Genomic DNA, 57,671 nt, shown 5'->3' on the forward strand with positions numbered 1-57,671 from the left:
GTGGGGCTGTCATTGGTAAATGACCCTGTGTTATGAGCTACGGTTAGTCATTTATGAGATTTCATTATTTCTTATTTTAATGAAACTAAGAAAGACTTAAAATTTGATAGAATGATTTATTTTCTCGAAAAAGCATTAATTCCCCCTAAAATCCTATTGGAAAATATTTTAACTTGTTCAGCGCCTCAAGTTGTCGTAGTATTATAACGAATCAAAACTAAGTAAGTTAGTAAGATTCACTTTCACAATAAAACCAGGTGCTCCCCAAAAGAGAGCATCTGGTTTTTTGTTTATATACGATATAGCTGTATACTTAGCGATACCCGATCCATATTGCCTAAGCACACAGTGATTATTTTTTCTCAGCTGCAATGATTAAAAACATAGGTCTCCGTAGTTCATCTTGCATGTCCGGAATATTTTTTAGCATTTCCTCTGAAGGCATAGGTTCCTTCACCGCACTTATCGTAAATCCAGCTTGTATTAAGACATTCATATAAGTAGACAGTGTGCGATGGTATTTAATAACATTTTCGGTAAGGAAGGTCGTTTCTCGAATGCCTTCTGTCTGATAATGATCAACTGCCCAATGCAGGCGGTTGCCATTCTCATCGTATACCCAATCTTGTTCATTGCGTGATGTGTATATAGGATGCTCTACAGAAAAGACAAATGAACCATTAGGTTTTAGATAAGCATAAACCTTCTTACAAAGTGCTTCGAAGGATTGTACATAGTGAATTGCTAATGAACTAATTACTACATCAAATTGAGAAGCGGAGAAATGGATATCTTCGATCGGCATCTTTAAATAGGTAATAAAAGGATCATTCGTTTTTTCCTGCGCTTTTTGCAGCATTTTTTCTGATAAATCCACACCAATTACTGATTTTGCCTGTTGTTCACGGGCATAGCGACAATGCCAGCCGAAGCCACAGCCTAGATCAAGTACGGTCTTATCCTGGAAATCTGGAAGAAGTGCTTTTAATACGTGCCATTCACCTGCCGCGTCTAGTCCTTGAACAGAACGTGGCATTTTTTCATATTCGGAAAAGAAATTTATTTCATCATATTTATTTTGTTTCATGTATAGAACACTCCTATCAATTAAGTTCGCCCCCTAAATCTACTGACAACCTAGGAGGCTAGCTATCTTCTTCTAACCATTGTTCCACCTCATGTAACTATTTTTTTTACTATAACACATGATCATTCAGGCGTACCTAAAAAATAGGAGAAGAACAGACTTGGCGTCACTTGATTATGAGTAAGAAATAAATAATAAGTATTAGAGGAAGCCGAATACACTCATCGTCAAATCAAAAAGATCCCATCTCTAAAATTTAGAGATGAGAGCTACTGTCCTTTATATACTTTTAATCTAACCACTCAATTGAACAATCGTTAAGGAGCGGTTAGCATAACTAGCGACGAAGGAATCTGAAGCTGCACTGGCTCCTACCAAATCCCCTGCGGCTAATGTAGCTTGAACCACATAGGCCGAGCTACTTCTATTGACAACATTAAAGACTGCAATGCCGTTTAGAAAAATCGGTTGACCATTGACGGTAATGCTCACTGTGAAAAATGGTTGATCAGGATCAGGGGCTGCTGTTGCTTGCGCATTAATCGAAATGGTGATTTGATAGACACCGTCATTTTGAACTACAAAGTCATTCCCAGATGGGCTAACCGTTTTGTTAGAAGTAGTCCAAAGTTTGAGATGTTGATAGAGAAATTAACTGTTTCAACTCATATAAAAAGAAAGCCCAGTATCAAGTCTGGGCTTTCCTTAGTTAGCGGTATCAAAAAAGCTACTTTCTCGCCTGAATCAAGGTGAACCAACTTTTTCCATTGAATGTACCAGAAACTCTGTATATGGGTTGATAGAAATCTTTTGTATCATACATATACGAGAGCTCTATTAAATCAACAGTAAGCTGATCGCCTTTTTTTATCAACAGTTCTTCTTCTGTTACGAGTGCATTATATTTTATCTGTGGAAATTCGCCCTTCTTAATTCGCTCATAAACCTCTGCAGGTGACAAAATATTTACTTCACGGATCAATTGATGCTCATGAATATTATACGATAATGAATACAAACTACCATCTGGCTTCAAACCGAGCTCTACTTCACCAAGCCAATAATCTTGGTTCAATTCAGCTTGGTCAGGAAGCGTCCATTCAAATACGCCATTATCCAAAGCTGTAAACTCCCCATCTTTAGGAAGGAGAGAAAGCTCATCCATCATACTCTTTGCCTTCTTCACAAGTGTCTCTTGCACAGCTAAGGAAGGTTGCACGGGCGTATAAAGATCGTCTGTTAGCGACCAATTTCCCTCTGAATTAATAAATAGCGTATACGAGTTCTCGGCTTTATCTTTCAATAAGAGCTCACGATCACCACTAATATCCTGCCGACTTAACTCTGATAAATCAAATTTCTTTTGCAAAAAAGTCTCAACTTCATCTGTATGAATTATTTTTTTATACACGGGGGCAACGGTAGATGCTGTATGTAAATCTAATGAGGTGGTTACATCAACATCCGACATATTTGATTTTGTGTAGGCATTAATTGCTAAATGACCAAATTCCTCTTGAGCGTAGACAATCATCATGCCAATAAAAATCAAACCCATCATGAGAGGAATGGCTAGGTTTCCGATCAAACTTTTCATTTTTATTTTTTTATGCTGAACAATGGAAGATCCTAGTCTATAGAACTGGTATCCAATAATCCCACCAAGCGAGTTGTTGATTAAGTCATCAAGCTCGAAAATCCCTGCTCCTGTAAGTGTTTGATACGTTTCAATGGATAAGGTTGCCATCACCACTACAGGAAGAAGCCATTTAAACAATTTAAATTTAGAGAAAAGTAAAGGTAAGAAAATGCCTAGTGGCACAAACATTAAAATGTTAAAAATACAATTTTGAAGATCACGTAACGAGTATTTCTTCCATGCATCTATATAGCCACTAAATGGTTGGAGATTCATTTGCATGAAATGGGAAGAACCACGCCCAAAAATCGTTAGTTCACACACAAATACAATATAGCCGATAAAGAGTGCTACAAGTATCAGTTGCTTAAAGTTTATTTTTTTTCGATTTGACTGTTGTTTTTTATGATAGAGGAAATAATAAAGTCCAATAAGTAAGAACTCAGCACCAACTATAAGGATGACTGGCAACATTAAAATTCGAATGTTATTCATAATATCTGTAATGCCCAAGACAAGATGCTCCTAACTATGTTAATCTATTTGTCGACTTTTCTTATTGTAAATGGTAATTATTAATAATTATTGAGAAAAATTATGAAGATTTCTTAAGATTTTGTAGCATATCTACTTGAGGGAAAATGCTTTTATTTTCCGTAAAAAAGGGAGAAACAGTCTAGGTATTATCAACGAAGTTTGTGAAAATTGCACGTTTAGAGGCAAAAATAAACCTTGCTGTTTCTAATTATCAGCATAATTTTATGGGCAATAAAGTATAGGTAGGCGTTTTTTATAAGACTTCCGTTGTATTGTCTTGTCAGTCCTTGTAATCAAAATTGACATAAACAATTGTCAGAAAATATCAATATACCCTATAATAAATAAAAAAGCTGAGAATAAGAGGTGAACTTATGGGGAAACCAGTAGATTACAATCTATTTCCGGGTTATCAAAACACACTTGACTCCAGACTTGATGAACGTAAGGAAGAATTTATTGAGGAACTAGAAAGAGCAAAAGTTGATGGACATATACTTGAATTTGAGAAAACACCAGAAGAATTGCCCCAATAGTAAGAGCAAAGCATCTTGAAAAAAGATGCTTTTTTCTTTTGTTTGGAGCTTGTTTATATGTATAAATTGGGCTTTTCACTTCAATGAACTCTTTCTTTTTATGCGATAATAATTGAGAAAAATGTCAATAATTAATAGGATGTAGAGTACACTAAATACATTTAAAGTTAACGAAGGCAAAGGGAAAATGACCTCTCTAATCAATATTAACCAAATAGTGGTTGATACTAAAACAATAGCATCCAATAAAATCACCATAGTATGTTTATGGGCTTTAAAAATAAAATTAAATACAATTAATCTTACTAAAATTGGTGTCGTGAAGAAGTAAAATGAATAGATCTGTGTAATTTCTTCTAGGCTCACATGCATCTTCCTTTGGCGTTATTTGAGTTAAATTAGCGGGAGCAAATAAAAATAGGACTATTAACAGTAGTCCTATTTTAAGAGTATAGCATATAAATGTCTATTTTTCCATTTTACGTAAATAGGCGAGCTGTCCAATATGATAGGCATTATGGGTAGCAGCATTAGATATGATGGCCCACCATTGCGCCTTCACAGGGAATCCATTTACGATAGATAAAAGTTGCTCTTCCTCAATTAATTCTTGCCACGTAAGTAGGATATGTAATAACTTTTCTTTTAATTCATAGAAAGTTACTTCCTCTTTAACTAGAAACGTATTCGCATTATTTGTTTGCGAAGGAGCCTTCACTTGATTTTCTCGATACCGTATTTGCCAAATTTCATTCCAGTAGATTAGATGCTGGACAATTTCAGCCATACTATGGCTAGAAGAATCGGGTTTCCAAAAGGCTTCTGCTTCAGATAACCCTTCTACGACTTCAGAAAATGAGATATACCAACTTGGGTCATTTGCATTAGCTAAAAGTTGATCTAACAAAATGGTCTTCGCTTCCATCATTCACGTTCCTTTCTTCAAAGTAATTTATTGAATAGTATAACATTTTAAGTTTTAATATACCGATAAAATAGTAGTTCTGACTAGCTTTGTATGAATGCAACAATAAAAAAGCTGCAGCTTATTAGAGCTACAGCAAATATAGATGCGGATTATAACACTAGTTAAAACAGGCAAATCAGCTTCTATTTTCAGCTTTTTCCGATTCTTCTTTTTTACTTCTGAGTAGTAATGCCATGAATAAGAAACTGGCCACCCAAAAGGCAAAGAATAAATTTTCTAGCAAAGCCCAATGACCATTTTTAATATAATTCCAAATGGTTGTAAATAAAAAAATAATGATGAAGAATGCGATATATAAGCATTTTCCGAATGTAGTCACTTCAAGCACCTCTATTATTAATCATCACACATAAGAAAAGAAGAACGTAATAAAACCCTCTGTTTCACTCGTTATGGGTGATACACTCAAGGTTAGTGTGTGTAAATTTTGGTTACTTATACATCCACCGAAAAAATAGAAGGTAACACTTACCATATAACAACTTTTTTTAAAAAAATTTCAAAATTAGCGTATTCGCGTTATGTTAGACTGAACTTAAGAAATAGGTGGAAGGGACGGAAATAGAGTGAGACAGTATGCCAACAAAGAAGAATTGATTAGTACGATTAACGAAAAGTATAAAAAATATATTGTCGAATTTCATGATATACCAGAAATCTTGAAAAACAAACGGATTAAAGAAGTTGATAAAACGCCGTCTGAAAATCTTTCTTATCAACTTGGTTGGATAAATCTTTTGCTTCACTGGGAGCAAAAAGAACAAAAGGGCGAAGAAGTACATACACCTGCAGAAGGCTATAAATGGAATAATCTAAGTGGATTGTATAACTCTTTTTATAAACAATACGGAGAGTACTCTTTGAAGGAACAACAATCAATGCTTAATGAAGCTGTCAATCATTTATGTGAGTGGTTAAATACCCTTTCAGAAAAGGAATTATTTGAAGTTGATCAAAGACGATGGGCAAAAACACAAGCTAATTGGCCTGTTTGGAAATGGGTTCATATTAACTCAGTTGCTCCATTTACAAATTTCAGAACCAAAATTCGAAAATGGAAGAAGATGAACCTTTAAAAGATTAGATGTTCCTTACTATAACAAACCAAACGAATTGACTTTAGCCTTCCACAAATGGAGGGCTTTTTATTATCCACTATGACAACAAGTGCGATGGGTTATGGTACGTTTTACTGTATCTCGATGCTTCCTATGAAGGAGGTGGAAGGGAATCAGTCAAGCAACAATCTTTCAGCGAGCTGCTATTATGGTGTCATGTCAGTCCTTCTCTACAAAAGTAGTGAAGTTTTTTTATGCCGCCAGAACTGAGCTGGTACATTAGCTCATACGAAAATGTAATTACATAATATAAAACTACTATTCGAATGACTATTGTAAAAGATAAATATGTACTATTTTACATAGAATTTAGAATATTCATATTAAATAACAAAGTATTTATTATTTTTCTGTTAAAATTATTATGTTAAACAATATTTTGGTATTGTTTGATAATTATCGATAATTTTGTTAAGAGGATTTAAAACTTATCTTTACTAAACAGGAATAGGGAGGGATTACGCAAAGTATGAGTAGGTGGGGAAATCCAAGTATTTGAACGCATTAACAGCTTCAGCGGTTGTAGTAACACCGATTACAAGGATGTATAGCGCTCGCCACAATTTTATAAAAAGATTAATAATTTAATGATCGTGCCATGATGGGTATATTTAAACCCGAAAAAAAACTAATCATCTGTATTTTGGAGAAGCTTTAATACGAATTTCTTTAATGCCATCTGGTAGTACAGGTACTATTTCGGGGGATTTAATCATTTATGCGCCGAATGTAACCCTCTCTTTAGATGGGTTAACCATTGTAGGGAACACAGTAATTGAATAATAACTTCCATGTAAAACCTAAGGAAAAGATTATTTTAGACTAAAATCATAAGGAGCTAAGCGAATGAAGAAATATGAATGTAATGTCGTTACCAAAATAGCGTTATCATTTTTACTTGTAATCTCTATGATTTCACCTTACTTCACAGTTGTAAAGGCCGAAACGACAGAAGCAATTGGAGTGGGGGAAGCGGTCAATCAATTTGATCCAACCGCAGTAAAGAGTAATGTTACTGTAGAGGGATATATAGTAGGGTTCGCCAAAAGTGAAACTTCTTATTCTGTGATAGCAGATAGTGACACAAATATTGCGATTGCTGATACACCAGATGAAACAGATGTCACGAAAATGCTGTATATTCAATTACCAAGCTCCTATAGAGCCAATTTTGGATTATTTACTAACCCAAGTAATCTCGGGAAAAAAGTTAGAATAACAGGTTCACTGGAAAAATATTTTGGCAACCATGCAGGGCTAAAATCACCAACTTCAATGGAGTTTGTTGGGGACGATACTACTGAACCAAATCCTCCCGAGACAGCAACAATTGCCGAAGCTCGTGCAGCTGTTGGAACAGACCGCACAGTTCAAATTCAAGGGACGGTTACGACATTACCTGGTAGCTGGGGAGGCAAGGCCTTCTATGTACAGGATGAGACAGCAGGGGTATATGTCTTCTCTAGTTCTGCAGAAGCAGGGAGCTTAGCTGTTGGAGATATTGTCGGCATCACAGGGAAAACTAGTTTATATAGTGGAGAAGTTCAATTTAATTCACCGACAATTGAACGGATTTCTACAGGGACGGCACCTACACCGCAGACAGTAAATTTACCGATTGCGGATGATAGCACACAAGGAAGATTAATCACACTTGAAAATGTGAAGATTAAAGATTTAGCGCCATCTGGTACGTATGGTACATTTGAATTTAAAGCAGTCGATGCAGCAAATAACGAGCTGTTAATTCGCCATGATAACCGTACAGGCTATCAGTTCTCTCAGTTTGAAGCAGATGGTTTTAATAACAATGATGTCATCACAGTGACAGGGATTGCGTCAATTTTTAACGGGACATATCAATTAAAAACGTTAAGCGCGGAAAGCTTCCAATTAGTATCAAACTATGAGCCAACACAAGTAGAGAATATTAAGGCTTTACCAGCAACAGGCGAAGTTTATGCAGGAACGAAAGTAACATTATCTACAAATACCCCAAATGCAACCATCTATTACACAATCGATGGTTCTGAACCGTCAGTAGCTAGTGAGGTTTATGATGCAGCAGCGGGGATTGTTATAAATGAAGCCATGACTATAAAAGCATTTGCTACTGCAACAGGCCTAGACGATAGTGACATTGCATCCTTTGATTATACGGTTAGAGAAGAGCCAACTGTTATATCCATTACGGAAGCTCGTAATAAAGAAATCGGGCAAACTGTTATCGTATCAGGGATCGTGACAGCAAAATTAGAAACGGCTACAGCGCACATTCAAGATGAAGATGGAGCGGCGATAGCCATTTATCGTGTGGATAGTCTTGCCGCAAATGTCGGTGATCGAGTGACGGTGCAAGGACGAGTAGATGAATATAGCGGTCTAAAGCAATTAACGAATATTTCACTTGTTGGTATGCCTGTTCTTTCGACAATACCAGAGCCACATCTTATTAAAAGTAATGAGGTTGCGGAAGACAATGAATCGAAACTAGTTACAATTAAAAATGTTACCATTACTGGGTCGGGTCAAAACTTTACAGGTACTGACGAAGTAGGCCCATTTGCTATTTACGATAAAACAAGAGATTCTGGTTTAGTGAGTGGAAAAACGTATGGGGAAATTACAGGGATTGTTGGTCAATATACAAACCATCAATTGCTCCCTCTTCGCGTTATTGAAGATGTAACAAAGGTGCAGGATATCAAAGCTTCTCACGTCGGGGGCGTAACAGCTGGCACGAAAGTCTCCCTTTCTACAATGACGGAAGGAGCAACGATTTATTACACAGTGGATGGCTCAACCCCAACAACAGCTAGTGCAAAGTATACAGAGGAAATCCTTGTTAATAAACCAATGACGCTTAAAGCGATTGCAGTGAAAGAAGGATTAACGAACAGTGCAATTGCTACATTTGTTTATGAAATTATTGATACTAAAAATGCCAAGATTAGCGATATTCAAGGGGCAAGCCATAAATCACCATATGTCGATTTAACAGTAAATGATGTGGCGGGAATTGTAACATTCGTTTTAAATTCAACTAGCTTTATTATGCAAGAAAACGAGTCGTCATTTGATGGCGTAAAATCAACTGCTATCAAAGTAAATAAGACAGGACATAATGTAGCAGTAGGGGACGTTATTAACGTTTCAGGAAATGTAGTTGAGGCGGGTGGCAACTCTCGATTGACAGATACACAAATTGCAGCAACAAATATTACAAAAACAGGTACAGCAGGAATTCCAGAAGCCCTTGTGATAGGGGAGGATCTGTTGCCACCAAATAAAATTATCGATAATGATAGTTTTGTAATTTTTGACCCACAAGAAGATGGCATCGATTTTTGGGAATCTATCGAGTATATGCTGGTATCATTCCCGGATGCGAGAGTAATAGGACCGATTTATAATAACGATTCTCCAATTGTTGTACCGAGCACAACTAATAATACATTCAATGTGAATGGTGGTTTAAATATAGCGGCCGATGATTATAACCCAGAAAAAATTATGCTTGAAGGGGTAGCTGGTAAAAATTATGATTCAGGTGATCGTTTTAATGATGCACTTATCGGATTTGTAGAGAATTTTACAGATGGCTATCGACTGAACACAAATAAAGTCTTCCCAGAAGTGACAAAAGCGAATCTTCAGCAAGAAGTGACGCATCTTGAACCAGTAGCGGACAAGTTGAATGTCGCTTCCTATAATATCGAAAACTTTTCAAATAATCCTGCCAATACATCAAACGAAAAAGTAGCCAGAATAGCAGCGACCTTTGTAAATAATATGAAATCACCAGATATTATTACATTAGTCGAAGTTCAAGATAATGATGGACAAACTGATTCAGGAAATGCGGATGCATCAGAAAGCTACATGCGATTAATTCATGCAATTAAAGCTGCGGGTGGTCCTGCGTATGATTGGATTGATGTCATGCCAATTAACAATACAGTAGGTGGTGCACCTGGCGGTAATATTCGTGTAGGCTACCTATATAATCCAGAACGTGTTTCATTAGTGTCAGGTATAAAAGGGATGGGTGACCAAACCAATACGTGGACAGCAGATGGAAGCCTTACTTTAAATCCTGGCTTTGTTGATCCATCAAAATTTGTAGATACCCGAAAACCAATTGCAGCCGAATTTGAATTCCAGAAAGAACGTGTAGTGATTATCGGAGCTCACCTAAATTCTAAAGGTGGAGATGGCTCACTTTGGGGACCAACTCAGCCACCAGTGCTAGAATCAGTAAAGAAACGTATTCAGCTTGCTCAAGCCATCAATGATTTTATCGATGAAGGACTTGCCATTAATCCAGATTTAAATATCATTGTAGCAGGGGACATGAATGACTTTGAATTCACACCAGCTCTTCAAACGTTAAAGGGTGATGTTTTAACGAATATGATAGATAAGGCCCCAGAGCAAGATCGTTTTACGTACTTCTTCCAAGGAAACAATCAAGTGTTGGATCATATTTTAGTTTCGAATAAGCTTGCTGACGTTACAGAAATTGACTTGATTCATATAAATGCGAACTTTACAGAAGCACAAGGCCGTGCATCAGATCATGACCCAGTATTAGTTCAAATTGATTTGAAAGCAGACAATGAGGAAATACCAACACCAATAACACCTGAAAATGTATACAATTATGATAACTACAAAACAGGTAAACTGATCATGAATCGCCCAAGCATTTCGCTAACGTTAGGGAAAAATACGAATATTAAAAATGGAATTGCGGTATTTAGTGAATATGCGGAATTCCACGGGGAAGGATTTGCAGATAAAACAGTAACGATTAGTCCCAAAAAAGGAAATGCTATTATTGATTTTAAAGGTACACAAATTGGAAAAATAATTATCGAAGGAAAAAATGTAAAAGAAATACGAAATTTACCTGATGGAGCGACCATTACGTATACTAAAGGGGCTTCGGCAGAGGAAATTGAGTTTAAGTAGTATCTAAAAAACAATCCAGCACTAGTCTATATTGATTTGGTGCTGGGTTGTTTGCTAATTAACCTAATATGTTCAGAATTCCCTGGCTCATTTGATTAATTTGCGCAATCATCGATTGGGATGATTGCAAAAGAACTTGATCTTTTTTCAATTTAGACGTTTCTTTTGCCATGTCCGTATCACGTAAAGTTGACTCAGCTTTCGTTAAATTTTCTTCAGCGTTTTTAACGTTGTTGTAGGCATGTTCAAACATATTTTGATATGCACCTATAGTTGATCTTGCAGATGACACTCTCTTAATTGCATTTTCAATAATAGTAATTGCTGAATTTGCATTCTCTTGAGAATTAACAGATAGAGGATCGATATTTAGTTGCTCTACCGTTACATTAGGTATTGATACTTTAACACTTTGTCCAGCATTACTCCCTACTTGTATATCTAAATGTAAGAACAAATCTTTTTCTTTCCCTGGTTCACCAAAAACATTAAGTTCAAACACTCCACTACCATTACTTGGCCAATTCAAACCATAATTCTCAGGTCTAAAATCGTATATATATAATTTTCCACCATCAGAAGCTAACTGTGAAAAGTGCTTTACAAAATTTGTTGCGCCATTTGGTAGAGTATTCGAATTAGGTGGAGTTGGATCATATACGAATCCTGGCTGACCATAGGCTGTTTCAATTATCTTGTTGACTAAATCAGTCCCGTTTGTAATTGTACTCACATCCACTTCCATTACCGGATTAGAATCATTTAATCTTGATGTATCTGGATTACCATTTACAAATTTAATACTATAGGCTTGATTACAAGTACAACAAGTATAGTTAACTCCTTCTCCATTTAACTTAGCTACATCACTAGCTGAGTTAATATTGCTAAAATCAATAATAGCGCTAGCATAATCAATTGAATTATATGTATATTTATCCGTTATTCCACCACTAGTTGTAACTTGTTGAACATATTGAGCTAAAGAACCAGATGTTATACTATTTCCATTTTTATCTTTCGTTCCAGCAAGCAAAACCATACCATTAAATTCCGTATTAGAGGCAATATCACTTAGTCCTTTTATGATTTGGTCCACCTCTTGTTGAACCTTTTGCCTATCGCCATCTGTTAAAGTATCATTTGAAGCTTGCACTGCAAGTTCTCTAAGTCGCTGTAGATTAGGATCTAACATATTTGCTAAGGCTCCATCAGCTGTGTTAATTAAAGACAATCCATCTTGAATGTTCTCCCCAGCTTGATTCAACCCTCGAATTTGCGCACGCATTTTTTCACTAATAGTTAAACCGGCAGCATCGTCAGCAGCTTGATTGATTTTATAGCCTGAAGAAAGTTTATTTAATGTTTTATTAATTTCCGAATTTGTTTGGTTATATCGATTTTGTGTAAACAAGCCTTGATTGTATTGAATCCGCATTTTCTAGCCCCTTTAAATATCTGTATTAGTAAAATAATACTGCAAAATTCTACTATAGTCCATTAATTTGTGTGTAATTAGTTTTATTGTGTTAGGAAAATAGTCATTAATTATTCTAGGTTGATTTAATCGAATAATATCATTTCAAATGAATTTGGCTGAAGCGAAAATTTTATTGTTAAAATGCACTTCAACTAAATAAACGCAACTAATTACTCAATAACATGGCGTCAATAATAACTGCAATAATGAGTAGAACTACAATACCCCAAACGAATTTTTCAGCTGCGCGTATGTTTTCTTCGTTTGTGACTTTGTTTTGGACTTCCTTTCGTACTCTCTCTGACACTTCTCTCTTTTTTCTCGTTAAAGTATCTTCAAAAATCGTATTACAATATTCACATTTTACAAATACTAAACCATCTCTATATACTTTCTTAAAAGGGTTACTGGCTAAACAATTAGGACAATTATTCATTTGTATTCACCTCAATATATCTATCTACTATTTACCATTTTAGGAAAATTAACATGTTTTGTACATAAAAATAAAAATCGGTAATCGATTTAATAGCAGACTATTTAACCTTCTTTATGGAAGTACCTGTAAAAATAGGACAGATATATTAAACTGTGCAGTAATAGTATCAGTATGCTCTTTATTCAAACTTGAACCTGACAAAGTACAAATATAGGTTTGTCACCTTACTTTTTACACATAAGAATATGAAGTACTAACAAATCCCTCTAATCTCACCATTCCAATTTCCTTAGAGCAAAAACTCGACCAAATCAATACTTTTGTGCAGATGAAAGAATGAATGACTATGGCAAACGAAAAAAAGCATTGCAACGAAGCAATGCTAAGTACGTGGGGTTTTTGACAACCTTACTACATTAAAAACAAAGCCTATAACTCCACAAATAAAGAAAATATAGGCTACTAGTATGGACATAACTTCTAAGTTGTTAGTGAATATCCTGTATCCTCCTAAAGTAAATAAAGCCAAACTGCCAACCGAACTAAGTAATATTTTATTTTTGTCAGTCAACACACACACCTCCAAATAATGGTATGCATATAGGTTAACACAAAATGTGTTTTTAGTTAACCTATTCTATGTTTATTGGTGAGTGTCATAAAAACAAAGAAACTTTACTGAACACTTTGAATAAAATGTTCAGCAAGGAAGAGGATTCTTGCTGAACATTACTATAAATATAATAATTTTTTTATTAATTAATAAAATTTTGAGGAATACATTCACGAACACCAGAATTTCTCAATGAGTTAAATAAAGCTGCACTGATTCTTAAAATAACAAAGTTATCAGTGCCATTCTCTAATTCATAGATCACAAAGTATGAATTATCGACTGTAAAAATACATTTTCGTTCTAATTCAAATCCAGGTGGTACAGGAGGAAGATTGAAACGTGGTACAACTAAAGGTGTATCTCCTTCATCTCTGATAAAATCAAAAGTTTGTTGGTCAATCTCATAGATATTAACTGGATCAATCTCCACACCTTTTTCTGGAATTGTAATTTCATCTTCAACTAATACGAAAAAGCGTTCGTTTCGAAAATTGAAAAGACCTCTTGCCCCAATTTCAAATGATGCCATTTTATATTCACCTCCTATTCTCTAAATATCTTATTCATATCAAATCCAGTTGTTTGGACATTAAGGAGGGGGGAGTGAAAAATAGTTTCTGGTCTGAAGTCATTAGAAGCTAATTATAGGGTAAGATAGATTTACAATTTCGGATATAAATGGGGATTAACTGGACAATTTGAAGTTCATGTCAGAAAGAAAATGTGCTGTAAGGAGTGACAAGCTGGAGGTAAATGAATGAATATGGAAAGCCCTATACACTGGTATAGAGCTTTTATAATCTTAACATTAAATTCTAAAGAATCTGTGTTAATTCTGAGTTCACAAACCGTTGGGCAGCAATAATTACACCTGAAGCTGTTCGTCCATAAACGCTATATATTCCACCATTTTGATTTGGAATAATTTCAACTTCATATTGAGCTCCAACTACACCAGGAGTTACAAAAGTAGAACCATTCGCAATAGCGGCAAAAGGAGTTGTTGATAATAATTGTCTTGACCCATCTAGTCTAAAAACTCTTACTACGCCAGTTAATAATCCTCCCGTAAGGTTAAGAATTTTGACACGAACACTAGCTGCATTAGCTGGTTGATTTCCTGTATTTTCAATTGGGCCAGTAGTTAAACTCATTTATTTCACCTCCAAATAAACAAAATTTGTATAATCTGCAGATTATATTTTCATAGTATGTAGTATTCTGTATACTCTCTAGTCTTATTAATCATTTCTATAAATTAAAGAAAAGTGTGAGTTGGTTTAGTAAGTAATGCGAAGGTTAACCTATTTCTCATGACATAGTACCTTAGTAGAACATCGAATAGTGGAGCTATTGAACAATATGAGGAAAGTAACTAGTGTCACCGGGTTGGTAATGACCCTAAAATGAGAGAGGCAGTGACGGTCAACTAACGCCACAAACGAATAAGTGCGTGCGATACACACAATTATTAATTTGCAATTAAAGATACATAAAAAAAAGCCGTAGCGTTTGCAGACGCTACAGCTCGAATTGGTTGATGCCTTTAAAGACAATCTAGTAAACGTAGTATTTCGTAACTTAGGAGGACGAAACTATGTTAACAGGGCAAACAACAGTTACTAAAGATGGCTGAAACAATCGAGGAGGCAAGGTAGCCAGTAACGAAAGCTGATAACAATAGCTAAATTGGAGTGATTGAATCAACATACCAAAGGCATGTGGTGGCACAACCTTTGTATACAGGAATTACAACGGCGTATATATTCATAAAATTATCGAATTAAGAAAAGGTGCAAAAGTGCATTTCGATAGTGCATGGGGATCGAGAGGTTGAAGTATTTCATAGATTGCTTGATGGGAAAGCAAGTACGACAACAAATGATGAAGTAGCCGAGAGACTACTTCTTATAAGATATTCCTAAAAGTATTTTTAAGCGGAATTATTTTAGTATGAGATCTGGATAAACTATGTGCTTTCAAATAAGGTCATTCAGTCTAGAGCTCTTTATTTTTATGCCATTTCATTGGTTTTTTCAATATCCTCTACTTTGATAAACTTTAAGACAACAAACAGGAGAATAAATCCTAATACACCTGCCGTAATATAGCTGGCATGGAGATAATTTTTCATGACAAGTGACATAATAGGAGGACCTGCTGCAACCCCTATAAATCGTGCCGAGCTGTAAAAAGAGGATACGGTTCCTCTTAACTCTTTTCTAATATTGTCAGTAATAATTGTGTCAAGTGCGGGCAATAGTGCACCAATAGCAATCCCCACTATACTCGTAACGACTAATAAAAGAATCAGTTTTTTACTTGTAAACCCAACAAAGACAATACTGACAGACATTGCAATCAAGGAGGCAATGATTATTTTTTTAATCCTTCCTAGGTTTCCTTTAATTTTTCGACCAGATATAAATGAAGCTATACAAAGTAATAAAAGTGGGATGGCCAAGACAAACCCTTTTTTAATCCCTTTTATATCATGAACTTTTTCGAGATTTTCTGATAAGAAAAATAGCATACTAAATAATATGAGCATCACAAGGACCCCGTTAAGGAATACGGTATATAACCATTTTCCTTCCTCCTTGAAAACTTTTTTTGTATTCCGTAAAAACTCTTTGAGCCTCAATGGTTCATCATCATCTTTAGGAGCTTTAACGAAGAAAAAAATTAGTACAATCGAAATCAAACTAAGCGCTGAAATGGAGAAGAAGGGAAGGAACCATAAAAATGCAGCAAATATTGATCCTAAAATGGGACTTAACACTTTCCCAAACGTGTTAGACGTTTCAATTATCCCTAATGTAGAACTTATTTTTTCGTCATCATCCTGGTAAAGATCACCTACAAGAGGCAATACGATCGGCATTGCACCAGCGGCCCCAATTCCCTGAATAATTCTTCCAGCGATAATCATTGCGTAGGGGTCATCCATTTTCCATGAAGCAAATCCAGCAATCAGACCACCGATTAAAGCTAAAATTAAGCTTGGTAATATGACCATTCTTCTGCCGAAGCGGTCCGATAAATAGCCAGCTACGGGGATCAGAAAAATAGCTGCGACTGAATAGCTTGTTATGATCATGCTCGACTGAAATGATGTGATCCCGACCTTATCCTCCAGTATAGGGAGCACGGGAATAAGCATTGAATTTCCAAGTGTCATGATGAGCGGAATAGAAGTCAAACTTACAATACACCAGACACTTACATTAACCTTCTCTTGGTCCATTACCACACCTCGACTAATATTCTTTTAAAAGGTATGGTTTCCTTTCATGTTCATTTTATGCGCTGTCGGTGAGTTTATTGGAATAACACTTGGTAAGCCTGCATCCCAAAGTAGATCCCGAAACCAATCATTAATAAGGCTGAGATAAAAGAGACCGTTTTCAAAAGCTGTATAGATAATAATTTTCGAGCGACACTGGATAAAAAGGCATAAATAAAATCTACAAAAATAATGCCCATCAAAATGGCGATACTCACCAAAATAATTTCATACCCTGTTGAGATACCAGCCGTTTTTGCGAGTATGGAGCCGTATATTCCCAGCCAGAAAAGGATGGTTAGCGGATTCAAAAAAGACATGAAAAATCCAGTCATGAGGGATTGTCTCAGTCGTGTCCTTTTCCCTGTTTTCGAATCCATCTCAATTTTATGTAGCGACAGTAAATTTTCGATACCGGTGTATAAAAGAACAAAACAGCCGAAGGACCAAAGGATTGTTTTTAACCAGATGGAATTGATAAATTGGCCAATTCCAAAATATACGATAAACATATAGATAATGTCAGTCGCTATGGCACCAAGACTAAAAAACCATGCATGAAAAAAGCCATTTTTTAAACCTGTATTCAATAGGACAGTCTTAACAGGTCCAATTGTTGCAGCCATTGATATGCCTAAAAAGATAAAGGTAAATATAGAATCCATAAAATAGCCTCCAATAATCAAATGTAATTGCATTTTATTCGAAGGCAATAACTTTTAGGACAATCTAAAACATGCGGATTTAATATGTCCTTATCGCACGCTAAACTAATTATATATAGCATATTTATCAAAGAATATAGTTTCGTTTTTGTCTTTAAATTTATCCTTTAAAACAAATAATTCAATCAAATTCGTTCATAATAATGAAAAGGACGTGATGACAATTCTAAACGAGAAGAAGATATCAAAGCTAAAAAATATGTTAATTGAGCAAAAACACTCGCTCCAACGAAGAATGGATACAGATGATGAATATTTAGAACGAGGTAGTTTACGGGATTCTGTTGATGAGCTGTCAACAATCGATAATCATCCAGCAGATCTGGGTACCGAATTATACGAGCGTGAAAAAGATATGGCGTTAAAAGTTCATGACACAGATGAGTTAGCAAAAGTAAATACAGCTTTACAAAAGATTGAGGATGGTACCTATGGCGTATGTGAAGTTTGTCAACAAGATATCCCTTATGATCGATTGGTGGCACTGCCTTATACCTCTTTTTGTATTGAACATACTGCAAAAGACGTTCCAACAGATCGACCGGTTGAAGAGCAAGTGATGCTTCCTCCAGTAGATAATTCTTTTGCAGGCCGAGATGACAAGGATGATATTCATGATTATGAAGATATGTTTCAAGTTGTGGCGAAATATGGAACTTCTGAAACACCTTCCGATTTTGAAGGGGATTTTGAAGATTATGATGAATTATATGAAGATCCTGAAGAAATTGCCGTTAATGACGAATGGGATTCATACCATATCTCTGAAACAGATGAATTAACACGCCAAGTTTCCATTCAGGAAGTAGAACACGCGAGAAAATTTGATTATTTAGAGGATTAAATGTGGGATTTAAAAAGTTGTTATAAATGAATGCTTTAATAAACATACATGGCCAGCCCGTATATTTTAAGAGAAAAGATATTACCCCAGTTAACATGTTTTATTAAGAATAATATGTGAAAAATAAATTATTTCCTTGTTAAAAAGATCACTTAATATAGTGGTCTTTTTATAATTAATCCATAAAGGTTTAGTAAAATTGTCTATTTCATTTGTCCCTTCATTGAATAATGTAATAAAACAAGGAGGATGATAAAATGGGTTTCGACAATTTTAATAGAAGTGAAAAGGAACCAACTAATAAAAGAATTAGCAGAATTCATGATGATTGTGAAGAAAGTTGTAATAACAAAAATATCCCTCAAGGAGTACAGGTACCACAAGAACCTTTAGGTACAGGTCTTCCAGGGTTTGCTTATATTTATGATACCACTGCTCAACCAGGTATCCCGAATAATGGTTCCGTTACTTTCAATACAAATGGTAATATTACTCCTGCAGGGTTTGTAACACATGTACCAGGAACAGCACCTATCATTATAAATCAAACGGGTATTTATCTTATTACCTACGAGGTGTTTGTTACAGGTGGCCCTAATGCATTTGCTCTTTTCAATGGCGACAACCAAATAGCCGGTTCCAATTATGGAGACAATTCTGGTAACTTGGAAAATGGTCAAGTAATAACGACTTTAAATTCATCGGATGTTCTTACTTTGAGAAATATTCATCCAAACCCAACAGCTTTATTAAATTTAGTTATTCCTGACATTCTAGTTATCAGCGCGTCTATTGTCATTTTAAGATTAGCATAAAGCTTTTATTGCGAGTCACATCTAATAGGTGTGGCTTTTTGCATTTATAGATTGGTTTTGAAATTTGAAAGTGAACTGCACCCCATTGTTACATTGTGTCTAACAATTGGGGTGCAGTTCAAAATAGGGTGTTTTTAAGCTTATTCAGAGAAATCATTGTAGACAATTTCGCTGGCGGGGTCAGTAATATAAATAAAAAACTAACAACTAATGTGCCAGTAAATATACCTTTATGTTTATTTATAGACTTTTGAACTTTGATATTCCTAATATACTCTTTACGTTCATCTTCAGTCGTTTGTTGCTAACAGATTTTTCTTTTTTTCTATGTTCAACTTCTGTTTTAAGAGCTTCTTCAGCCTTTGTTGAAATAGTAGGTTTTTTAAGTTCTTTAGCAACTTTTCTTTGACGTCTTTTCGGATTGATTTTTTTACTTTAACTTGTTTGAAATGTAGAGATTTAAATACTGCATAATATAAGAAAATTACATAGTAAAAAAAGGCCGCAGCGTCATCACACGTTACAGCTTATATTTTTATATTTATTTTTATTAAAAATTTGTAATACCAGTACAAAAATAGATAAGGGAACAAATACGAGAAAAACGTCAGGTAGACATTCCAACCGTTTTCGTAAATTACTCTTCCGAAATAAAAGAAAATCATTTCTAAAAAAGTAGTGAACAACGACATTAAAAAGGTAATCAAATAAGCTCTGTTAAATTTTTTTATGAAATAGATTAAGTAACATCCCAAGACTGGGTAAATCCCTAAATCAAAAGGTAATGTAGCTATATGTTTCTGATTAGGAAAAGGTAGTACTTCCCAAAAATCATAATAAAAACCTATGGCATTTATTATATAAGCAGAAACACTAAAATATGGAGCAAATAAAAAGAGTAACATTTTATCTCTCTTATAAAGGTGCAGTATACCTATAATCCAAGGAATTAGAAAGGCCAAAAGTAGATGCAGGATCATTTTTTTCATTCCTTTGATTTTATTATAAATATGTACTTAATCGCTTTTTATTAAACAGCGTGAGTTTAAGGAAAAATGTGAAAAAATGTGCAGTAATTGCCTTTTATGCGTTATGAAGAGTGGAAGAAAAAATTTAATGGTGAGGTATAGTAAGACCGAATATACACAATCATCTGTTGCTTCTTTCAAGGCTGTTCTTGCGATTATAAGTGAAAATAGTGTATTATAGCTTTCATGTTGTAATCAAAAAGGACGGATGTAATGAAATATAATAAGACAGTTATGCTCAAGCTTATAAACGAACATCGAACATTGCATGATGAATTAAAAAAGCTAAAATCTGAAATGGGTTTAGAGAAAAATTTCGCAGTAAAGGCATTGTATCATTCATTTGTTGCAGAAGATGGTCCTTATATGAAAGAATATCAGGATTTAGAGCGATTAAAATAAATCGTAGTGCCACTAACAAAATTGTTGGCAAGATAAGTAATAATTTTTAGTCCGAGAATTTAATACTAAGTTCGTGATTGAGCCATTCATTTTGAGTGGCTTTTTATTCTGTCTTTTTACTGGCAGACGCTATAAAGAACGATAGGAAATACACGTTTGAACAGTTTAGGGATTCTTACAGATCACTAAATTGGGCTAGCAGGAAAATGCAAAAGAATAAATACTTAAAATGTATGAAAATGAAAAGGGTAACCGCCTGAATGTTGAAAGGGAATTGGAAAACCTTAAAACAATGATTGGCTATGCGAAAACGCAGATGCAAGGAGCATTGAACTCAATTGGTATTGGTTAATCGATTACTAGAAAGATATTGTTCAGTAACTTGAGTCGATATAGAAGGAAAGCAGAAAAACAATAATCAGATACAAGGAACACAAAATAAGGCACATATACTACCCTGTTTTCCTACAGGTTAGTAAAAAACACTAACTAAAAGAGATTAGTCAGTGTTTCGTGTTTTCTTTATATAAGAAACTCTAGTTTATTTTCTAAAAGAGTCTGAAATCTATCCATAAATAGAGCTGCATGGTAACCATCGCAGACAGAATGATGAACCTGCAAGGATAAAGGTAAATAAATATTACTAGTTTTATTGATAAACCTACCTGCAGTGATTATCGGCAAACAATAATTTGGGCTATTATTCACGTTTAAGTTAAAACCAGTAAAAGAAGTCCATGGAATCATAGAAATATTGACGACATTTTCAGGTATCGGTGTTTTAGGAAACAGTTTTCCTGTACCATTGTACTTCTCAGTATCGGAAATATAGTTCTCATAAAACTTTTTAAAACCTTCATCTGTATTTGTATAAATGGCTGAAAATAACTCTGATGTCTTATCAAAGATAGTATACATTGGGACTACCTTATCCCAGTAGCCAAACTCTCCAGCAGAATTAAAGTTCATTCTAAAATGTTTATTTGAATTTGCCACGTGAGTAATTAAAAAGATGAATACAGGATAGAATTTATATCCCTTATCTTTTGTAATTTTATAAAGTTCAGTAATATCAATATTTCTGGTGATGCTAAAGCTCGTTTGTTGATTTAAGAAATGATTGAAAATTTCTTTTCGTTCCCAATTATTAATATCAATTTTATTGAATTTCATCTTACTAAAGCCTCCTAAAATTTAAAATCTAGATAATTTTAGGAAGCTAATTTGACTGCTTTTTTCATAAGATCATTCCTTTAATTTTATATAAGTCAATCTTAACATATTATTACGGTTTCGATTATTAATTTAGATTAGCATAGCGAGCTTAAACTGCTAATCAAAAAACTACTGCACAATATGAGAAATCGTCTTCAGGAAGGGCATCTTTGAAAAATTCTAATATTTCTTCGCCGAAAAACACAATAGATAATAGTATTAGTACAATTAAAACGGCTCACTAAAGTCTGGATGTCATCACTTGATACAAGGGTTCGTAAGTCACATAGAAAGCTGATAAAGATGGCTACTAACATTATGGTAAATGGAAATCAAAAGCACCAAGGTTATGGGGCATTGCATCGATGGATAGTCAGTGTCGATGGCACAAAATATATATGGTGAATGGCAAGTTACCAGAGTATCGATGAGGCAGAGACTACATGGACGATACCTACCAAAAGCAATTGGCTGTTCGTATTGATGCTTATATGTCTGATTTAGGGTTAACTTACAAACAAGCTTTTAATAAGGCGTACAAAGAGGTGAAGCCTCCACGTGTTGTAGTACCATTCGTAAGTTACGAGGAATGGAGTCAACAATTTAGCGGTAGAGGGTGAGTGTAGTTGGATAGGAAGTAGTTATTCCTAGGAATAAGTTTTTAGATATTGATGTTAAAAACGATATTGAAAATTAACGCTTAAAATCGTAAAGACATGTTGGAAATGGTACGCTTGACATAACAGAAATATAGTAACTATTTCGTACCGTATTGTTAAAAAACAAAATGTAACTTCGTAGCTTAGGAATGGATGTGTGAAATATGGACAAAAGAAATTCAATAATGGAAATATATTTTAATACAAAGGATATTGCTAAACGTAATGTATTATTAAAACAAATAGTATTTGACTTGCCTGAGAACGGAAAGGACTTTTTTCTCAAAGTATATAAAAAAGAGAGATATTTGGATATGCGGCTAACTGCGATTAGAGGATATGCTGCCTATGCAAGCGAAGAAGAAGTTGCGATTTTAATGAAAAAGATGTTGGAAATCTTAAAAAGGCAACCAGAAAGTACACCATATAATTATCAGGAATACGAAATCTTGCGTTCATCTTTTCTAATACCTTATTTATTGGAAAAATATCAATATGACTGTTTCAAAAAATTTAATGAACAGTTAAAAAAACAGTACGACGTTATGCCTGAAGTTTTCAAAGGAATTTTTACATGTGACGATAAAGGGGAACATATTCAACTAATTTCCCCAGCAGTAGTACGGAAAAAGATTGAAGATTTCATGCAAAGTGAAGGATGTATCTAATGGATTTTGCACCCAAATGATATATTGGAGATTTATGGATTTTTTTCCTATGTTAGTCTAATAACTATTGTAATTATATCATCTCGCATTGCACATTCAACCTTTGCAAAGAAGGAAGATTGGGTAGGAAAGCTGTTAACAAGTGTGTTTGCTAATATAGGTATGTTTACTTTTGTCATGGGTCTATTTAGAAGGATGGAAAAGTGCGAGTGAATTGCTGTCATATGGAAATGTAGTAATTGCTATAGGTTCTTTCGCAATGATGTTTTTTATTGCTTTTTTACAATTTTTGGATAGTCAATAAAATAATAAATGAATAAAAGAAACTCTGTGTGTGAACTGCCCCGTAAAGTTAGATTGATGTTTAATTATTACGGGGCAGTTCTAATAAAGTGGTGAGTGGTTTTCTCAATCATATTTATCGAAAACTTATAAACTAAAACCTTTTTTTGCTTCGAATTCCATTGTTAAAAAATTACATTTTTGATTTCCAGTACCTGCCCAGTATCTTTTATTTTTAAATTTTTGTATCCCAGTGTACCCCAAATAAATGGGGCACAACGGGTAAAAACGGAAACCAACATTTTTTACTAAATATTTTTCTGAATCTAATTTCAAATTTTTTTAAATTACAATTTATTAACTTTTTATAATCAGTAGAGCAAAAACCCCACCAAATCAACACTTTTGCGCTATAATGTAGGACGAGGTGAAGAAAATGTTTGTGAGTGAGAAACAGATTGAAATACGGTACGCAGAGACAGACCAGATGGGCGTGGTGTACCATGCGAACTATATTATTTGGATGGAAATTGGGCGTACCCAGCTTGTAAGTGATGCAGGCTTTGAGTATGCTGCCTTAGAAAAAGATGGCTATGTATCGCCAGTGATGGATTTATCGATTTCGTATAAAGCAGCCATGCATTATGGACAAGTGGCGACGGTGCGCACTTGGGTAGAAAAGCATGATCGTTTACGAACGACGTATGGCTATGAAATTTTACATGAGGATGGCACGGTAGCAGCCACAGCTCAATCCGTACATATTCTTGCGCATAAGGATACATTGCGACCGGTATCATTAAGTAAGATTGACCCAGCTTGGGATGCCAAATATAAAGAAATTGCCGTCGAGGCAAAATAGGAGAACAATAGATGGAAATGTTTATAGCTTTAGGCGCTATTTTGGCAGCTCTTGGTGTTGTTTTAGGTGCTTTTGGTGCACATGCACTCAAGGATAAGTTTGCCTCACCGCACTATGCAGCCATTTGGGAAACGGCTGTGCAATATCAGATGTATCATGCTTTAGGGATTCTAGCCCTTGGAATACTATCCAATGAGGCATTTTTAGGAAGCTCTAGTTTGCTTTCTTGGGCAGGTTACTTAATGTTTACAGGGATTGTATTCTTCTCTGGTAGTCTATATGTGCTAGCTGTGACAGGTGTGAAAAAGCTAGGTGCGATTACGCCAATTGGTGGCATGTTATTTATTATTGCGTGGGTGCTTGTTATAATAGCTGCCTTATCCTAATACAGAAAAAGTAACGAGAACGTTTTGATGATTTATATCATTGGCGCTTCTCGTTTTTTTAGTTGATAGGAAGAAAATGAAACAATTTGTCTGATTTTGCGTATTACATAGTATGAAGAGATGTTAAAATAAGCTAAACATCAATGTGAAGGTGGGAATATTTATGGGTTTATTGAAAGCAGGCGTAGGGGCATTAACAGGTGTTTTAGAGGATCAATGGCGTGAATATTTTTATTGTGAGGCATTATCCTCAGATGTTCTAGTAACTAAGGGTATTAAACGCACTTCTAAACGAGGTTCAAATAAAGGAAATGACAACATTATTAGCAATGGCTCGATTATTGCCATCAATGAAGGGCAATGTATGATGATTGTTGAACAGGGGAAGGTTGTAGAGTTTTCTTCAGAAGCTGGGGAATATGTCTATGATACATCTACAGAGCCTTCGATTATGTATGGCTCAGATTTATCTCATGGCATTATGGAAACATTTAAACAGATAGGCAAGCGTTTTACATTTGGTGGAGAACCTGCTAAAGATCAGCGAGTTTATTATTTTAATAAAAAGGAGATTGTTGGCAATAAATATGGTACTCCCGCACCAATTCCATTCCGTGTTATTGATCGTAATATCGGATTAGATATCGACATTGCCATTCGTTGTCATGGTGAGTATTCTTATAGAATCATTGATCCATTATTATTCTATACAAATGTATGTGGAAATGTAGAGCGTGAATATACGCGAGAGGCCATTGATAGCCAGTTAAAATCAGAATTAATGACAGCGTTACAGCCAGCCTTTGCACAAATTTCAGCAAGTGGCGTTCGTTATAGTGAAATACCTGCGCATACGGTTGCGTTAGCAGACGCACTCAATAAGGTATTATCAGAAAAGTGGCTTGCTACACGTGGTTTAGCTGTTGTGTCATTTGGGATTAGTACCCTAAAGGCTTCTGAGGAAGACGAAGCCATGATAAAACAACTACAACGCAATGCGGTTATGCGTGATCCAGGTATGGCTGCTGCCCATTTAACAGGCGCTCAGGCAGAAGCGATGATTGCAGCTGCTAACAATGATGGTGGCGCTATGGCAGGCTTTATGGGGATGAATATGGCTGCACAAGCAGGTGGGGTCAATGCTGGTCAGCTTTATCAAATGAATGAGCAAAATAAGCAAGCGCAAATGGCTCAGGCTGCCATGCAAAATCAATCAGCCAAAGCATCTGGTACATGGACATGTGCATGTGGTCATGACAACACAGGGAAATTCTGTTCAAATTGCGGCGCAGCAAAACCAGCGGAAGAGGGCTGGACATGTACATGTGGAGCGGTGAATAAAGGAAAGTTTTGTAGCGAGTGTGGCTCTAAAAAACCAGCTGGTGCTTTACTCTATGCATGCGATAAATGTGGGTGGGCACCAGAGGACCCTGCCAATCCGCCTAAATTCTGTCCAGAATGCGGCGATGTTTTTGATGAAAAGGATGTCAAGTAAGGAGATGATGACCTATGTCAACGCAAGAAGTTGAACATGTCAAACAAGTAAAGCTTGACTTTGATGCGGAATGTCCATCCTGTAGTGCATCAATTGAGTTTAATCCTGCTACAGGTAAGCTGACTTGTCCGTATTGTGGATTTGAATCTGAAATTGCAACCCCTGAGCAAGAAGAGGAAAAGGTTGCACAGGAAATGGACTTCTTAAAAGCAGAGGAACGTGGGAATTTCAATTGGGGCGTGGAGAAGAAAACAGTTATTTGTAAAGCTTGCGCGGCCGAGACAATTTATGATGCTCTGCAGGTCGCTGACAGTTGTCCTTACTGCGGCTCAAATCAGGTCATGGAAGCGAGCGCTGAAAATACGCTTGCTCCCAATGGCGTATGTGCTTTTGAAGTAACGGATAAGCAGGCAGGAGAACATTTTCAGAAATGGATCAAAGGTCGATGGTTTACACCAAAGGCTGCCAAAATAAGTGCAAAGCCTGATGCCTTTAAAGGGGTATACCTCCCGTATTGGACGTTTGATTCAAAAACAAGCTCCAGATACTCCGCAAGATATGGACGACATCGAACGGTTACGGATAAAGATGGTAAAACGCATACTGAAACGGATTGGTATTCAACAAGTGGGTTTTATCAGGAATTTATAGACGATCATTTAGTGAGTGCCACAACACGCTATGATCGAGATATGATGCGAAAAATTGAACCATTTAATCTTCTTAATAATAAGGCCTATAAACCTCAATATGTAGCTGGATTTTTATCAGAGCGTTACAGTGTTGGTTTGCAGGATGGCTGGAGCCAAGCAAAAAGTGAAATCCATGATCACCTCCATGCGCAGATTACATCCAAAATCCGTTGGGAAAATAGGGCGGATGTAGTATCCAATCTACGCTTTTCCACAAACCATGATGATATTACATACAAATATTTAATGTTACCGATTTGGTTATCTTCTTTCCGCTATAAGGAGAAGATTTACCGCTTTATGGTGAATGGACAAACGGGTCGAGTTGGTGGTAATGCCCCTATTTCACCGCTTCGGGTGACAATTGCAGTTATTTTATCATTAGCAGTAATCGCTCTGATTTGGTATTTCTTTATGTCTGAATAATAATAAACAGTATGCCAGTAGGAGCCTCTTATTGTCCTTTTGGGATACTGTTTTTTTCATAAAATTGTCCTTAAATACTGGGTAAATGACTGAATTAATTGACTGGTATAGGATAATCATCATCCATTATCACGGCTGTCATTGCGTCAAGTTGCATAGATTAAAGGGAGAGTAAAATATCAGAACAGCCTTGGTTGGACAAAAGCATAACGTTGCAAGATGGTGTAACAAGCAACCTACTATGTAGGAAAGTCGTTAGAAATAATGCAATTATGGTGGTTAAAAATTAGGACGGATTTCCATTAATGATGAGAAGTGAAGTTGCGATTTTACTTTAAACAACTTATTATACAGTCAGAGAGCATTTTTTAAGCTAGTCATGATAAATGTAATGTTATTTTTGAATAACAATGAAAACGTTATTCATATTGGAGGTTTCGATGATGGACGCAATTGAAGTGTTAACAAATTTAGATCAAATACATGGGTATTATCAACCGATATTTAGCGCAGATGCGCATACGGTGATTGCCTACGAAATTTCCGGATATCTACAAATTCAAGGTCAGCAAATTAATTTAAAGGATTTTGTCAACAATGAAGATATTCCAGAAGAATATCGAATTGATATGGAACATAAAATTTTACATGCGGCATTAGCCAAAATTGATGAAATTGCACCAGAAATTGATATTTATATCCCAAGCAATCCAAATTTATTGATGCAAGATTTTGGTGAAAGTCATTTTAATATTATCCAACAATATATAGAGGAAAAAGATTTACAGCGTATCGTACTTGTCGTATCAGAGCATCGTTTTATAGGGGATATTAACAAATTACATCACGCCCTACGCTATTTTACGACGTTTGGGGTGAAAATTGCCGTTCAGGAAGTAGGAGCCGAAAGTCATTTAGAGCATATTGCGCTATTGGCACCACATATCTTAAAGGTCAATACACGTGATTTAAATTACGATTCTTGGTCTGCTCAATCGGACATGATTTCTGCCATTGGTAGCCTAGCTTATAAAATTGGAGCAAATCTATTATTTGAAGATATTGAAACGGTTTATCAGCTACAATTTGCTTGGAAAAATGGCGGTAGATTTTATCAAGGGCCATACCTAGCAAATCCAGCTATGACTTTTGTCGATAAGGATATATTAAAGGAACGTTTTAAAAAAGAATGCCAGCAATTTATTACTTCCGAAAAGAAAATGCTGGAGGCGCAATATTTGCAGTTGAAAAAATTAAGGGAGGAATTAGAGGCGATTGTTCACCGTGTGAAACCAACAAGCGACAATGTCTCCCATTTAGAGTATTTAGCTGAATTATTGGATAACTACTCCTTCCGTCTCTATATTTGTAATGAGGATGGGTTCCAGTTAACGCCTAACGTTATGCGAATTGATGGGAACTGGGAGCTACAGCCACGTGCTATCAATAAAAATTGGAGCTGGCGCCCTTATTTCCTTCAAACGATTATCAAAATGCGCAACGATCAAAGTGGGGAAATCTCTGAATTGTATCGGGATATTGAAACAGGAGAAATTACAAGAACATTCTCCATTGCCATCAACGAGCATGAATATTTGTTTGTTGACCTTTCCTATGACTATCTTTATGAGAACAAAATCTTTAGATAAGAATGAATAAGTAGTTAGGGGTATAATCAGTGATTATACCTCGCTTTATTTGCAAGATTTTTGGATAAGTACATAAATTTTAAGTTGTGTTTAGGTAGTTGTAAAGCATAAAGGAGGGCTCTTAGTAATGAAGACAGCTATTATCTCAGACATTCATGGGAATATCGATGCATTACAAGCAGTACTACTAGATATTAGAAATCGTGGGATCGAGGATATTTATAATTTAGGTGATAGCTTATATGGACCTTTATTTCCGATCGAAACTTATGAATTATTAGTCAAAGAGAACATTCGAAATATCAGGGGGAATTGCGACAGAATCTTAATAGATCACAAGACAGACAATTCAACGGTACAATATGTTCAGGACTTATTGGAAGAAGAGCAGAAGGATTGGATTGCTAATTTACCATTCTCTTTACAAACGGAGGATTTTTATTTTTGCCACGGTACGCCCACTAGTGATGAAAGTTATTTATTAGAGGAAGTGAGTCCAAAAGGTTCTACACTTAAGAAGACAGAAGATATTATAAAGTTGGTGAATGGGATTTCGCAGAATATTATTTTTTGTGCCCATACGCACATACCTAGAGTTGTCTATTTACCTAATGATAAGATCGTAATTAATCCAGGTAGTGTTGGATTGCCAGCGTATGAAGACGAATTACCAATCTACCATAAAATGGAATCGGGCTCTCCTTATGCGAATTATACAATTATAACCAAAAAAGAAGACGATTGGATGATAGAGCAAATACTTATTCCATATAATCGAGATGCAGCTATCATACAAAGTGAAAAAAATGGAAGAAAGGATTGGGTAAAAGCCTTACAAACAGGAAGAATTTAAAATTTACTGTTAGATATTATTCAGAAGGTCTTCTTGTGGCCTCAGGGATATAGGATTGATGATAGTGTGAAAGGAATTAATTTAATTCTAGATGGAAGTAATGCCAGCATAGGTTGTTCAGAAAATGTTCATATTACCCTGATATACTATGAATGAACACGCATATTCACAAAAAAACTAGGTACCGCCAAAGAGGGGTACCTAGTTCTATTATGCAAAGGGACACTTGGGATGGAGTGACCCTAGTAACAATTTCGGAGGTGTAAGGCTAATTTAGCTTTACACTACTATATATATGTTGTGATTGCTATGGTTGAATAGTTAATTGCCTGAGAAATAATCGATGAAATGCAAAAGAGTTTGGGTATTTCATTGATTGTCTAGGATAGAAATGGTAAAGTGAACATAACTTTAGGGCCAAGGAGGAGAATTCACATGAAAAAAAGAGCTATTCGTTTTTTAAGCATGGGTATAGGGTTCTCCACAGCTGTTTTTTTCTAAAATCAACGAACATGGGATAAGTCTGCCCTTTTTTAGAAAAAAATACAATCCTAAAGGAGAAAAGAATATGAAAACTAACATAGTACGTAAAAATCCAATGCAGGTACCTAGCCCTGTTGGGAAATATAGCCACATCACAATCATCCCGAAAGATGCAACAATGTATGCATTCTCTGGACAAATTGGGGTTGATCAAGATGATCAACTGCCTGCAGATTTAATTGAACAAACCACCAATACATTTAGAAATATTGAAGCGCTTTTAGCAACTGAGGGATTGGATGCATCTCATGTGGTAAAGGTGAATATATGGGCGACAGAGGAGATTGATTGGCATCATTTCTATCAGCAATGGGAAGTAATGTTTGGTCATTCCTATCCCTCTATGACTATTGCTTATGTATCTGCATTGGGGCTACCAGATATCAAAATAGAGATTGAACTTTGGGCTGCTAAATAGCCTAAAAAACGACAATATCCATGTGGTATTGTCGTTTTTGTGTACAGACGGTATTAACGTAACATCCTTTTTAATTGTTTCATTTCATAATTTAATTCGTCAATTTGCTTTTGTAGTTTGTCAATATCATTGCTATTACTTTCAATTTCCTTCAACTCATCCTCTAGAGCAAGACCAGCCGCAATGGTCGCTAGAGCGTCTCCAAGTGTTGTAATCGCCCCCGCAATGACAGCCAACTTAGCTGCTTGACTCACGGATTCCAATCCCTCATTATTCCGATTACCTTTATTTTGCTTCATATAATCCTCCCCACAAAAAAGGGTATTATTTGCATTGTATGCTTAGGGTAAGAAACAGGTGAAGAATTTATGGGCATCAAATAGGTAACAAGGAAAAGTTGGATTTTATAAGGCGTTTTTTAGAAGTTTATGGTCTTTTCTAACAGGATTCTAATGAAATTCAGAGAATAAATAAATATTTTAACTCATGTAAAAATGTGTTGTCAATAATAAATTTGTAATTTTATTAAAAAATGTTATAATAGTCTTACGATCATTTTTTTTATAAACGTATTTCGAATTCCGATGTCCTATTTTGCAGAAAGAATTTGGATACGTTTTTTTATTTTTAAACAGAAGAAAAATTCGAAATTGTTTTAAAGAAGTTATTTGAAATTTTACTATCTAATAGTAACTTAATTTTTATTCCATAAGGAGGACTAGATGAATGAATCTAATTAATAAGAAAGTTACACACAAGCGTTTTGGCATAGGTAGTATAGTTAATCAAAATGATTCAAGTATTGAAATACATTTTGCATCAGAAAATAAAAGGTTTGTTTTTCCAGATGTATTTGGAAAGCACCTAACAATACATGATAAAAGTGATGCTAAGTTACTTGAGGAAATTATACAAAAAAAAGAAATTGAACGAAAAGAAGAAGAATCGCGGATGGAAGAGGCCAAAGAACTTCAACGGAAAGAACTCTTGCTTCGCTTGGAACACGAAAAACTTATGAGTAATCATAAACTTCATCCCGCATCACAGATGGTTTTTTGGTGTGATTCAGAGGAACAGAATAGTTCTGTTTCAGAGTGGAATGTTTTTTCAGGTATATTAAAGAGTGGTAATAATAAAGGGAAGCCAAACAAGCCGAGCCGCTTGCACCAAAATAGCGCTGTCCTTTTAACAGCAAGGGATTCCAGCCAGCCTGAAAGTGATAGACGCATCTTAGGTGTCTATATGGTGAATGAAAAATTCGTCGGCAAGCTGTGTGAAGATGGACATATTCCTGCTCATTCAAAATACAGAATTCAACTGACAGAACAGGAATCGGATCAGTTACTTTTCTGGCAATATTATATCAATGAAAAATTCCCCGAAAAAATGACATGGAAAACAGGGAAATATCGTTATTTCGAAAATTTATGGATGGCTCAAATTTTACTTGATATCATTTCGTTGAAAAGTGACCCAAAAGAACTGGAGTTGGCACAACAATTCTTTAAACATTTTTGTAAAATGAATCAGCTAACAGTTCAAGAAATTCCCAAACCTGATGGCGTATTAACCCGTATTTAGTACAGTGAACCAATTATCAAGATGAAGAGCTATACTTGCTTGCAAGAGAAAAATAATGGTAATGAATACAAGTCACTGGATTTTAAAATCCAGTGACTTGTATGTTTATGTCCCAGTAACTTTATTAGCTTTTAATACCTATTCCCCACAAAGTAACCCCAATGATTCACTTATTAGATGTAATAAAAGTAAAAAAACAGCGTTAATAATGGCTTAACGCTGTTTTTAAATTAGTCACTTTGGTGACTAAATAAAATGGGGATGTGTTTCTTGCTGAAGATATGAGCAAAGATGGAAAGCGAGTAGGGTACATTACCAATATATGATGTTTACCACCAAGCTGATAGGTGTTTATCCTTTACGATAAATAATCTTTCGTACTTTGTCGTAGGGGAGGAATTGTCCAATATGTCCCGATTCGCCATAGCCATTCCATAGGGCCAAAGCGGAAAAAGTATAGCCATAGCTTACTAAAGAGCAATTGGCAACCATAAATGCCTAGACAAATCCACAAAGATTCAAGATAGCGAAGTTGTCCAATTAAACCGAAAGTATGGCCAATTAAGAGAATGAGCGCTGTTTGCCCCAGGTAATTAGTCAAGGCCATGCGCCCATATGCTTTTAACGGTGCCAATAGTCGCTGGAACAAAGTGCTTTGTAATAATAGGATGATTGTTCCCATGTAAAAGGCAGAAGCGAATGGGCTAAACTGTAGTCCGATTAATGAAAATTGCTCAATATTTGTAATATGAGCCGCTAGCTGATCCTTGGGCAAATGCTGGATATTAACAAGAGGCTCAGGGACATACTGCCATTGATAAAACCAGCTAGCCATGCTTATAAAGCCCATTACAATCGTCACGAACATGATTTTATTTCGATGTAACGAGATATTTTCAAATAAATGATATTGACCAGCAGCTAGACCAAGCAAAATCAGTGGAAATGGCATTAAAATTTTTAGACCAAAATAGGCAGTGATGGCTAATAGGATGAATCCAAGGATGAGATTGATGTCTTTGCGCATTTTATAAAAAGGTAAGGCTACAAAGCCAAAGATAGCATAGACAGTTAAGGCTTCACCTGGTTGGAAATAAAAATGCACTAGCCCCATAAACAGTAAAATCAAAAGCCTACGACTAAATAAGGCATAGGCTTTTTCGCCACTTGCCTGTGCGCGTGAAATAAAGAGATAGAATCCTATTCCAAATAAAAATGAAAAAATGATAAAAAATTTACCCTCTACAAAAAGTGTTAGAAAGCGGCTATAGGCAATATCGTTTGCCAATTCAGGTGGTTCAATCCACATTAATGAGGGGATATTGACTAAAATAATGCCCAGTAAGGCGAACCCTCTTAAATAATCTAATGTATCAATTCGTTTATTACTGTTGGTCGGTTGCAACGTATATCTCCTCCTTCAAGACCAATTATAAGGAAGATCTTTTAAAAGTAGTAACGATGAATGTTACGTGAATCTAACAAAATTGTCATCTTATAGAGGCTCTATTGGCTCAGGGTAAATCGCTAATAGCTCATATGCATGCTGACGTATAAGCTGAATTAGTGCGTACGGTTCTTTGACAATCGCATGTTGACCAAGGCGAAAGAATAGGGAGCTATTAAAGTGGAGCTCATGTTGATCGATAATCGTATCGATATAGCCTGTTCCATCACTATGTCGAACAACCGCTTTTTCAAGATGGGGCTCACTTAAACATTGACGAACGCCCTCGCTTGATAATTCTACATATAACGGAATAGGCTGCTGAGGCTCATAGTCAGTTTCAAGCCATTGCTGCAAATTCATCGTCGTTTTATGGTTTGCTTCACTAATTTTTATCCCTTTAATTCGATCTACACGGAAGAGTAATATTCTTTCATTTGATAGCAGTAGCGCAGGCATATACCATAAGCCATCATGAGCGTACACGCCAATAGGCTGGATATGCTTAGAGGTGATACCAGACTTCGATTCATACTGGATATGCAATTGTGATTGGTTAATGATAGCCTCTAAAACGTCCGTTAAGAGTGGTGTTGTAATGGCTCTTTTAGGGTTCCAAAAGGCAATATAGGATTGCAGCGTATCCACCTTTTTCTTGGCTTCCTTCTGTAAGGATTCATACAGCTTTTGAGAGACAGACTTCATTTCAGTATTAAAGGGTAAATCACGATAATAGTGCAAAGACTGGAATGCAAAGAAAATGGCGACCGCCTCTTCCTCAGTAAATAATATCGGGGGGAGAATGGCATTGGATAGCACCGTATAGCCCCCATGTCTTCCCTGTTCCGCGTAAATGGGTAGCCCCATATCACTTAAATCCAAAAGGTAACGATGCACCGTTCGCACGGAAATATGGAAGGTGTCGGCAATTTCCTGCGCTGTAAATTTCTTTTTCACACTGACGAATAGCAAAATATCAATTAATCGTTTAGCTTTGGTCATATTTTTTCACCTTTTTATTTAATCATGCCAATAGTTGTCATGTTTTATATTTAGTATAGAGATTGTACAAGAGATTTTCAAAAGAAGAGGAGCTGACGTAATGTCACGAGAAATACTGGTATTTATTGCAGGGAGTTTAGATGGATTTATTGCCAAGGAAAATGATGATCTACAGTGGCTAGAGGAAACAGAGGGAGAGGGTGATAATGGCTACGCTGATATGTATCAAACCATTGATACCGTCATTATGGGCAAACGCACATATGATTATATCCTAGAACATCTTAAACCGTTCCCTTATCCTGATAAAAAATGCTATGTGTTTTCAACAACTCAAACTGGGGAAAATGAGCATGTGACGTTTATCCAAGAGGATGTCATCACATTTACTCAACGTTTAAAAGAGCAAGAAGGCACAAAGATTTGGATGGTAGGGGGAGGGGACCTTCTAGATGCTTTTTTACAGGAGCGGCTAATTGACGAATGGATTATTACGATTACACCCCATTTACTAGGCTCAGGGATACCCTTGTTTAAATCTCCCCGTCCATTCGAAAACTTAAGGCTATTGGAAACAAAACGATATGGTCAAATGGTACAACTACATTATGAGGTAAGGAAAGAGGCTTGAATCAAGCCTCTTCTTTATTTGATAAAGGAACGATAGACTTCTCCTAAGAGACCTTGCATTTGATGGACGCCTGTATCGGTGTTAGTCATGGCAACAAAGCCTTTGTCTAGGTGGGGGTAGGCCACTAGCATACATTGATAGCCAACGCCCCAGCCAAGCGAGGATATTTCAAGCTGCTCACCAGCACCATCAAGAAATACACCAAGGCCCATCCATTCTTTACAGCCCTGAGGACGAATTAGCTCATGGATTGAAGCTAAACCAAGTGTACCCTTTCCCTTTAAGGCCTGCATTACCTCTTGTAATAATTTTGCTAGATCTGACGGTGTTGTCCATAATCCACAAGCTGCATCATACGGGTAAATAGGGTATCTTTGTGCTGTTAGGGTGCCATCTTTCTGATGACCACTTGCTGTATTGGCAGTTGGGACTGCGGAAGAAAAAAAGCTATTTGCCATGGCTAGTGGTCGGAAAATCACGTCTGTCATAAGTGTTGAAAAACTTGAGCCTGTTGTATTCTCAATCAGCAATTGAACAATGCAAAAGCCAGCATCTGAATAGTGAAATTCTTGCTCGGCCTCAAAAGTACTATCGATTGGTATGGAACAATAAGGAGTTGTACCTTTTAATAAGTCGACCATCGAAGGCCTCTGCCATAGTGAATGTAAGGGAGAGAAGCTGCCTTTAGGGTCAATAATTCCGGCCTGATGACTTAACAAATGTCGTAATGTTACTTTTTTTCCCTGAGTGTAGCTATGCTCTGGCATCTTCCAAGATGTGAGCTTTTGATTAATATCCTCATCTAAATCTACTATACCTTGCTCGACCAGCTTCATCACTAAAATGCTTGTAACTAGTTTACTAATTGAACAGGCATTGAAGATGGTTTCGGTATTGATTCTGTTAGTTTTCCCGACCTCTAATAGACCAAAGCACTCTGCCTTCTGAAGCTCACCATCCTTTATATAGGCAATGCTGAGGCCAGCTATTTGTTGTTGCGACATTTGCTCATGTATTGTCATGAATAAAGATCTCCTAGTTTTTCCTTTATTATACCATAATTAGGAACGAATGTTCTTGGAAAACTATCGTTATGTCAGCTGAAATCTATTGTATAATAAAGGAATTATTTCTACAAAGGTACATACAATGGAGGGGTTTTGTGACAAAAGCGTTTCCACAAAAAATACATATCATTGGGTCCGTTGGCAGTGGGAAAACAACATTGGCGAGGAAGTTATCTAAAACCTTGCAGATTCCTTATTATGAGCTTGATAATGTGGCATGGATGCGAAAGGAATCAGGGGATATTCTAAGAACAGATGAAGAAAAAAAGGAGCACTTACAAACCATTCTCCAAACGAACAGTTGGATTATAGAGGGGATCCATCAGGAGAAGTGGGTTGTTGATAGCTTCCAGCAAGCTGATTGCATTATCTTTCTCGATACGCCTTATAAAATTCGAGTCTTTCGTATAATAAAAAGATTTATAAAACAAAAAATGGGCTTCGAAAAAGCTCACTATCAACCTACTTTTTCGATCTTTTTTAAAATGTTTCGTTGGAATAAACGCTTTGAAAGGGTAGGAAAGCCTAAATTCTTTAAACAGCAACATGCTGTATTGGCTAAACTTTTAATGATTCAGCGCAAAAAGGATTTAGATTCCTATTTTCGACAATTCTAAAGCGTATCCCGATGTCAGGATACGCTTGTTCTTAGGCATTTTTCTTTGTCCGTGTAGTCCGTTTTCTTGTAGCGGGCTTTTTTGTTTTTTCTAAAGAGGCCTGTAGAGCTGTCATTAAATCCGTGACATTTTCAGGAATTGGACGTTGTTTATCGCTTGTAGATATCGTATTTGTAGCTTTCTTTTCTTCAATTAGTTCTAATAAAGCATTGCGGTAATCATCTGTATATTTTTCAGGGTTGAATGTAGTTGTTAGTTGTTCCACTAACATGAGGGCTGTATCGAGCTCCTTTTGTACTACATCCTGTTCACTTGGAATATTAGGGACATCGCCAATGCTTCTTACCTCATCTGGATAGTGAATTGTTTCCATCACAAGGGCATTTTGATAAACACGCACAATGGCAAGCTGCTCTTTAGAGCGGATAACGATTTTGGCAATGCCAATTTTCCCTGATTGTTCTAATGTTTTTCGTAACAATGAATAGGCTTTGGCTCCCGTCGAATCGGGTGATAAAAAATAGGTGCGTTCAAAATAGATGGGATCGATTTCAGTTAATTGCACAAAATCAATAATTTCCACAGCCTTATCTTCATTTTCCTTACGCAAGTTTTCTAAATCCTCTTGATCCAACACAACAAATTTATTTTTGGCATATTCATAAGCCTTCACGATATCCTCATCTGTTACCTCTTGGTTACAGCCCTCACAAACCTTTTTATAGCTAATCGGCGTATGGCAGTCTTTGTGAAGCTGACGCAATTTGACATCTTTATTTTCAGTTGCAGCATGTAGTTTCACAGGAATATTAACAAGTCCAAAGGAAATACTGCCTTTCCACACTGTATGCATTGTTGTCACCTCGTTTTTCTTACTATGATGTATTTTGAGGTTTTTTATGTATCTTAAAATGAAATCTTCAAACACTGAATATAAAAAGCAAAGTAGGTATAGCGGAATGAAACCAATGCTTTTATCCGAAACAAACGATATTCCTAGTGGAGATGAATGGCTATTTGAAACAAAATATGATGGTTTTCGCTGCTTATTAGTTTGGGATGAGGAGCCGAAGCTCATTAGCAGAAATGGACGACATTTAAATCACTTGTTTCCCGAAATTTTAGCTTTTTGTCAGCAAATATATGCATCCATTCAAACCTTTTTACCCCTAACCTTGGATGGGGAGTTAGTTTATTTACGCAATCATTTTAAAAGTGATTTTGCCGTTGTTCAGAAGAGGGGGAGAATGCAAAATCAAGAAGTGATTCAGGAACATGCTCATTCATGTCCTTTTCACTATCTAGCATTTGATGTTTTAACCCTTAAAGGAGAATCTCTCCAAAACCATTATTTAAAAACGCGTAAGGAGCAATTGGGCAAGCTTGCGACGAAGTTCAAATGGCCAAGCGTAAACTATGAGAATCCAACGCCTATCCAAGTCATACATGGTAGTGAGGAGCATGAGAGCTTATGGCAGTCCATCAAACTTTACAATGGGGAAGGCATTGTTGCTAAGAAGAAAACAAGTAAATGGCTTGAAAACATACGATCAAATCACTGGTTAAAGATAAAAAATTGGCGTTATGTCACAGTCATTGTCACACAATATGACCATAGCAATAGTTATTTTCATGGTGCAGTTTTTGAGGACAATCAATTACGAGAAGTTGTTACGTTTAAGCATGGGATGACAGAGGAAGAGCATCAAACACTTGTCAAATTCTTTCAGACTAATGGACTGCGTAAAAAGGAGCTATGGGAACTTGAGCCTTCGATTTGTGTTGATATTGCCTGTATTGATTTTGATGGTAGTAAGCTTAGGGAACCTAGATTTCATGCCTTTCGATTAGAGATATCACCTGAGGAATGTCATTGGCTGCACATGCAACGTCAACTGTATCCTATCCCTGATTCAGTTGCTATCACACATCCAGACAAGCCTGTATGGTCGAATATGGGTATTACAAAGGATCAATACTTGTTCTATTTGCAAAATATTTCGCCCTATGTAATGCCTTTTCTAAAGGATCGTCCTCTAACGCTAATACGCTATCCACATGGTGTTCCAGGCGAAAGTTTTTATCAAAAAAGTAAACCAGAAAAAATGCCTAATTTTGTGGCAACAGCTGTGATGGATGATATTGATTATATCGTGTGTAATAACTTGGAAACGTTATTGTGGCTTGGAAATCAGCTTGCATTAGAGTTCCACATTCCATTTCAAACACATCATTCTTCGTACCCGACAGAAATCGTTTTCGACTTAGATCCTCCCTCAGTACAAGATTTTTCATTAGCCGTTTCAGGAGCACTTGATTTAAAGAACATTATTGATTATTTTCAGCTCCAATCCTTTGTCAAAACATCAGGTGGAAAAGGTTTACAGCTGTATATTCCTTTACCCGCAAATACATTTACTTATGAAGAGGTACGTATATTTACAGAGTTTGTTTGTCGCTTTTTATGTGAGCAAAAGCCAAATTTATATACAATTGAGCGTTTAAAAAAGAATCGTCATGAAAAATTATATTTAGATTATGTACAACATGCAGAGGGCAAGACTATCATTGCCCCGTATTCCACTCGTGGCAATGAAATGGGTTTAGTAGCAACACCGCTTCTATGGGAGGAGGTCAATGAAAACCTAGCGCCAACACTTTTTACGATTCCCTTTGTCATGGAGCGCATGAAAAAAATGAGTAATCCCTTTCAATTATTTCGTGAAATAGGGGAGGAACAAAATTTTCAAGCAGTTCTAGATCAATTAAAGGCATGAGGACACTTATGGAGATAGGGAAAGCTTGGACAGGGCATAAGCGCAGTGCGATGTAAAGCGAGCGGTTCACCTGAAAAAAGAGCGCCTTCCGATGTAAAAGGGCAGGTTTTACAAAAAGCTTGCATTGACCAGTACTATAAGCGCTTCTAAAAAAGAGGTGTCCCCAATGTCATTGGGAACACCTCTTATTGCCGTTAAAGTGGAATCTGCGCATTTGCTTTTTCGAGATAATCCAGTATGCCCATTGCGGACACAATGGTATCGAATGGGATGGTTTGATAAACAGGATGATCGGACGGAATGCCGTTTTCCTGTAGATAGTTAAATAAAAGTTCCTTTAAGCGAGCATCTAAGTAGTGAACTTGTTCTTGGAACTGGCTGGATGCTGCTTGCGCTTTTCTACCTTCTTCTAAAAAGAGTGGTGTCCAATAGCGCACCTGACGATAGGCTTCAGCTGGATTTTTATAAGCCCCATAGTGACCGAAGTATAATTCACTTGCTTGTAGCTTTTCGTACAATTTTAAGGATTGTTCCATTGTTTCAGGGTTGTATTGATTTGGAGAGGTGGACGGAATGATTAAATCAATTGCTTCCTCATCCATTTCGGGATAGCGAACACCTGTTGTATCTCCTACAAACAAGCCATTTGTTGCGGAATAAAGCATTGAAACATGATGCTTGGCATGTCCCTCAGTATGATAAAACGTTAAATGATGCTGACCTAATTGTAATAGCTGTTCGTGTTGGACTTCAATAATTCTTGTAGCGTCAATGGGCACAATTGGATCAAAAAGGCGGTCAAATTCAGCGCCATAAACCCCTTTAGCACTGCGGATAAGACGACTTGGATCAATCATGTGGGCTGCGCCTCGTGGATGAACCACTAATTTAGCATTGGGACAGCTTTGCAAAAATAACCCTGCTCCGCCTGCATGGTCTAAATGAATATGTGTCACGATGACATAGTCTATATCCTCTACTGCAATATTTAATTTCTGTAACCCTTCCATAATATAAGGTACGGATGGACTGGCCGAAGTTTCGATAAGAGCAATCTTTTCATCGATTAATAGATAGGAGCTTGTTCGCTGCTCTCGACCTAAATCATGTGTATCGATACAGTAGAAATTTGGTGCGATTTGTTGGACGCTAGTCAATTCAATTTCCCCCTTTTTTTCAAAAATAAGCTAATTATGCTTACAAATGTAATATTTAGCTACAAAAAGTAGTTGTTATACTATATAATAATAGAAAATTAAACTGAATGTCTATTCATTTTTTTAGGGGGATAGTAATGGAGCATAAAATTCGTTATGATACACGAAAAGTTCATCGTGTAAATTTGGCTATTATCTCAATTTTGGCCATTCTAATATGTGGACCTATGATTCTATCAAAGGGCATCCATTTTTTATTTATTGGGTTAGCTGTCATTGCTTTGGCGGTATGCAATTATTTTTTACCTATAAAGACGTATGTCAAAGGCTTTATTTTTGGTCTCATTCCATCAAGTGTTGTGTTTACCTTATTTTTGCTTGATAGCTTCTCATTAAATAAACATTATATTTTACTGTGCACAGTGGCCATTATTGCCTTGTATTTTAAAAAAGAATTGATTGTTTTCTTTGGAATTCTAACCAATCTTAGTTTTTTCATTTTATATATGGTCAACTCATCATCATTGTTAGGACCATTTGATGACACCATTGTCTTTGTGACACTTCTGGCAATTATGAATGGGGTCATTATTGCTTTTTATTTGCTGGCAAAATGGGGAAATGAATTGATTCAACATGCAGAAATCCAGCAAAATGAAGTGCAAGCATCCTTCAATCAACTACAAAATACATTTCAGGAAATCGAAAAGAGTAGTCAGGCATTGGACAAACATGTCACGCAATTCCAACAAACAATGCAAAGGATTTCTGGCTCTAGTAAGCAAATTTTAGTAGCGACAGAGGATATTTCTGCAAGTATTCAGCAGGAGGCATCTAGTTTACAAATGATTCATGGCACAATGGGTGACTCGGTTCATTTTGTCAATAAAACATTGACGATTTCGAAGGATACGGTCGCTAAATCTACTGATCTACAACAAGAAGTATTAGCAGGGTGGGATAAAATGCAGGATGCAATGACTCAAATGAGCGTCATGAGTCATGCGATGGGCTCAACTGCGGAAACTGTCAATGAGCTGCAACACAGCCTGCAAACGGTGGATAGTCTATTAAAGGGGATTACCCATATTGCAGAACAGACTAATTTATTGGCCTTAAATGCGGCGATAGAAGCAGCTAGAGCGGGAGAACATGGAAAAGGATTTGCCATTGTAGCAGATGAAGTGCGTAAGCTAGCAGAGGAAAGCGCTGCAATTACTGTCAGTATTACCAATGTCACAAAAACCTTGTTTGAAAAATCGACAGAGGCTCATCAACGCTCTGATGACGGTGAAAAGGCACTCCTGCATGGGGAACAGATTTTACAGGATGTCAGTCATTTCTTTAATAGTTTAAAGGATTCTTTTACGGAAACGAATACAGATTTAACAAGAGGGATGCATGAATTAAGCAGTGCCATCTCCCAATTCGAGGTAATTCAAAAGCAAATTGAAAAACTGAATCACATGACTGAGCAAAATGCGGCTTCTACTGGTGCTATTCTACATTCAGTGGAGGACGAAAATCAGCTTCTAGTAAGCATGACGGATACGACAAATCATATTCAGGCTTTAAGTAACACGTTAAAGGCATTAGTGATGGCAAAGGTATAATAGAACCATTGATATTGAAATAAATGGTAGGGTAAAATAAGAGTAGGATTAACCTTCCTAGATGGAGGGTATAGAGATAGTATTCATCGACATTGTTTTATCCATATCTGGTTGTGGTGATTGTTTTTGAGTTTGTATGAGCCTCAGCACAATAACTTAAATATGCATTTGTAGTGTGTTTGTTATGGTGATTGTCACCATTTATATATTAGCTGTAGATACATTCAGACCATAAATCTGTTGTATGACTTGAAAAGGAGGAGGGATTCCATGAACATTCGTAGTGTACAGAGTTCAGATTACTATACTTTATCTCCATTGATTAATGAGTGGTGGGGTGGTAGGAATATGTCAGACAAGCTGCCTAAATTATTTTTTGATCACTTTACAAATACAAGCCTTATTATGGAGAAGGATGGCGAAATTATTGGCTTCCTCATTGGCTTTTTATCGCAGTCCAAAACAAATGAAGCGTTCATCCATTTTGTTGGGGTCCATCCTGATTACAGAAAACAGAATATTGCAAAAAGATTATATGATGTATTCTTTCATGTGGTGAAGCAATACCATCGAAATATTGTGAAATGTGTCATGTCGCCTATTAATGAAGTATCCATCGCCTTCCATACGAATCTGGGTTTTAGAATGGAAAAAGGTGACAAAGTGATAGATAATATGTCCATTCATAGTAATTATGGTGGTGAAAATCAAGATCGTGTGTTGTTTTATAAAATTCTACCGTAATTTACTTTCGATAGTTGGCATATAGTCCCGAATAAGGGGGCTATACATGTTTATTAAAAGGTTATTTACGTTATGGTTTCTACTTTTAAGCATTGTTTGTGGTGCATTTTTCTTTTTGGCAAATGCACCTAGTCAATATGCTGAAAAAACCAATGTTTCTATGCCACAGCCTAGTAATGATGAATTATTGCGTTATATTCAGCAATATCAATTTTTAATTAGTGAGATTTCCTATACATTGCGCAAAGAATCCTATAGCTTTCTATTAGATTATGGAATTTTACCTAATGGAAAAATAGAGCTCCTTGTGTCATTACCCGACAAGGTCGATCACAAGACAAAGCAACATATAGAAGAAACAATGCTGGACGTTATCAAAGCTAATGAATTAAACCCCATCTCTTTTCAAATAACGTTAAAGCAACTCTATGAGCCAGTAGAAGCGATCTCAACTCGGCTAAGTTATAATGATGTCATGGCCAATCTATTTGAGGTGATGTTTGCAGAAAATTTTGGCACTTTCAGCATTGACCATAGTATGACGTCTGAGGAAATTCAAGTAAGAATTAATTTAACTCAAGAGAAAAATCACAAGGCTAAAAAGAAGGCTCAACAGTTAGCGGAAGATACGATAAAGCAGCATCAATTTGATGTAGAAGCCTTTTCTATTGATGTTCAAAATACGATGAAAACTTTAGATTAAAAAATAATTCAGATTAGATGAAGAGGGGAATACATACTCTACATGTGACAAACTCTGTATCTTTTTCCTTTATAGGTGTGTGTCAAGGTATGATGGTCATTTTCAAAGAAGTGCAGTGTAAGGGTTTTGATTTCTAAAAACGGAGCGGACCATTATGGTGATGCTCTTTTTTTATTAATAATCTCAATAACCATGGGGGTAAAAAGAAATGAATAAAACACAACATAAAATAGCAATCATTACGGGTGCAAGCCACCCTCAAGATATTGGAACAGCTATTTGTAGAAGATTGGCTACGGATGGTGTCAATGTTTTTTTCACACACTGGCATGCTGATCGTAAGTGGATAGGAGAATTCAAACAGGAAATTTTGAGTAAGGGTGTTTCATGTGAAGAATTGTCGATTGATTTATCAGATTCCAAAGCTCCTAAAACGATACTCCAAACGGTTTTCGAAAAACTAGGTGTACCTTCCATTTTAGTGAATAATGCTGCCCATTCAGCACAAGATGGTTATCTAGCATTAGATGCTCAAACATTAGACGAGCATTACGCGGTGAATATAAGGTCAACCCTACTACTTTGTGTGGAATTTGCACGTCTTTTTGAAAAAGCTAATTTAAACTCAGGGAGAATTATTAATATGACTTCTGGTCAAGATTTAGGTCCTATGATGGGAGAGCTAGCCTATGTGGCAACGAAAGGGGCAATTTCAGCCTTTACTAGATCATTAGCACAGGAGCTAGCACCGCTGGGCATTACCGTCAATGCTGTCAATCCAGGGCCAACAGATTCTACATGGATGAATGATGAGATTAGAAGTTATCTGTTACCCAAATTTCCAATGGGGCGGATTGGGACACCAGTGGATGTGGCCAAGGTGATTAGCTTTCTTGCTAGCGAGGAGGCTACATGGATAACTGGTCAAATAATCCACTCAGAGGGCGGATTTTTACGAGGATAATTGATTAAAAGCCTTGCTACAGTTGTGGCGAGGCTTTTCTACGTGCTTATATGTACGTAAAAAGGGTCACTCCCGAAATTGGAAATGACCAAGGTTTGTTAGGTGTGTTCGTTGGAGGAAAAAATCTTAAAGAACAGATACACTACTATTTTATTCGGTTAGTATAATAATTTATAGGCTTTAAACCAGTGACAGCGTATCTTCCTAAGGGCTTTATTTTTTCCCCACATCAACACTTTTATAGTCCTCCTACTTATGTATAGCAAGGCAAAAAGGTTGCTGTAGACCCACTCGATGTTGGGTTGTTATGATGATGTACGTAAGTGGGAGGTAAGTGAATTGGAAGCAGAAAGATATAATAATCTTAAATTAGGTGAACGTGGTGCCATTATCAGTATTATTGCTTATATAATTTTATCCATCATAAAAGTTGGCATTGGTTACTTGAGTGGTTCAGAAGCTTTAAAAGCGGATGGTTTGAATAATACGACAGATATTATTGCCTCTATTGCAGTACTTATTGGACTAAAGCTTTCACAAAAACCAGCAGATCATGATCATCGCTATGGTCATTGGAAAAGTGAAACCATTGCATCAATGGTCGCTTCATTTATTATGATGGCCGTTGGTATTCAAGTATTGGTCGGTGGGTTTTCTTCCATTTTTCAAGGTGGAAAAGAATCGCCGGATATGGTCGCAGCCTATGTAGGGATAGGATCAGCATTGGTGATGTATTTAGTCTATCGTTACAACAAACAATTGGCTAAAAAAATCAATAGTAAAGCCGTTATGGCTGCAGCTAAAGATAATTTGTCAGACGCTTGGGTAAGTATTGGAACCGCTGTAGGAATTTTAGGGTCACAACTACATATGCCTTGGTTAGATACGGGTACTGCGATTGTCGTAGGTTTCATCATTTGTAAAACAGCTTGGGAGATTTTCAAGGAAGCCTCTCATGAACTATCGGATGGATTTGATGAGAAAATTCTTCAAACATACAAAGAGATTATTTTAAAAATAGATGGCGTTAAAGGATTGAAAGAAATCAGAGGAAGAAATTATGGGAATAATGAGGTAATTGATGTCGTTATACTTGTAGATGCAAAGTTAGATATCACGAAAGCGCATGATGTTGCTTCGGTTGTTGAAAAAAATATGGTGGAAGAGCAAGGGGTTTATGAAGTGCATGTCCATGTAGAGCCTAAGGATGCATAGGGCAATTAAGTCCTAAAATGTAATATTCAGCTTCAAAAAATATACGAGGTAAGGAATGTCGCTATTGAAATACAAAAACAATTGCCTCTAGCTACTTAATGGCGTTGAAATGACTAATTTTAACCTTTAAAATTGGTGGTACGTGCAGGTTTTAGCCTTCATTGATAAAAAAATTCACTTTTCACTGGACTAATACGATTTTTTATCATATACTGTATGTAATAGAATCTTTCTTAAAGAAATAATAAATTCACATATTACAAAGAGTAATCGTGTTTTGTTAGTTACTTTTTGTAATATGTGAATTTTTTTCTTTGGAAGTAGTATGATTTTATTTAATAACATTATTGGAGGTCATTTAAATGACACAAGGTACAGTAAAATGGTTTAACGCAGAAAAAGGTTTTGGTTTCATCGAAGTAGAAGGCGGACAAGACGTATTCGCTCACTTCTCAGCTATCCAAGGTGAAGGTTTCAAATCACTTGAAGAAGGTCAAAAAGTTGAATTCACAGTTGAAGAAGGTCAACGTGGACCACAAGCTGCTAACATCGTTAAACTTTAATTTTTAAATGAAGAAAAACATTCTTAAATAGAGTGGTTTCAGTAGACAAAGTCGATTTTTTCGACTTTGTCTTTATTTTTTTTCATTACATTTCAAATCAAAATACATTTGTTACTTGCTTATTCTCGAAGAAAGAAGTCAGGATATGAGGTTTTACCAAGAAGAATGTACGAGGGAGTTTGTTCAGTATGATCTGTTTACAAATCAAAACTACCTAAAATCATAAAATCTACAATCACGCCACTTACTGGATTTTCCGATCCTAATACATTAATTCCTAATACTGTCACACCACTAATATTTGTAATATTAGCAGAGACATATTTCCCACTAATATTCTTCTCTCTCATTTGAACTCTCGGTCTTAAGTTTATCGTTGGATTTGTCGAGTATACACTTGCCACTGCATAGTCAATAGTAGATAAGAGAGGATTGCCATTCGCTAATGCATTGTCTGTAAAATATAATGTGGCTATTCCATTTGCATCAGAGGTAGCTTGTCCATAAACAATGCGCTTTACTTTTTTTGGATTTGCATCTCCTGCTTTAAACACCTGCATGACTGTTGGGGCAAGTGTAATAAAATCAATGCTCATAGGCATTCTCCTTTGTTATTTATAGCCCAAATTATGCTTGATATATTCTATGAACTGTTTGTTAGATTAGTACACTAAGCAACAAACTTCCTACATACATTCTTCTATGCAACAAAGTAAGTAGTAAAAAAGGGTCACCAGGGTGTAAGACGACCCTTTGATCATAGCATGAATATTTGAGGATAATAGAAGGTAATTATTAATGATATAAGAAAGTAGCACCAGCAATAATTAAAAGAATAAAGAGGACAACAATTAGAGCGAATGATAAATTATCATGCTTGCCATAGTTTGAACCGTAAACTTCATATCCCATATGAAAGTCCCTCCTTTCGAAAATCTAGAATATGTAAAGTATAGAAAGCTTCAGGCAAAATAATCTCCTTTAAAACGAAGTTTATATAAATGAATAAATATTTAAGGGTCACTCGGCTGAAAGTGACCCTAAGTAACAATTCGGGAGGTACATGTTAAACTAGATTAGCTTAACACTACTATTTATATGAAAAGTTAACTCATTGTGCATAGTTTATTGCCTTTAAAATAAAAATAAGACTATGACGGTCAACCAACGTCACAGCCTATGCGATACACTTATTAATAGTTTGTGTAAATACAGTCTATTTTTACATTCAAAAAGCCGCAGCGTCGACAAACGCTACAGCTAAACGTATTTTAGTTATTCATATCCTTCAGGCCAGGACTGTGTTCATTTGGCATCTCTGGCATAACAGGTACGGGGAATCCTTCTGGTGGAGGGGTCACATTTAATTCTCCACCATTTCTACTTGGAGTTTGTCCTTGAAAGATTTCCCCGATACGAGTTGGATCTAATCTAAAGTTAAATTGAGCATTGTGATAACCCATTTCAACAAACTTTCTACACTCTGGGTATTTGTTGATATCGTAGTTCGGTACAGGGAATAATTTTCCCCAATCTACCCCTAAAGTTTCTAATGCTTTGGCAAATGCATTTTGATGAGCATTGTCACGAACAATTAGAAAAGCAAGTGTTTCTCTAAATGTCTGATTAGAGCTCATCTCATATATACGTGTCTTTTGAAGTACACCCGTTGACTCCAATACTAAATTATCCAATAAATCTGCAATAAGGTTTCCATGTGCATAAACCCACGAACCATTCCAGGGATTACCTGCTGCATCTACAGGCAAAGATGATTGTGCACCCACAATATAATGGTGTGGATTGGCATGTTTAACTGCCTCATCTAAAGGTGCTTGGTCCATGCCGTTATTTCCAGGAGCAGAGGATTCCCCAGAATCATTTAGTAATTGGTTGATTGTATTTTGTACAAGTTCAACGTGTGCAATTTCTTCTAAGAAAACGCCCCGTAATAAATCACGATATTGGGTCTCTTTGCCTCTAAAATTAGAGCTTTGAAAAAAGTACTGCATCATGGTTCTCATTTCACCATAATGACCACCAAGTATTTCTTGCATTACTCGTGCTGCTTGAGGATCTGGTTTGTCAGGTTTAATAATGTTTATCAATTCTTCTTTATAATAATACATTTACTTTCCTCAATTCGGGGAATAGTCTTTATTTCTCAGGATAATTAACATGTAATGGTGGTGGTACAAGCCAGCCTTTATTTTTGTTTAAACGTAAAAGCTTTGCACCAAGTTGAGCTTTAGCCATATGGAATTGCCCAAACATTAATGCGATATCTTCACGAGTAGAAGTACCCATTGCCTGACTACATGCAACTAATCCAGCTGCTAGGTCAGCACTTAGAGCAGCGCTTATTTCTGGATCATTAAACTTTGCACCTGGAGGAATATCTTCCAGTCTTGCTACAGGTCTTTCAGGTGATGCAGGAGGTAGTGCGATCCCGTTTGTTTTTAGAATTTTTTCTAATTGCTTTACTTCTTCCCTGCATGTTTCGATGATATCTTCAATAATTTTTTTAAGATCTTCATCACCAGCATGATTATAAAACGTTTGATAGCCAGAAATCATGCCATAGTCTGCAATTAAACCCGACCAAACACTAAATACCTCACCATAATGCAACGGTTCATCTTTTGGATTTCCACCAAGAATACCCATCTGTACACATCCTTTTCTTATTTTTCGCCATTAAAGCCATGTTAGTATGGCTGAAAAAATAAGTAAAATTCACTTTTAATAAAATTTTTAATGTAAAAATTAAAAGAAGCCACAGAGAAAGAAATCTCTGCAGCTCTTTAAGTAGTGAGACACTACGCACTTATAGAATGGATGTTTTTTGTTTAGTTATACGTTTAATGTAGCTTTGAAAAAGTGAAAAGTATAGATTTTCTTAAGGAAGGCCACTTTAAAGCATATTGGAGGTGAGTGTTTTGACAAAAGAAAAGCAAAAGAATGAAGTAGAGCAAGAAGAAATAGCAATGGAATTTAATCCTGAAGAATTAGAAGCAGTAAAAGAGGAACAAGAGCAACAGAAAGAACAGCCCTTCAATAAAAAAGAAAAGAAGTAAGAAGGTAAGTATGCGTATGCCATCATCAATAGTTGTGGCATTTCCATATAGTTTATGCTTGAACCTCCAATGACTTAATTGAAAGAAGATGATTTAAAATGGACAAGAATTTGAATTACGGGGACGATTATAAATTTATCCCAGCAACTTCTGTTGGAAGCGGTGTAGGTATAGACATATTACCTGATTTATATCAATACACGATTCAAATTGTAAATATTGTACTTTATGGTGAACCGCAGATGAAAGATTTTGTGCTAATAGATGCGGGGATGCCCAAAAGTGCGGATGAGATCATTTCAGTTGTTGAAGAACGTTATGGTTCTAAGTCTCGACCGAAGGCAATCATACTGACTCACGGTCATTTTGATCATGTCGGAGGAATCATAGAATTAATAGAGCGGTGGGATGTTCCTGTCTATGCGCATACATTGGAAATACCCTTTTTATCTGGAAAACAAAATTATCCCGAGCCTGATCCAACAGTAAATAACGGCTTGGTTGCTAAAATGTCACCTATTTTTCCAAATGAAGCTATAAATTTGGGTGGTAACCTCAAAGTTTTACCTTCTGATGGTAGTGTTCCATTTATGGCAGGTTTCCGATGGATTCATACGCCAGGCCATTCACCAGGGCATATATCTTTATTCCGTGAGAAGGATAAGGTGCTTATTGCTGGAGATGCATTTGTTACAGTCAAACAAGAATCTCTTTATAAGGTGATTACGCAGACAAAAGAAATCAGTGGTCCCCCTCAATATTTTACAACAGATTGGCTGGCTGCTCGAGCATCTATCGAAAAATTAGCAATACTAAAACCTTCAGTTGCCATCACAGGGCACGGATTACCAATGAAGGGCGAAGAATTGACAAGCAACCTAAAAAAACTTGTCGATGATTTTGAACAAATCGCACTACCCAAGCAGGGTAAATATTTAAATTAATCACGTAAGGAAAAAACAAAGAAAAAGCCGCGGCGTCGTCACACGCTACAGCCATTGTCTTGCCAATTTAGTCAGATGATTCATTATATCATAAATTATCAGATTGCAACTGAAGAATGAACATATTTGAATGACAAGACACGATGAATGGCCAAGTTGTTAATAGGAGCCTGTTTTGATAATAGCTATCAAAACAGGCTCCTTCTTTATATTTGAATGTCATAGATCATTTCATGGTATAAAATTTCCTTTTTAAAAAAGTGGTTGAACAAATTTTTTATTTGTGTATATAATGTTTATATAGTATATATACAATATAATTAATTTGTGGGGGGGAATTGTTTAAGTGATAGGCACTGAAAAAGCGGATGAAAGTAATCTGTTAAAACGATGGATCATCACTATTGGTATATTTTTAATTGTTCAATTGATCTTTATCGCGGTCGATGGCACTGCTCTTGAGCCGAACATGAACGATAGTAATAATTTAGTTGCCAGAATGGGAAGATGGATTTTGGATTCGAGGCTTTTCACCGAATGGATAACGCCTTATTCCTTTCCTTTTTTTAATATGTTCATCACAATCCATGTTATTGCTATACTGATTGCAGCACTAGGGAATATTATTTCAACGATATTCTCAAAAAAATAAAGAAGAGGGATTGGCATGCAAATAATTATTTCGAACAGTTCAAAGGAGCCAATTTATGAACAAATTACGAATCAAATTAAATCACTTATTTTAGCAGGTGAACTACAGGAGGGCACAGCAATACCCTCCATGCGTAACCTCGCAAAGGATTTACAAATTAGTGTAATAACGACAAAACGGGCTTATGAAGAATTGGAGAAGGCGGGCTTTATCTATTCCATTGTTGGCAAAGGATCTTTTGTAGCGGAGCAAAATTTGGAGGTTATACGGGAAAAGAAGCTGAAGGTTATTGAGGAACAGCTAAGTGCGGTCATTGCGAATAGCAGAGAAATAGGCCTGTCTCTTGATGAACTAAAGGAATTATTGAAGATTTTATACGAGGAGTGAAAGGTATGGAAAATGTAGTCGAATTAAAGAATGTCACAAAGAGGTTCAAAGGCTTTTCCGTAAATCATATAAATTTACAGGTAAAGAGAGGCTTTGTAACGGGTTTCATTGGGGCAAATGGAGCTGGTAAGTCTACAACGATAAAAACGATGATGAATCTATTAAGGCCAGATGCTGGAGAAGTAAAGCTTTTCGGATTAGACTACAAGACGCATGAGAAGGAGATTAAGCAGCGCATTGGGTTTGTATACGATGGCAATATATTTTTTGAAGGGTTGAACTTAAAAGATATAAAACGTATAGTTGCACCTGCCTACAAGCGCTGGGACGATACAATATTTTATCAATATGTAGAACAATTCGAATTACCGCTTAACAAAGCAATAAAAACATTTTCTAAAGGGATGCAAATGAAGGCTTCATTAGCAATAGCCCTCTCACATCATGCAGAGCTAATCATTATGGATGAGCCGACAGCAGGATTAGATCCCATTTTTAGACGGGAGCTGTTAGATCTATTACAGGAATTAATGGTTGATGGCAATCGCACTATTTTCTTTTCTACGCACATTACAACTGATTTAGATCGTATCGCAGATTACATAGCTTTTATACAGAAAGGGGAATTAGTATTTAATCAATCTATACACGATGTAGCTGAAAACTATGCGCTCGTTAAAGGTGAGTTGAATCTACTTGATAGAGACACTGAAAAAGCATTTGTTCATGTTCATCGTGCATCCACAGGATTTGAAGCATTAACGGATAATATTAAAGCAGCGAAAAATATTTTTGGAGACACAGTTATTATTGAACGTGCCTCTCTGGAAGATATCATGTATTACTTTAAAGGAGGCATCCATCATGCTTAACTTAATTAAACGCGATGTCATACTACAGAAAAGGCAGCTATTGCTTTTTATTCCTTTTATCTTAGTTTTTATTTTGTTGGGGGCACCACCCGTTTTAATTTTTCTGGTCGCCAGTATTTTTATTCCCTTTAACACATATGCATACGATGAAAAAGTTGAGACGAATATATTATTAAACTCCTTGCCATACACACGTACAGAAATTATCGCATCCCGCTATCTTGGAGCGATTGTCTATATGATTTTATCCATAGGTGTTACAAGTCTAGCGCTGCTAGCTTTCAATAAACATTTTACGGTATCTGACATTGCCATTGGTAGTGGCTTATTCTTACTATTTGCTGCGCTTACCTTCCCATTATTTCAGATATTTAAACAGGGTTATATTACAACGGTTATACTTATTAGCTTTATCCTCTTAACTTGGATTTCACGACCAATTGCATTGTATATGAATGAACACTTAACAACAATTATTGATTTTGTAGATAATACATCCGTTACGGTTTTATATACAGGGGCGACACTTTTTATTATGCTAATCTATATTATTTCTTGGGGGATTACACATATTATTTACCAACGAAAAGCCTTCTGATTGTGTGCTTTTGTTTACTTCTAGAAGATTACTCAAGGAAAGTGGACAATTTTAGAATGGTGCACTTGATAAAATTTCATTGGGAGCTGAATGTAAGATGAAATTTAAATGTCTTTATGCAAAAATGAATGAAGTAAAAAGGTTATGTTGCTTAATATAAGGGAAAGAATGAAAGCCTCCATATGCCTACAAATCGACATATTTAGGCATGTTTACTTAGTATTTCGAAAGTGGTTTTATAGTAATATTTGGTATATAGTCTGTAGGAGGTTTTATATGCCTGATTTATTACTCGTTCTTTTTTTATTTAACTTTTCTTTATTTCTTTTGCACGAAATGGATGCAATAAGATGCTCTGAGTGGCGATTGTTTATAATACTTAAAGATATGGAAGATTCAAAGGCTTATAAAGTATTCACTTTTATTCACCTGTTTCTATACGTATTAATCCTTTCCTTACTTTTCAGTCAGTATCAAACCATCATTTTTTGGGTCCTTGATCTATTCTTTATCATTCATGCAATCCTGCATTTATTTTTTGAAAGGCATCCTCGAAATGAATTTAAAAATAGCTTTTCAAGATCCATTATTTATCCAATGGGGGTCCTTTCTGTCATACATTTAGTATTATTAATTAATATTTCGACTTAATTGTATTATAAAGGAAGTTTTCAGCTAGTAATTTGCAGAAAATTATTCCAATTTGTTGGTTTTCTGCTTATTATAAAGATGGAGGTGATTATCAGATGTATAGTAATACGGCAAATATGTTGAAGCAAACGAACAATCTTATCAATGCATTGAAAAAATTGAAACAAAATCTATCTTTTGTGAAATTGTATATTAATAGCGATAGAATACTGGCTATCTATTTTTTAAGTAATGCGTATAGTGATTTTAATTTATTTAAAACAATTTATTTATCTGTAACACCTGGTGATCAAACGATTGATAAGTTTTTACAGGAGTATGAAAAATTCTTTGTAGAAGTGAATAAATACTTAGAGGTCTTTAATGATGATAGCGTCGTCGAGGATAGACTTCATAAGGAAGTTTTGTTTGCGATTAATGAATTAGAAAGATATTTGTTAAATCTGTTAGATGTGTATAGATAAAAAGTTAGACATTCCTTATTTCTGAGGGGTGTCTTTTATTTTAAAGAAGCTTCTTAGATTAAGCTTCTCTGGTTGTAGGGAGAAATGAATAAGAAATGTTAAGGGATAGGAGAAAAATATGATTAGAAAAATTGAAATGGGTTTGTTTGTAATTGGAGTAGTAATGGCCTTAATAGGTATGCCTTATTTATTGGGGTATTCAACGAATGAATGTTTAAAATATCCTCTCTATCTAGGGTTAATATTAATGGTTGCCACTCTCCCTGTAACAATATCCAAGAGAAAGTAATCCATTGAGATTTAAATACTTGGTGTCTAGAGATTGTAGAGACACACTTGTGATATTGATCCTAAAGAGTAGTATTATTCATAAGTAACGAGTTATCTTGCTGATACGTTCTATAAAAATGATTTTAAGTAATAGAAAATTAAACAGTCACAAAAGTATTAAACAAAAATGCTATCTTGCTTTGAAACCTAATTTTAAAGAGAGACAACACTAAATGATGAAGAAATAAATACATTGTTAAAATAACAAAATGAATGCAAGAAAATAAGAAGCTCCATATAACTAAAGAAATACTACTCAAATCCCCTGGATAACTTTCTGCAGCTGTAAATCAAATACCTCCCATAAAAAGCACAGTCACCCATTGGATACAATAAGTTAAGAAAAGTACGATTACAAAATAAACAATATACGATAAAGTAAGAAAAATGTCTTATGCACCATTTCAGTCTTCTCCAATATTTACATTAACGTTTCTTAGTTAGTTGCACATTTCTAAAAGTAATGCTCCTTCCATTTATGAAGAAGGGAAGTAGAAAAAGGAAAATATTACATATATAAAATTAGGTGAGACATTGTTAAGATTTGATAGGTAAAGTATTCGATGGAATTGGAATAGAAAGCTAGTTAGTCATTACAAACTTTAAAAAATGGTACATAGGTCTAAACTTAGGGACAATTAAAAAAGTAGTCAAAATAAAATATAGGAGCAGAAATGGCAGTCCTTACGTAATAAAGAAAGGAAAAACAGAGCTGATAATTGAGAATAGAGAAACTATTGTAGAGAAATTATCCGAACTTTTCTTAGTGCGACCATAGCTTTTAGAGGGTTTGTAAAAGGAAGGGAAGTATTTTATGAAAAATCAATTGATACGAATAATCGCTATCGCTCTACTTGGTGTGTGTGTATATATTAATATGTACGAAATAGATGAATTAGGGTTGATGCAATTTTTTGCATATATTGGCTTATTAGGTTTTACTTTTGCGGTGGGTATTCCAATCATCTTTATTAAAAATAAGATTAGTTTATCCAAAAAATTTGGTTTGTTGTTTTTAAGCATGATCATCGCAGCAATAATTCCTTTATTGGGATTTGGAAATTTAAAATATATCCTTGAAGAACATTTAATGAATAAAGAGATGAATAAAGTTGTAAATCAATATAATGTAAATTTGCAAACTGATGAGGTGTTTTTAACCTTTCAAAATCATCTTCTCGTTGGAAAAAGAGATGATTTGCTTGGAAGTATAGACAAAACACTATTGGTTTATAATGCCGTAGGGAAAGAAACGAAAAGAATAAAAATAACGGAATTAGCAAAAGCGGCCGTTCCCTATCTGCCCCTTACTGATAAAGAAAAGGAAACAACTTATTTTGATGGTATGAAGACGCAAGGAAATACATATGACCTTTGGAAAAAAATAGATGATAACGACATACAACTATTTTTTAGATACGTTACAACGGAAGTTCCTGAGGATTATCAACCTGAACCAGATATGCCAGCCGATGCAAAGGACATAAAGTTCCATTATGATATCACCTATTCACCGGTTTTAGATGAGAACGGGGAATTTGTTTTTAGTTCGGATACTTTCCATTTATATAAAAGCAACGACTCAATTCGAGTTAGCTACAAAGCTTCGGGCATTGAAGCGATTGTTGCTCCAAATACGGCAGTGTTAGTGAACGAAATCAAGTAAAGATTACATACATTGCTAACAAAAGTACAACATGAAGCCAGTAGAGTGTTAGCGGCAAATCCACAAACGTAACTAGAATGAATATACTAAGTAACAACAAAGCCTAGGTACTCAAATTAATGTTGAGCCTGGGCATTTTTTACGTGATTTATTTATCTAACGAACGTGTTGTTTTTCGAAATTTCAAATAAATGAATGACCACAACCTAATAAAGTGGTAAAGTATAGAAAAAGTGAATGGAGAATTATGTAATGGAAAAACTGAAGAAGGTTGAATTAAAACATTTTTCAAGTGAATATATGCAAGGACTGAACGCTTTTGTACTTACTGAAGAGCAAAAACAATTTTCTGCACTGCCGAGCAATTTTGAGGAAATTAATGAAGGACAGCATCGCATTGTAATTCTAAGTGAAAATACACCTGTTGGTTTCTTTCTCCTAAATGCAAATGAACGAGTTAAGAAATATTCTACGAATAGAAATGCGATGCTATTATCTGCATTATCAATTAATCATACAGAACAAGGGAAGGGCTATGCAAAACAAGGAATGACATTACTAGTTGAGTTTGTTAAAGCAGAATTTCCAAATTGCGATGAAATTGTTTTAGTTGTAGACAAAGCTAATATTCCAGCACAGAAACTATATGTAAAAGTAGGTTTTGAAGATACGAATGAAAGGCTAATAGGACGCATCGGCGAAGAAATAATCATGAGGCAATTCATAAAATAAAGTTAGACCACCATTGTCACCAGAGTTTATGCTACATTTTGTAGATGAACTCTGGTTTTATGTTTTGGGGAAATGTCGCATCCATTCTTGAAAAAGAGTTTCATCGATCAAAATTAGCAAAGAAAATTATTTAAAATATCCTGATTAAAAATACACCGGCTATCATCACCATTAAACCAATTATTTGTAATGGTTGAATTCGATTCTTTAGCGAGTTAAACAATCCGAATTGCTGTACCAGCAAGCTACCAGTGATTTGACCGAATAAAGCAAGAACTACAGTTTGGCCATTTCCAATTTGATTGACAAGAAATACATTGATGAGAACATAAGATCCTCCTAAGATCCCGCCAATCCATATCCACCAAGGAGCAGCTTGTTTAAAAGGCTCTTTAATACTTGTGTAAGATCGATCTTTTAACCCAACAATTATAATCAAGGTAATAGTACCAACAAAGAATGAAACAAGGGCAGCATGAGAAGAAGAGTGAAGAACTTTTCCTAATTGTCCATTAACAGCGATTTGGATAGCTAGTAACATTCCTGCTAGAATCC

Annotated in this window: 60 protein-coding genes (1 of these 60 only partly in view); 36 read left to right on the forward strand and 24 right to left on the reverse strand. The window is 35.8% G+C overall.

The window, feature by feature from the left end; translation table 11 throughout:
- Positions 1 to 352 precede the first annotated feature (352 nt).
- The 3 genes from VK91_RS10805 to VK91_RS10815 form a co-directional block, all read right to left on the reverse strand.
- Entirely contained in the window at positions 353 to 1,087 is a 735-nt protein-coding gene (locus VK91_RS10805; protein WP_048392554.1) for a bifunctional 2-polyprenyl-6-hydroxyphenol methylase/3-demethylubiquinol 3-O-methyltransferase UbiG, read from the reverse strand.
- 294 nt (positions 1,088 to 1,381) lie between these two features.
- Entirely contained in the window at positions 1,382 to 1,579 is a 198-nt protein-coding gene (locus VK91_RS22855; RefSeq protein WP_197078714.1) for a hypothetical protein, read from the reverse strand.
- A 235-nt stretch (positions 1,580 to 1,814) separates the two neighbouring features.
- The gene (locus tag VK91_RS10815; protein WP_048392556.1) at positions 1,815 to 3,239 is read right to left on the reverse strand and encodes a VanZ family protein; all 1,425 of its coding nucleotides are present in this window, start codon (positions 3,237 to 3,239) and stop codon (positions 1,815 to 1,817) included.
- 398 nt (positions 3,240 to 3,637) lie between these two features.
- Here VK91_RS10815 and VK91_RS22860 point away from each other — a divergent pair, with 398 nt between their 5' ends.
- Positions 3,638 to 3,799 carry a hypothetical protein gene (locus VK91_RS22860; protein ID WP_004225101.1) on the forward strand — a complete coding sequence of 54 codons (162 nt, stop codon included), beginning with the start codon at positions 3,638 to 3,640 and terminating at the stop codon, positions 3,797 to 3,799.
- Positions 3,800 to 4,265: 466 nt separating this feature from the next.
- Here VK91_RS22860 and VK91_RS10820 read toward each other — a convergent pair whose 3' ends face one another.
- Complete coding sequence (locus tag VK91_RS10820) at positions 4,266 to 4,727, reverse strand: DinB family protein (RefSeq protein WP_048392558.1); 462 nt, start codon at positions 4,725 to 4,727, stop codon at positions 4,266 to 4,268.
- Positions 4,728 to 5,353: 626 nt separating this feature from the next.
- On the opposite strand from VK91_RS10820, the gene VK91_RS10830 reads away from it, so the two are divergent.
- The gene (locus VK91_RS10830; protein WP_048392561.1) at positions 5,354 to 5,863 is read left to right on the forward strand and encodes a ClbS/DfsB family four-helix bundle protein; all 510 of its coding nucleotides are present in this window, start codon (positions 5,354 to 5,356) and stop codon (positions 5,861 to 5,863) included.
- Between the two features lie 888 nt (positions 5,864 to 6,751).
- Positions 6,752 to 10,879 (forward strand): chitobiase/beta-hexosaminidase C-terminal domain-containing protein, encoded by a 4,128-nt coding sequence (locus VK91_RS10835; protein ID WP_048392563.1) that lies wholly within the window; start codon positions 6,752 to 6,754, stop codon positions 10,877 to 10,879.
- Between the two features lie 58 nt (positions 10,880 to 10,937).
- Here the strand turns inward: VK91_RS10835 and VK91_RS10840 are convergent, their stop codons facing one another.
- The 6 genes from VK91_RS10840 to VK91_RS10870 all read right to left on the reverse strand — a co-directional run bounded on the left by VK91_RS10840 (position 10,938) and on the right by VK91_RS10870 (position 17,365).
- Complete coding sequence (locus VK91_RS10840) at positions 10,938 to 12,317, reverse strand: flagellin (protein WP_048392565.1); 1,380 nt, start codon at positions 12,315 to 12,317, stop codon at positions 10,938 to 10,940.
- A gap of 208 nt (positions 12,318 to 12,525) precedes the next feature.
- Positions 12,526 to 12,795, reverse strand: coding sequence for a hypothetical protein (locus VK91_RS10845; RefSeq protein WP_048392566.1), 270 nt, complete (start codon positions 12,793 to 12,795; stop codon positions 12,526 to 12,528).
- Positions 12,796 to 13,553: 758 nt separating this feature from the next.
- Positions 13,554 to 13,943: a hypothetical protein gene (locus VK91_RS10855; RefSeq protein ID WP_048392570.1), complete on the reverse strand. Its 390-nt coding sequence runs from the start codon at positions 13,941 to 13,943 to the stop codon at positions 13,554 to 13,556.
- Between the two features lie 286 nt (positions 13,944 to 14,229).
- A complete protein-coding gene (locus VK91_RS10860) occupies positions 14,230 to 14,568 on the reverse strand; it encodes a hypothetical protein (protein ID WP_048392571.1) in 339 nt (112 codons plus the stop codon).
- An 860-nt stretch (positions 14,569 to 15,428) separates the two neighbouring features.
- Positions 15,429 to 16,661 (reverse strand): MFS transporter, encoded by a 1,233-nt coding sequence (locus tag VK91_RS10865; protein ID WP_048392573.1) that lies wholly within the window; start codon positions 16,659 to 16,661, stop codon positions 15,429 to 15,431.
- Positions 16,662 to 16,735: 74 nt separating this feature from the next.
- Entirely contained in the window at positions 16,736 to 17,365 is a 630-nt protein-coding gene (locus tag VK91_RS10870) for a LysE family translocator (RefSeq protein ID WP_048392575.1), read from the reverse strand.
- Between the two features lie 223 nt (positions 17,366 to 17,588).
- On the opposite strand from VK91_RS10870, the gene VK91_RS10875 reads away from it, so the two are divergent.
- Both VK91_RS10875 and VK91_RS10880 read left to right on the forward strand, forming a co-directional pair.
- Positions 17,589 to 18,269 carry a TraR/DksA C4-type zinc finger protein gene (locus VK91_RS10875; protein ID WP_048392720.1) on the forward strand — a complete coding sequence of 227 codons (681 nt, stop codon included), beginning with the start codon at positions 17,589 to 17,591 and terminating at the stop codon, positions 18,267 to 18,269.
- 257 nt (positions 18,270 to 18,526) lie between these two features.
- Complete coding sequence (locus tag VK91_RS10880; protein WP_053075696.1) at positions 18,527 to 19,084, forward strand: hypothetical protein; 558 nt, start codon at positions 18,527 to 18,529, stop codon at positions 19,082 to 19,084.
- A gap of 240 nt (positions 19,085 to 19,324) precedes the next feature.
- On the opposite strand, the gene VK91_RS22460 is transcribed toward VK91_RS10880, so the two are convergent.
- Both VK91_RS22460 and VK91_RS23290 read right to left on the reverse strand, forming a co-directional pair.
- Positions 19,325 to 19,510 (reverse strand): DUF2992 family protein, encoded by a 186-nt coding sequence (locus VK91_RS22460; RefSeq protein ID WP_082148143.1) that lies wholly within the window; start codon positions 19,508 to 19,510, stop codon positions 19,325 to 19,327.
- A gap of 101 nt (positions 19,511 to 19,611) precedes the next feature.
- A complete protein-coding gene (locus tag VK91_RS23290; RefSeq protein ID WP_333880340.1) occupies positions 19,612 to 20,073 on the reverse strand; it encodes a CBO0543 family protein in 462 nt (153 codons plus the stop codon).
- Between the two features lie 252 nt (positions 20,074 to 20,325).
- Between VK91_RS23290 and VK91_RS10890 the strand changes: the two genes are divergently transcribed.
- On the forward strand, positions 20,326 to 20,514 hold the full coding sequence (locus VK91_RS10890; protein ID WP_048392579.1) for a hypothetical protein: 189 nt from the start codon (positions 20,326 to 20,328) through the stop codon (positions 20,512 to 20,514).
- A 522-nt stretch (positions 20,515 to 21,036) separates the two neighbouring features.
- On the opposite strand, the gene catA is transcribed toward VK91_RS10890, so the two are convergent.
- Positions 21,037 to 21,687 carry a type A chloramphenicol O-acetyltransferase gene (catA, locus tag VK91_RS10895; RefSeq protein ID WP_048392581.1) on the reverse strand — a complete coding sequence of 217 codons (651 nt, stop codon included), beginning with the start codon at positions 21,685 to 21,687 and terminating at the stop codon, positions 21,037 to 21,039.
- Between the two features lie 485 nt (positions 21,688 to 22,172).
- Between catA and VK91_RS22865 the strand changes: the two genes are divergently transcribed.
- The 9 genes from VK91_RS22865 (at position 22,173) to VK91_RS10940 (ending at position 30,662) form a co-directional block, all read left to right on the forward strand.
- Positions 22,173 to 22,349 carry a hypothetical protein gene (locus VK91_RS22865; protein WP_197078715.1) on the forward strand — a complete coding sequence of 59 codons (177 nt, stop codon included), beginning with the start codon at positions 22,173 to 22,175 and terminating at the stop codon, positions 22,347 to 22,349.
- Between the two features lie 203 nt (positions 22,350 to 22,552).
- Entirely contained in the window at positions 22,553 to 23,056 is a 504-nt protein-coding gene (locus VK91_RS22255) for a hypothetical protein (RefSeq protein WP_053075697.1), read from the forward strand.
- Between the two features lie 718 nt (positions 23,057 to 23,774).
- Positions 23,775 to 24,200 (forward strand): thioesterase family protein, encoded by a 426-nt coding sequence (locus VK91_RS10910; protein WP_004225136.1) that lies wholly within the window; start codon positions 23,775 to 23,777, stop codon positions 24,198 to 24,200.
- 11 nt (positions 24,201 to 24,211) lie between these two features.
- Entirely contained in the window at positions 24,212 to 24,586 is a 375-nt protein-coding gene (locus VK91_RS10915) for a DUF423 domain-containing protein (protein ID WP_048392583.1), read from the forward strand.
- A gap of 163 nt (positions 24,587 to 24,749) precedes the next feature.
- Positions 24,750 to 26,081, forward strand: coding sequence for an SPFH domain-containing protein (locus tag VK91_RS10920; RefSeq protein WP_048392584.1), 1,332 nt, complete (start codon positions 24,750 to 24,752; stop codon positions 26,079 to 26,081).
- A gap of 14 nt (positions 26,082 to 26,095) precedes the next feature.
- Positions 26,096 to 27,199, forward strand: coding sequence for a hypothetical protein (locus VK91_RS10925; protein WP_048392586.1), 1,104 nt, complete (start codon positions 26,096 to 26,098; stop codon positions 27,197 to 27,199).
- A 443-nt stretch (positions 27,200 to 27,642) separates the two neighbouring features.
- Positions 27,643 to 28,848, forward strand: coding sequence for an EAL-associated domain-containing protein (locus VK91_RS10930; protein WP_016992205.1), 1,206 nt, complete (start codon positions 27,643 to 27,645; stop codon positions 28,846 to 28,848).
- Positions 28,849 to 28,975: 127 nt separating this feature from the next.
- Positions 28,976 to 29,701, forward strand: coding sequence for a metallophosphoesterase (locus VK91_RS10935; protein WP_048392589.1), 726 nt, complete (start codon positions 28,976 to 28,978; stop codon positions 29,699 to 29,701).
- A 568-nt stretch (positions 29,702 to 30,269) separates the two neighbouring features.
- Positions 30,270 to 30,662: a RidA family protein gene (locus VK91_RS10940; RefSeq protein ID WP_036076405.1), complete on the forward strand. Its 393-nt coding sequence runs from the start codon at positions 30,270 to 30,272 to the stop codon at positions 30,660 to 30,662.
- Positions 30,663 to 30,715: 53 nt separating this feature from the next.
- Here VK91_RS10940 and VK91_RS10945 read toward each other — a convergent pair whose 3' ends face one another.
- Positions 30,716 to 30,961 carry a hypothetical protein gene (locus VK91_RS10945; RefSeq protein ID WP_048392591.1) on the reverse strand — a complete coding sequence of 82 codons (246 nt, stop codon included), beginning with the start codon at positions 30,959 to 30,961 and terminating at the stop codon, positions 30,716 to 30,718.
- 427 nt (positions 30,962 to 31,388) lie between these two features.
- Between VK91_RS10945 and VK91_RS10950 the strand changes: the two genes are divergently transcribed.
- Complete coding sequence (locus tag VK91_RS10950) at positions 31,389 to 32,243, forward strand: hypothetical protein (RefSeq protein WP_048392593.1); 855 nt, start codon at positions 31,389 to 31,391, stop codon at positions 32,241 to 32,243.
- A gap of 358 nt (positions 32,244 to 32,601) precedes the next feature.
- Here the strand turns inward: VK91_RS10950 and VK91_RS10955 are convergent, their stop codons facing one another.
- Together VK91_RS10955 and VK91_RS10960 are read right to left on the reverse strand one after the other, a co-directional pair.
- On the reverse strand, positions 32,602 to 33,648 hold the full coding sequence (locus VK91_RS10955; protein WP_048392595.1) for a DUF418 domain-containing protein: 1,047 nt from the start codon (positions 33,646 to 33,648) through the stop codon (positions 32,602 to 32,604).
- 90 nt (positions 33,649 to 33,738) lie between these two features.
- Positions 33,739 to 34,692: a YafY family protein gene (locus tag VK91_RS10960; RefSeq protein WP_048392597.1), complete on the reverse strand. Its 954-nt coding sequence runs from the start codon at positions 34,690 to 34,692 to the stop codon at positions 33,739 to 33,741.
- 100 nt (positions 34,693 to 34,792) lie between these two features.
- On the opposite strand from VK91_RS10960, the gene VK91_RS10965 reads away from it, so the two are divergent.
- Positions 34,793 to 35,323: a dihydrofolate reductase family protein gene (locus VK91_RS10965; RefSeq protein ID WP_048392599.1), complete on the forward strand. Its 531-nt coding sequence runs from the start codon at positions 34,793 to 34,795 to the stop codon at positions 35,321 to 35,323.
- Between the two features lie 14 nt (positions 35,324 to 35,337).
- Here the strand turns inward: VK91_RS10965 and VK91_RS10970 are convergent, their stop codons facing one another.
- Positions 35,338 to 36,345, reverse strand: coding sequence for a serine hydrolase (locus VK91_RS10970; RefSeq protein WP_048392601.1), 1,008 nt, complete (start codon positions 36,343 to 36,345; stop codon positions 35,338 to 35,340).
- Positions 36,346 to 36,485: 140 nt separating this feature from the next.
- Between VK91_RS10970 and VK91_RS10975 the strand changes: the two genes are divergently transcribed.
- On the forward strand, positions 36,486 to 37,007 hold the full coding sequence (locus tag VK91_RS10975; RefSeq protein WP_048392603.1) for an AAA family ATPase: 522 nt from the start codon (positions 36,486 to 36,488) through the stop codon (positions 37,005 to 37,007).
- Positions 37,008 to 37,038: 31 nt separating this feature from the next.
- Here VK91_RS10975 and VK91_RS10980 read toward each other — a convergent pair whose 3' ends face one another.
- Positions 37,039 to 37,860 (reverse strand): Ku protein, encoded by an 822-nt coding sequence (locus tag VK91_RS10980; protein ID WP_004225181.1) that lies wholly within the window; start codon positions 37,858 to 37,860, stop codon positions 37,039 to 37,041.
- Between the two features lie 106 nt (positions 37,861 to 37,966).
- Here VK91_RS10980 and VK91_RS10985 point away from each other — a divergent pair, with 106 nt between their 5' ends.
- Positions 37,967 to 39,784, forward strand: a complete 1,818-nt coding sequence (locus VK91_RS10985) for a DNA ligase D (protein WP_048392605.1) — start codon at positions 37,967 to 37,969, stop codon at positions 39,782 to 39,784.
- A 194-nt stretch (positions 39,785 to 39,978) separates the two neighbouring features.
- Here the strand turns inward: VK91_RS10985 and VK91_RS10990 are convergent, their stop codons facing one another.
- Positions 39,979 to 40,941: an MBL fold metallo-hydrolase gene (locus VK91_RS10990; RefSeq protein ID WP_048392607.1), complete on the reverse strand. Its 963-nt coding sequence runs from the start codon at positions 40,939 to 40,941 to the stop codon at positions 39,979 to 39,981.
- A 137-nt stretch (positions 40,942 to 41,078) separates the two neighbouring features.
- On the opposite strand from VK91_RS10990, the gene VK91_RS10995 reads away from it, so the two are divergent.
- The 6 genes from VK91_RS10995 (at position 41,079) to VK91_RS11020 (ending at position 46,743) form a co-directional block, all read left to right on the forward strand.
- Positions 41,079 to 42,554 carry a methyl-accepting chemotaxis protein gene (locus tag VK91_RS10995; RefSeq protein ID WP_048392609.1) on the forward strand — a complete coding sequence of 492 codons (1,476 nt, stop codon included), beginning with the start codon at positions 41,079 to 41,081 and terminating at the stop codon, positions 42,552 to 42,554.
- A 270-nt stretch (positions 42,555 to 42,824) separates the two neighbouring features.
- Positions 42,825 to 43,298, forward strand: coding sequence for a GNAT family N-acetyltransferase (locus VK91_RS11000; protein WP_048392611.1), 474 nt, complete (start codon positions 42,825 to 42,827; stop codon positions 43,296 to 43,298).
- A 46-nt stretch (positions 43,299 to 43,344) separates the two neighbouring features.
- A complete protein-coding gene (locus VK91_RS11005) occupies positions 43,345 to 44,001 on the forward strand; it encodes a hypothetical protein (RefSeq protein ID WP_048392613.1) in 657 nt (218 codons plus the stop codon).
- Between the two features lie 208 nt (positions 44,002 to 44,209).
- Positions 44,210 to 44,965, forward strand: a complete 756-nt coding sequence (locus VK91_RS11010) for an SDR family oxidoreductase (RefSeq protein WP_048392615.1) — start codon at positions 44,210 to 44,212, stop codon at positions 44,963 to 44,965.
- 339 nt (positions 44,966 to 45,304) lie between these two features.
- Complete coding sequence (locus VK91_RS11015) at positions 45,305 to 46,180, forward strand: cation diffusion facilitator family transporter (protein ID WP_048392617.1); 876 nt, start codon at positions 45,305 to 45,307, stop codon at positions 46,178 to 46,180.
- A gap of 362 nt (positions 46,181 to 46,542) precedes the next feature.
- Complete coding sequence (locus tag VK91_RS11020; RefSeq protein WP_004225195.1) at positions 46,543 to 46,743, forward strand: cold-shock protein; 201 nt, start codon at positions 46,543 to 46,545, stop codon at positions 46,741 to 46,743.
- A 197-nt stretch (positions 46,744 to 46,940) separates the two neighbouring features.
- Here VK91_RS11020 and VK91_RS11025 read toward each other — a convergent pair whose 3' ends face one another.
- The 4 genes from VK91_RS11025 to VK91_RS11035 all read right to left on the reverse strand — a co-directional run bounded on the left by VK91_RS11025 (position 46,941) and on the right by VK91_RS11035 (position 49,410).
- Positions 46,941 to 47,339 (reverse strand): hypothetical protein, encoded by a 399-nt coding sequence (locus VK91_RS11025; protein ID WP_048392620.1) that lies wholly within the window; start codon positions 47,337 to 47,339, stop codon positions 46,941 to 46,943.
- Positions 47,340 to 47,538: 199 nt separating this feature from the next.
- On the reverse strand, positions 47,539 to 47,655 hold the full coding sequence (locus VK91_RS22465) for a YjcZ family sporulation protein (protein ID WP_004225198.1): 117 nt from the start codon (positions 47,653 to 47,655) through the stop codon (positions 47,539 to 47,541).
- 359 nt (positions 47,656 to 48,014) lie between these two features.
- Positions 48,015 to 48,872: a manganese catalase family protein gene (locus VK91_RS11030; protein ID WP_048392622.1), complete on the reverse strand. Its 858-nt coding sequence runs from the start codon at positions 48,870 to 48,872 to the stop codon at positions 48,015 to 48,017.
- A 28-nt stretch (positions 48,873 to 48,900) separates the two neighbouring features.
- Complete coding sequence (locus VK91_RS11035) at positions 48,901 to 49,410, reverse strand: DUF3231 family protein (protein ID WP_048392625.1); 510 nt, start codon at positions 49,408 to 49,410, stop codon at positions 48,901 to 48,903.
- A 272-nt stretch (positions 49,411 to 49,682) separates the two neighbouring features.
- On the opposite strand from VK91_RS11035, the gene VK91_RS22690 reads away from it, so the two are divergent.
- From VK91_RS22690 to VK91_RS11080, 11 genes are all read left to right on the forward strand, one after another.
- Positions 49,683 to 49,820, forward strand: coding sequence for a hypothetical protein (locus tag VK91_RS22690; protein ID WP_155483390.1), 138 nt, complete (start codon positions 49,683 to 49,685; stop codon positions 49,818 to 49,820).
- 98 nt (positions 49,821 to 49,918) lie between these two features.
- A complete protein-coding gene (locus VK91_RS11040) occupies positions 49,919 to 50,764 on the forward strand; it encodes an MBL fold metallo-hydrolase (protein WP_048392627.1) in 846 nt (281 codons plus the stop codon).
- 346 nt (positions 50,765 to 51,110) lie between these two features.
- Complete coding sequence (locus VK91_RS11045) at positions 51,111 to 51,416, forward strand: YfzA family protein (protein WP_048392629.1); 306 nt, start codon at positions 51,111 to 51,113, stop codon at positions 51,414 to 51,416.
- Positions 51,417 to 51,431: 15 nt separating this feature from the next.
- The gene (locus tag VK91_RS11050; RefSeq protein ID WP_004225203.1) at positions 51,432 to 51,803 is read left to right on the forward strand and encodes a GntR family transcriptional regulator; all 372 of its coding nucleotides are present in this window, start codon (positions 51,432 to 51,434) and stop codon (positions 51,801 to 51,803) included.
- A 5-nt stretch (positions 51,804 to 51,808) separates the two neighbouring features.
- A complete protein-coding gene (locus tag VK91_RS11055) occupies positions 51,809 to 52,675 on the forward strand; it encodes an ABC transporter ATP-binding protein (protein ID WP_048392631.1) in 867 nt (288 codons plus the stop codon).
- On the forward strand, positions 52,668 to 53,273 hold the full coding sequence (locus VK91_RS11060; RefSeq protein ID WP_048392634.1) for an ABC-2 transporter permease: 606 nt from the start codon (positions 52,668 to 52,670) through the stop codon (positions 53,271 to 53,273). The genes VK91_RS11055 and VK91_RS11060 overlap by 8 nt, the downstream gene beginning before the upstream one ends.
- 276 nt (positions 53,274 to 53,549) lie before the next feature.
- Positions 53,550 to 53,924 (forward strand): DUF6713 family protein, encoded by a 375-nt coding sequence (locus VK91_RS11065; protein ID WP_048392636.1) that lies wholly within the window; start codon positions 53,550 to 53,552, stop codon positions 53,922 to 53,924.
- 95 nt (positions 53,925 to 54,019) lie between these two features.
- Positions 54,020 to 54,388 carry a hypothetical protein gene (locus tag VK91_RS11070; RefSeq protein WP_048392639.1) on the forward strand — a complete coding sequence of 123 codons (369 nt, stop codon included), beginning with the start codon at positions 54,020 to 54,022 and terminating at the stop codon, positions 54,386 to 54,388.
- A gap of 118 nt (positions 54,389 to 54,506) precedes the next feature.
- Complete coding sequence (locus VK91_RS22870; protein ID WP_197078717.1) at positions 54,507 to 54,677, forward strand: hypothetical protein; 171 nt, start codon at positions 54,507 to 54,509, stop codon at positions 54,675 to 54,677.
- Between the two features lie 855 nt (positions 54,678 to 55,532).
- On the forward strand, positions 55,533 to 56,384 hold the full coding sequence (locus tag VK91_RS11075; RefSeq protein ID WP_048392641.1) for a hypothetical protein: 852 nt from the start codon (positions 55,533 to 55,535) through the stop codon (positions 56,382 to 56,384).
- A gap of 252 nt (positions 56,385 to 56,636) precedes the next feature.
- The gene (locus tag VK91_RS11080) at positions 56,637 to 57,116 is read left to right on the forward strand and encodes a GNAT family N-acetyltransferase (RefSeq protein ID WP_048392643.1); all 480 of its coding nucleotides are present in this window, start codon (positions 56,637 to 56,639) and stop codon (positions 57,114 to 57,116) included.
- 130 nt (positions 57,117 to 57,246) lie between these two features.
- Here the strand turns inward: VK91_RS11080 and VK91_RS11085 are convergent, their stop codons facing one another.
- Positions 57,247 to 57,671, reverse strand: partial view of a DMT family transporter gene (locus tag VK91_RS11085; protein ID WP_048392645.1) — the final stretch only. 517 nt of this gene lie beyond the right edge of the window; 425 of the gene's 942 nt are visible here — the last part of the coding sequence; its start codon lies off the right edge, out of view — the gene reads right to left on this strand; it ends in the stop codon at positions 57,247 to 57,249.

The sequence above is a fragment of the Lysinibacillus sp. LK3 genome (assembly GCF_001043675.1).
In the GTDB taxonomy this organism is placed as follows: domain Bacteria; phylum Bacillota; class Bacilli; order Bacillales_A; family Planococcaceae; genus Lysinibacillus; species Lysinibacillus capsici.

Bases quoted from the DNA above. Each gene is read 5' to 3' on its own strand.
- VK91_RS10805 (WP_048392554.1), bottom strand. From the start codon at position 1,087: ATGAAACAAAATAAATATGATGAAATAAATTTCTTTTCCGAATATGAA.
- VK91_RS22860 (WP_004225101.1), top strand. From the start codon at position 3,638: ATGGGGAAACCAGTAGATTACAATCTATTTCCGGGTTATCAAAACACA.
- VK91_RS10820 (WP_048392558.1), bottom strand. From the start codon at position 4,727: ATGATGGAAGCGAAGACCATTTTGTTAGATCAACTTTTAGCTAATGCA.
- VK91_RS10835 (WP_048392563.1), top strand. From the start codon at position 6,752: ATGAAGAAATATGAATGTAATGTCGTTACCAAAATAGCGTTATCATTT.
- VK91_RS10840 (WP_048392565.1), bottom strand. From the start codon at position 12,317: ATGCGGATTCAATACAATCAAGGCTTGTTTACACAAAATCGATATAAC.
- VK91_RS10845 (WP_048392566.1), bottom strand. From the start codon at position 12,795: ATGAATAATTGTCCTAATTGTTTAGCCAGTAACCCTTTTAAGAAAGTA.
- VK91_RS10855 (WP_048392570.1), bottom strand. From the start codon at position 13,943: ATGGCATCATTTGAAATTGGGGCAAGAGGTCTTTTCAATTTTCGAAAC.
- VK91_RS10860 (WP_048392571.1), bottom strand. From the start codon at position 14,568: ATGAGTTTAACTACTGGCCCAATTGAAAATACAGGAAATCAACCAGCT.
- VK91_RS10865 (WP_048392573.1), bottom strand. From the start codon at position 16,661: ATGGACCAAGAGAAGGTTAATGTAAGTGTCTGGTGTATTGTAAGTTTG.
- VK91_RS10870 (WP_048392575.1), bottom strand. From the start codon at position 17,365: ATGGATTCTATATTTACCTTTATCTTTTTAGGCATATCAATGGCTGCA.
- VK91_RS10880 (WP_053075696.1), top strand. From the start codon at position 18,527: ATGGGTTTCGACAATTTTAATAGAAGTGAAAAGGAACCAACTAATAAA.
- VK91_RS23290 (WP_333880340.1), bottom strand. From the start codon at position 20,073: ATGAAAAAAATGATCCTGCATCTACTTTTGGCCTTTCTAATTCCTTGG.
- VK91_RS10890 (WP_048392579.1), top strand. From the start codon at position 20,326: ATGAAATATAATAAGACAGTTATGCTCAAGCTTATAAACGAACATCGA.
- catA (WP_048392581.1), bottom strand. From the start codon at position 21,687: ATGAAATTCAATAAAATTGATATTAATAATTGGGAACGAAAAGAAATT.
- VK91_RS22865 (WP_197078715.1), top strand. From the start codon at position 22,173: ATGGACGATACCTACCAAAAGCAATTGGCTGTTCGTATTGATGCTTAT.
- VK91_RS22255 (WP_053075697.1), top strand. From the start codon at position 22,553: ATGGACAAAAGAAATTCAATAATGGAAATATATTTTAATACAAAGGAT.
- VK91_RS10910 (WP_004225136.1), top strand. From the start codon at position 23,775: ATGTTTGTGAGTGAGAAACAGATTGAAATACGGTACGCAGAGACAGAC.
- VK91_RS10915 (WP_048392583.1), top strand. From the start codon at position 24,212: ATGGAAATGTTTATAGCTTTAGGCGCTATTTTGGCAGCTCTTGGTGTT.
- VK91_RS10920 (WP_048392584.1), top strand. From the start codon at position 24,750: ATGGGTTTATTGAAAGCAGGCGTAGGGGCATTAACAGGTGTTTTAGAG.
- VK91_RS10925 (WP_048392586.1), top strand. From the start codon at position 26,096: ATGTCAACGCAAGAAGTTGAACATGTCAAACAAGTAAAGCTTGACTTT.
- VK91_RS10930 (WP_016992205.1), top strand. From the start codon at position 27,643: ATGGACGCAATTGAAGTGTTAACAAATTTAGATCAAATACATGGGTAT.
- VK91_RS10935 (WP_048392589.1), top strand. From the start codon at position 28,976: ATGAAGACAGCTATTATCTCAGACATTCATGGGAATATCGATGCATTA.
- VK91_RS10940 (WP_036076405.1), top strand. From the start codon at position 30,270: ATGAAAACTAACATAGTACGTAAAAATCCAATGCAGGTACCTAGCCCT.
- VK91_RS10945 (WP_048392591.1), bottom strand. From the start codon at position 30,961: ATGAAGCAAAATAAAGGTAATCGGAATAATGAGGGATTGGAATCCGTG.
- VK91_RS10950 (WP_048392593.1), top strand. From the start codon at position 31,389: ATGAATCTAATTAATAAGAAAGTTACACACAAGCGTTTTGGCATAGGT.
- VK91_RS10960 (WP_048392597.1), bottom strand. From the start codon at position 34,692: ATGACCAAAGCTAAACGATTAATTGATATTTTGCTATTCGTCAGTGTG.
- VK91_RS10965 (WP_048392599.1), top strand. From the start codon at position 34,793: ATGTCACGAGAAATACTGGTATTTATTGCAGGGAGTTTAGATGGATTT.
- VK91_RS10970 (WP_048392601.1), bottom strand. From the start codon at position 36,345: ATGACAATACATGAGCAAATGTCGCAACAACAAATAGCTGGCCTCAGC.
- VK91_RS10980 (WP_004225181.1), bottom strand. From the start codon at position 37,860: ATGCATACAGTGTGGAAAGGCAGTATTTCCTTTGGACTTGTTAATATT.
- VK91_RS10985 (WP_048392605.1), top strand. From the start codon at position 37,967: ATGAAACCAATGCTTTTATCCGAAACAAACGATATTCCTAGTGGAGAT.
- VK91_RS10995 (WP_048392609.1), top strand. From the start codon at position 41,079: ATGGAGCATAAAATTCGTTATGATACACGAAAAGTTCATCGTGTAAAT.
- VK91_RS11000 (WP_048392611.1), top strand. From the start codon at position 42,825: ATGAACATTCGTAGTGTACAGAGTTCAGATTACTATACTTTATCTCCA.
- VK91_RS11005 (WP_048392613.1), top strand. From the start codon at position 43,345: ATGTTTATTAAAAGGTTATTTACGTTATGGTTTCTACTTTTAAGCATT.
- VK91_RS11010 (WP_048392615.1), top strand. From the start codon at position 44,210: ATGAATAAAACACAACATAAAATAGCAATCATTACGGGTGCAAGCCAC.
- VK91_RS11020 (WP_004225195.1), top strand. From the start codon at position 46,543: ATGACACAAGGTACAGTAAAATGGTTTAACGCAGAAAAAGGTTTTGGT.
- VK91_RS11025 (WP_048392620.1), bottom strand. From the start codon at position 47,339: ATGAGCATTGATTTTATTACACTTGCCCCAACAGTCATGCAGGTGTTT.
- VK91_RS22465 (WP_004225198.1), bottom strand. From the start codon at position 47,655: ATGGGATATGAAGTTTACGGTTCAAACTATGGCAAGCATGATAATTTA.
- VK91_RS11030 (WP_048392622.1), bottom strand. From the start codon at position 48,872: ATGTATTATTATAAAGAAGAATTGATAAACATTATTAAACCTGACAAA.
- VK91_RS11035 (WP_048392625.1), bottom strand. From the start codon at position 49,410: ATGGGTATTCTTGGTGGAAATCCAAAAGATGAACCGTTGCATTATGGT.
- VK91_RS11040 (WP_048392627.1), top strand. From the start codon at position 49,919: ATGGACAAGAATTTGAATTACGGGGACGATTATAAATTTATCCCAGCA.
- VK91_RS11050 (WP_004225203.1), top strand. From the start codon at position 51,432: ATGCAAATAATTATTTCGAACAGTTCAAAGGAGCCAATTTATGAACAA.
- VK91_RS11055 (WP_048392631.1), top strand. From the start codon at position 51,809: ATGGAAAATGTAGTCGAATTAAAGAATGTCACAAAGAGGTTCAAAGGC.
- VK91_RS11060 (WP_048392634.1), top strand. From the start codon at position 52,668: ATGCTTAACTTAATTAAACGCGATGTCATACTACAGAAAAGGCAGCTA.
- VK91_RS11065 (WP_048392636.1), top strand. From the start codon at position 53,550: ATGCCTGATTTATTACTCGTTCTTTTTTTATTTAACTTTTCTTTATTT.
- VK91_RS11070 (WP_048392639.1), top strand. From the start codon at position 54,020: ATGTATAGTAATACGGCAAATATGTTGAAGCAAACGAACAATCTTATC.
- VK91_RS22870 (WP_197078717.1), top strand. From the start codon at position 54,507: ATGATTAGAAAAATTGAAATGGGTTTGTTTGTAATTGGAGTAGTAATG.
- VK91_RS11075 (WP_048392641.1), top strand. From the start codon at position 55,533: ATGAAAAATCAATTGATACGAATAATCGCTATCGCTCTACTTGGTGTG.
- VK91_RS11080 (WP_048392643.1), top strand. From the start codon at position 56,637: ATGGAAAAACTGAAGAAGGTTGAATTAAAACATTTTTCAAGTGAATAT.